Annotated in this window: 48 protein-coding genes and 2 pseudogenes; 26 read left to right on the top strand and 24 right to left on the bottom strand. The window is 59.5% G+C overall.

Annotated features, from left to right (window positions below):
* Positions 1-109: 109 nt before the first annotated feature.
* Both EU811_RS24785 and EU811_RS20920 read right to left on the bottom strand, forming a co-directional pair.
* Positions 110-508 (bottom strand): ImmA/IrrE family metallo-endopeptidase, encoded by a 399-nt coding sequence (locus tag EU811_RS24785; RefSeq protein WP_446698072.1) that lies wholly within the window; start codon positions 506-508, stop codon positions 110-112.
* A 177-nt stretch (positions 509-685) separates the two neighbouring features.
* Positions 686-1,048: a helix-turn-helix domain-containing protein gene (locus tag EU811_RS20920; protein ID WP_142940198.1), complete on the bottom strand. Its 363-nt coding sequence runs from the start codon at positions 1,046-1,048 to the stop codon at positions 686-688.
* 122 nt (positions 1,049-1,170) lie between these two features.
* Between EU811_RS20920 and EU811_RS20915 the strand changes: the two genes are divergently transcribed.
* Together EU811_RS20915 and EU811_RS20910 are read left to right on the top strand one after the other, a co-directional pair.
* Positions 1,171-1,407: a DUF2188 domain-containing protein gene (locus EU811_RS20915; RefSeq protein WP_043432583.1), complete on the top strand. Its 237-nt coding sequence runs from the start codon at positions 1,171-1,173 to the stop codon at positions 1,405-1,407.
* 316 nt (positions 1,408-1,723) lie between these two features.
* Positions 1,724-1,933, top strand: a complete 210-nt coding sequence (locus EU811_RS20910; protein ID WP_142940197.1) for a hypothetical protein — start codon at positions 1,724-1,726, stop codon at positions 1,931-1,933.
* Between the two features lie 201 nt (positions 1,934-2,134).
* Here EU811_RS20910 and EU811_RS20905 read toward each other — a convergent pair whose 3' ends face one another.
* The 3 genes from EU811_RS20905 to EU811_RS24385 form a co-directional block, all read right to left on the bottom strand.
* Complete coding sequence (locus EU811_RS20905; protein ID WP_142940196.1) at positions 2,135-3,082, bottom strand: toll/interleukin-1 receptor domain-containing protein; 948 nt, start codon at positions 3,080-3,082, stop codon at positions 2,135-2,137.
* A 163-nt stretch (positions 3,083-3,245) separates the two neighbouring features.
* Positions 3,246-3,821 carry a recombinase family protein gene (locus EU811_RS20900; RefSeq protein ID WP_202979334.1) on the bottom strand — a complete coding sequence of 192 codons (576 nt, stop codon included), beginning with the start codon at positions 3,819-3,821 and terminating at the stop codon, positions 3,246-3,248.
* A 274-nt stretch (positions 3,822-4,095) separates the two neighbouring features.
* Positions 4,096-6,141: a restriction endonuclease gene (locus tag EU811_RS24385; RefSeq protein ID WP_238703489.1), complete on the bottom strand. Its 2,046-nt coding sequence runs from the start codon at positions 6,139-6,141 to the stop codon at positions 4,096-4,098.
* A gap of 273 nt (positions 6,142-6,414) precedes the next feature.
* Between EU811_RS24385 and EU811_RS20890 the strand changes: the two genes are divergently transcribed.
* The 10 genes from EU811_RS20890 to EU811_RS20845 all read left to right on the top strand — a co-directional run bounded on the left by EU811_RS20890 (position 6,415) and on the right by EU811_RS20845 (position 18,474).
* On the top strand, positions 6,415-6,996 hold the full coding sequence (locus tag EU811_RS20890) for a recombinase family protein (RefSeq protein ID WP_142940195.1): 582 nt from the start codon (positions 6,415-6,417) through the stop codon (positions 6,994-6,996).
* 293 nt (positions 6,997-7,289) lie between these two features.
* A complete protein-coding gene (locus EU811_RS20885; protein WP_142940194.1) occupies positions 7,290-9,722 on the top strand; it encodes a type I restriction-modification system subunit M in 2,433 nt (810 codons plus the stop codon).
* Positions 9,719-10,975 (top strand): restriction endonuclease subunit S, encoded by a 1,257-nt coding sequence (locus EU811_RS20880; protein ID WP_142940193.1) that lies wholly within the window; start codon positions 9,719-9,721, stop codon positions 10,973-10,975. The genes EU811_RS20885 and EU811_RS20880 overlap by 4 nt, the downstream gene beginning before the upstream one ends.
* Positions 10,972-11,916: a GIY-YIG nuclease family protein gene (locus tag EU811_RS20875; RefSeq protein ID WP_142940192.1), complete on the top strand. Its 945-nt coding sequence runs from the start codon at positions 10,972-10,974 to the stop codon at positions 11,914-11,916. Before EU811_RS20880 ends, EU811_RS20875 begins: the two co-directional genes overlap by 4 nt.
* Positions 11,913-15,011, top strand: coding sequence for a type I restriction endonuclease subunit R (locus tag EU811_RS20870; protein WP_142940191.1), 3,099 nt, complete (start codon positions 11,913-11,915; stop codon positions 15,009-15,011). Before EU811_RS20875 ends, EU811_RS20870 begins: the two co-directional genes overlap by 4 nt.
* Positions 14,998-15,762, top strand: a complete 765-nt coding sequence (locus EU811_RS20865) for a M48 family metallopeptidase (RefSeq protein WP_142940190.1) — start codon at positions 14,998-15,000, stop codon at positions 15,760-15,762. The genes EU811_RS20870 and EU811_RS20865 overlap by 14 nt, the downstream gene beginning before the upstream one ends.
* Positions 15,763-16,011: 249 nt before the next feature.
* Entirely contained in the window at positions 16,012-16,368 is a 357-nt protein-coding gene (locus EU811_RS20860; protein WP_142940189.1) for a transcriptional regulator, read from the top strand.
* Positions 16,368-17,222, top strand: a complete 855-nt coding sequence (locus EU811_RS20855) for a nucleotidyl transferase AbiEii/AbiGii toxin family protein (protein ID WP_142940188.1) — start codon at positions 16,368-16,370, stop codon at positions 17,220-17,222. Before EU811_RS20860 ends, EU811_RS20855 begins: the two co-directional genes overlap by 1 nt.
* Positions 17,219-17,797: a recombinase family protein gene (locus tag EU811_RS20850; RefSeq protein WP_142940187.1), complete on the top strand. Its 579-nt coding sequence runs from the start codon at positions 17,219-17,221 to the stop codon at positions 17,795-17,797. The genes EU811_RS20855 and EU811_RS20850 overlap by 4 nt, the downstream gene beginning before the upstream one ends.
* A 62-nt stretch (positions 17,798-17,859) precedes the next feature.
* A complete protein-coding gene (locus EU811_RS20845; RefSeq protein ID WP_142940186.1) occupies positions 17,860-18,474 on the top strand; it encodes a hypothetical protein in 615 nt (204 codons plus the stop codon).
* Positions 18,475-18,692: 218 nt separating this feature from the next.
* Here EU811_RS20845 and EU811_RS20840 read toward each other — a convergent pair whose 3' ends face one another.
* Positions 18,693-19,496 (bottom strand): hypothetical protein, encoded by an 804-nt coding sequence (locus tag EU811_RS20840; RefSeq protein WP_142940185.1) that lies wholly within the window; start codon positions 19,494-19,496, stop codon positions 18,693-18,695.
* A 411-nt stretch (positions 19,497-19,907) separates the two neighbouring features.
* Entirely contained in the window at positions 19,908-20,246 is a 339-nt protein-coding gene (locus EU811_RS20835; protein ID WP_238703488.1) for a hypothetical protein, read from the bottom strand.
* A 223-nt stretch (positions 20,247-20,469) separates the two neighbouring features.
* Between EU811_RS20835 and EU811_RS20830 the strand changes: the two genes are divergently transcribed.
* The 7 genes and pseudogenes from EU811_RS20830 to EU811_RS20795 all read left to right on the top strand — a co-directional run.
* Entirely contained in the window at positions 20,470-20,862 is a 393-nt protein-coding gene (locus EU811_RS20830; protein ID WP_187697277.1) for a plasmid mobilization protein, read from the top strand.
* Between the two features lie 3 nt (positions 20,863-20,865).
* Positions 20,866-22,494 (top strand): relaxase/mobilization nuclease domain-containing protein, encoded by a 1,629-nt coding sequence (locus tag EU811_RS20825; RefSeq protein ID WP_142940184.1) that lies wholly within the window; start codon positions 20,866-20,868, stop codon positions 22,492-22,494.
* Between the two features lie 30 nt (positions 22,495-22,524).
* On the top strand, positions 22,525-23,757 hold the full coding sequence (locus EU811_RS20820; RefSeq protein WP_142940183.1) for a hypothetical protein: 1,233 nt from the start codon (positions 22,525-22,527) through the stop codon (positions 23,755-23,757).
* A 243-nt stretch (positions 23,758-24,000) separates the two neighbouring features.
* Complete coding sequence (locus EU811_RS20815) at positions 24,001-24,963, top strand: TIR domain-containing protein (RefSeq protein ID WP_160147673.1); 963 nt, start codon at positions 24,001-24,003, stop codon at positions 24,961-24,963.
* A 300-nt stretch (positions 24,964-25,263) separates the two neighbouring features.
* On the top strand, positions 25,264-27,687 hold the full coding sequence (locus tag EU811_RS20805) for a hypothetical protein (protein ID WP_202979333.1): 2,424 nt from the start codon (positions 25,264-25,266) through the stop codon (positions 27,685-27,687).
* A gap of 416 nt (positions 27,688-28,103) precedes the next feature.
* A complete protein-coding gene (locus EU811_RS20800; RefSeq protein ID WP_142940181.1) occupies positions 28,104-30,434 on the top strand; it encodes a hypothetical protein in 2,331 nt (776 codons plus the stop codon).
* Positions 30,435-31,865: 1,431 nt separating this feature from the next.
* A pseudogene (locus EU811_RS20795) lies at positions 31,866-32,222 on the top strand (PDDEXK nuclease domain-containing protein); the annotation flags it as partial.
* On the opposite strand, the gene EU811_RS24375 reads toward EU811_RS20795, so the two are convergent.
* The 12 genes from EU811_RS24375 to EU811_RS20740 all read right to left on the bottom strand — a co-directional run bounded on the left by EU811_RS24375 (position 32,133) and on the right by EU811_RS20740 (position 48,193).
* Positions 32,133-33,485: a tyrosine-type recombinase/integrase gene (locus EU811_RS24375; RefSeq protein ID WP_274595847.1), complete on the bottom strand. Its 1,353-nt coding sequence runs from the start codon at positions 33,483-33,485 to the stop codon at positions 32,133-32,135. The pseudogene EU811_RS20795 and the gene EU811_RS24375 sit on opposite strands and share 90 nt — an antisense overlap.
* A 1,109-nt stretch (positions 33,486-34,594) precedes the next feature.
* The gene (locus EU811_RS20785; RefSeq protein WP_142940179.1) at positions 34,595-35,743 is read right to left on the bottom strand and encodes a tyrosine-type recombinase/integrase; all 1,149 of its coding nucleotides are present in this window, start codon (positions 35,741-35,743) and stop codon (positions 34,595-34,597) included.
* Positions 35,744-35,883: 140 nt separating this feature from the next.
* A complete protein-coding gene (locus EU811_RS20780) occupies positions 35,884-36,933 on the bottom strand; it encodes a PDDEXK nuclease domain-containing protein (protein WP_142940178.1) in 1,050 nt (349 codons plus the stop codon).
* Between the two features lie 633 nt (positions 36,934-37,566).
* Positions 37,567-37,719 (bottom strand): hypothetical protein, encoded by a 153-nt coding sequence (locus EU811_RS23595; protein ID WP_160147672.1) that lies wholly within the window; start codon positions 37,717-37,719, stop codon positions 37,567-37,569.
* Positions 37,720-37,857: 138 nt separating this feature from the next.
* Positions 37,858-38,436 (bottom strand): adenylate kinase, encoded by a 579-nt coding sequence (locus EU811_RS20775; RefSeq protein ID WP_142940177.1) that lies wholly within the window; start codon positions 38,434-38,436, stop codon positions 37,858-37,860.
* A gap of 203 nt (positions 38,437-38,639) precedes the next feature.
* Positions 38,640-40,646, bottom strand: a complete 2,007-nt coding sequence (locus EU811_RS20770) for an acetoacetate--CoA ligase (RefSeq protein ID WP_142940176.1) — start codon at positions 40,644-40,646, stop codon at positions 38,640-38,642.
* A gap of 57 nt (positions 40,647-40,703) precedes the next feature.
* Positions 40,704-41,594, bottom strand: a complete 891-nt coding sequence (locus EU811_RS20765) for an HAD-IIA family hydrolase (RefSeq protein WP_142940175.1) — start codon at positions 41,592-41,594, stop codon at positions 40,704-40,706.
* Positions 41,591-43,177 carry a biotin carboxyl carrier protein gene (locus EU811_RS20760; protein WP_160147671.1) on the bottom strand — a complete coding sequence of 529 codons (1,587 nt, stop codon included), beginning with the start codon at positions 43,175-43,177 and terminating at the stop codon, positions 41,591-41,593. The genes EU811_RS20765 and EU811_RS20760 overlap by 4 nt, the downstream gene beginning before the upstream one ends.
* On the bottom strand, positions 43,174-44,565 hold the full coding sequence (locus tag EU811_RS20755) for an ATP-binding protein (protein ID WP_142940173.1): 1,392 nt from the start codon (positions 44,563-44,565) through the stop codon (positions 43,174-43,176). The genes EU811_RS20760 and EU811_RS20755 overlap by 4 nt, the downstream gene beginning before the upstream one ends.
* A complete protein-coding gene (locus tag EU811_RS20750) occupies positions 44,562-45,104 on the bottom strand; it encodes an acetyl-CoA carboxylase biotin carboxyl carrier protein (protein ID WP_142940172.1) in 543 nt (180 codons plus the stop codon). The genes EU811_RS20755 and EU811_RS20750 overlap by 4 nt, the downstream gene beginning before the upstream one ends.
* Positions 45,101-46,204 carry a PEP/pyruvate-binding domain-containing protein gene (locus EU811_RS20745; RefSeq protein WP_202979332.1) on the bottom strand — a complete coding sequence of 368 codons (1,104 nt, stop codon included), beginning with the start codon at positions 46,202-46,204 and terminating at the stop codon, positions 45,101-45,103. Before EU811_RS20745 ends, EU811_RS20750 begins: the two co-directional genes overlap by 4 nt.
* A 99-nt stretch (positions 46,205-46,303) precedes the next feature.
* Positions 46,304-48,193, bottom strand: a complete 1,890-nt coding sequence (locus EU811_RS20740; RefSeq protein ID WP_142940171.1) for a PEP-utilizing enzyme — start codon at positions 48,191-48,193, stop codon at positions 46,304-46,306.
* 213 nt (positions 48,194-48,406) lie between these two features.
* Here EU811_RS20740 and EU811_RS20735 point away from each other — a divergent pair, with 213 nt between their 5' ends.
* The 7 genes and pseudogenes from EU811_RS20735 (at position 48,407) to EU811_RS20705 (ending at position 53,050) form a co-directional block, all read left to right on the top strand.
* Positions 48,407-49,204, top strand: coding sequence for an IclR family transcriptional regulator (locus EU811_RS20735; RefSeq protein WP_142940170.1), 798 nt, complete (start codon positions 48,407-48,409; stop codon positions 49,202-49,204).
* The gene (locus tag EU811_RS20730) at positions 49,201-50,037 is read left to right on the top strand and encodes an IclR family transcriptional regulator (protein ID WP_142940169.1); all 837 of its coding nucleotides are present in this window, start codon (positions 49,201-49,203) and stop codon (positions 50,035-50,037) included. Before EU811_RS20735 ends, EU811_RS20730 begins: the two co-directional genes overlap by 4 nt.
* Positions 50,038-50,168: 131 nt before the next feature.
* The gene (locus tag EU811_RS20725) at positions 50,169-50,999 is read left to right on the top strand and encodes an amidohydrolase family protein (protein ID WP_142940213.1); all 831 of its coding nucleotides are present in this window, start codon (positions 50,169-50,171) and stop codon (positions 50,997-50,999) included.
* Positions 51,000-51,087: 88 nt separating this feature from the next.
* Positions 51,088-51,402 (top strand): annotated as a pseudogene (locus EU811_RS24780) (PDDEXK nuclease domain-containing protein); the annotation flags it as partial.
* A gap of 274 nt (positions 51,403-51,676) precedes the next feature.
* A complete protein-coding gene (locus EU811_RS24370) occupies positions 51,677-51,982 on the top strand; it encodes a hypothetical protein (RefSeq protein WP_238703487.1) in 306 nt (101 codons plus the stop codon).
* 353 nt (positions 51,983-52,335) lie between these two features.
* Positions 52,336-52,665 carry a hypothetical protein gene (locus tag EU811_RS20710; RefSeq protein ID WP_142940168.1) on the top strand — a complete coding sequence of 110 codons (330 nt, stop codon included), beginning with the start codon at positions 52,336-52,338 and terminating at the stop codon, positions 52,663-52,665.
* 91 nt (positions 52,666-52,756) lie between these two features.
* Positions 52,757-53,050, top strand: coding sequence for a hypothetical protein (locus tag EU811_RS20705; RefSeq protein ID WP_142940167.1), 294 nt, complete (start codon positions 52,757-52,759; stop codon positions 53,048-53,050).
* 9 nt (positions 53,051-53,059) lie between these two features.
* Here the strand turns inward: EU811_RS20705 and EU811_RS20700 are convergent, their stop codons facing one another.
* The 5 genes from EU811_RS20700 to EU811_RS20680 form a co-directional block, all read right to left on the bottom strand.
* Positions 53,060-54,127, bottom strand: coding sequence for a hypothetical protein (locus EU811_RS20700; RefSeq protein WP_142940166.1), 1,068 nt, complete (start codon positions 54,125-54,127; stop codon positions 53,060-53,062).
* 100 nt (positions 54,128-54,227) lie between these two features.
* Entirely contained in the window at positions 54,228-54,581 is a 354-nt protein-coding gene (locus EU811_RS20695) for a hypothetical protein (protein WP_142940165.1), read from the bottom strand.
* A gap of 18 nt (positions 54,582-54,599) precedes the next feature.
* Positions 54,600-55,085 (bottom strand): GNAT family N-acetyltransferase, encoded by a 486-nt coding sequence (locus EU811_RS20690; protein WP_142940164.1) that lies wholly within the window; start codon positions 55,083-55,085, stop codon positions 54,600-54,602.
* Between the two features lie 582 nt (positions 55,086-55,667).
* The gene (locus EU811_RS20685; RefSeq protein ID WP_142940163.1) at positions 55,668-57,185 is read right to left on the bottom strand and encodes a recombinase XerD; all 1,518 of its coding nucleotides are present in this window, start codon (positions 57,183-57,185) and stop codon (positions 55,668-55,670) included.
* Entirely contained in the window at positions 57,175-57,510 is a 336-nt protein-coding gene (locus tag EU811_RS20680; protein WP_142940162.1) for a helix-turn-helix domain-containing protein, read from the bottom strand. Before EU811_RS20680 ends, EU811_RS20685 begins: the two co-directional genes overlap by 11 nt.
* Between the last annotated feature and the right edge of the window lie 161 nt (positions 57,511-57,671).

The raw sequence follows: 57,671 nt of genomic DNA, 5'->3' as shown, positions 1-57,671 counted from the left end.
CGAGCCCTAGGTATCTAACGATGCGCCGCATCTCCGGTTAAGGGTCGCTGGTCTACAGTGCAGAGCGTCGTTGCGCATCCGGATCAGGTCCGCTTCGCAGAATGATCTCTCAGGAAGCGGCCGACCATTTTTTCCCTCGACTCGCGATCTTGCGTGCTCCTGAGGCATTCATCCTCCACCGAGCGAACTCCAGACTGACTCCCATAGCCGAGGCGACTGTTGCATCGTCGTGTCCTTTGCGGGCCATTGCCAAGGCTGCAGAAAAGGGCACCAGCAATTCTCCTGAGAGCTCATTTGCTTCCTCTTCCTGTTCCGGATCGGAGGTTCGGCATCCCGACGAGTCGAGTAGTGCGGAGTTTGAGAAGTGATGTTCTAGGACCACGTGGGATAGTTCGTGGCTTAGGGTTGCTCGGCGTCGTGCGACGGAGTGCCCGTCGTGGTCGAGAATAGCTAGCTTCGACCCGATTGGAATCAAGGCCCCTGAAAGAAATCCTGAATTGGAGCCCATGAAGTGACGGCGTGCCTCTTCAGAACAGTCCAGCTCACTCAACCGGTGAACTTGGATCCCATAGAGTTCGGCCATCTGGTAGGGGTCGAACTGATCGGTTGCTTTGAGTCCAACCTCTTCTCTTAGCTCGAGTGCGAGTCTTTTAGCTGCGGCTTTGAATCCCCTTTGCATAAGTGCTCAAAGATTTGATTGCGTGCGCCGTACCGTCGCTGCGATTATCTCTTCGAGGTAATCGACGTCGGCCTTGCTCAGATCATGTCTTGCTCGAAGAAGGGGTGCGAGCTGTGCCATTAGCTCTGGCTCGGGTCGGTCAGATTGCTGCGCTGGGTCCACGAAGAACTGTTCCGCCTTCAGGCCCAGCCAGCTAACAAGCGTGGCGAAGCTGTCAGCGTCCGGTTTAAGCCCATTCCCTAATCGAGACAGAAGCGAAGGACTTACACCTATTTCCTTTGCAAGGGCCCTCCAGGAGGACCCGCGAGCTTCGCGCGCCGCGTTGAGGGCGGCGAATAAGCCTCCCACGTCTATTGATGTGCGATTCATAGCTCCATTTTCCACCCCCTAAGCGTCTCACAAGTGATGCAGTGTTGCGAGTCCGCATCGCCGTGTTAGAGTTGAATCAGTGAATCGAATTCGACGCATTCATCTATTAGAAAGGTCAGATCATGACTGTAAACAAGCGTGTGGTGCAGAAGCGTGACGACGGCCGCTTTGAGGTTGTCAAACCTGGTGGGGCTAGGGCGTCAGCGGTTACGGATACCCAGCGGGACGGGATTGACCGCGCCAGGCAGATCCTCGGAAATGACGGAGGCGGCGAACTGCAGGTTCGTGCTTTGAACGGCACGATTCGCCAACAGGACACCATTCACCCCGGCAACGACCCGCGCTCCAGCAAGGGCTAACAGGTTTAGCGCAGCCTCTCGGTACCCCAGTACCCACAGACGACATCCGACGGGAAGGAGGGAACCATGGGAAAGAGTGCAAAACCGTCAAAAGCTGCACTGTCGAAAGCTGGCGCGAAGCTCGCTTCAAGCTCAACAAGCAAAGCGGCCAAGTCGCAGGCAGGATCCACCTTGGGGAAGGGCTGATCCGGACCGGTTGGAGCCGCCGCTCGTCGCGAGCGGCGGCTCCAACCTCACTCTCATTACCCGCCTCGCGACTCAAGTCGCGAAGTTAGAGGCATCACCCACAAACCCCTTACGAGATAGAAGAAATTTCATGAAGGCTTATCCCACCGTAAACAATCAGCGCGACGGCTTCGGCTTGCCGGTTTATGAGGTGAGGGGGCAGAAGCTGTATCCGACGGTGCATAACCAGCGCGACGCCTTTGGCTTGCCGGTTTATGAGGTGAGGGGGCAGAAGCTGTATCCGACGGTGCATAACCAGCGCGACGCCTTTGGCCGACCTGTCTTCGAGTTGCGTGCCTGAGGTCTTCGGGCGAAGAAGTTGAGTTTGAGAAGCCGCGGATCTCCTAAATTCTGCGGATGACAGCAGGATACTTATCGGTATTCGTGCACCCGCTCAGTTACCTGGAGGGTGCCGCCGAGTTATCGCACAGGGAGTAGGCGAAAACAGGTTCCCTTACCTTCTTCTGCCGGCAGCGCCATTGCGACGGAGGCGTTCAGTGCATCACGAGCGGCGAACCATGCGAGTAGCTTCGGCCGAAACGGAGTGGACGAAAACGTGGCCGCTCATTGCCTTCTGAGTTTTAAAAAGACCACGAGACTCCAAGGAATCGAGAAGTGCCTCCGTTACTGCTTCAGGCTGGTCTTCGAAGGAGGTAACTGTAATGGCCTGCTGCGGACTGTTTACGATCGAGGCCAAGAGACGCTTTTGCAGGCCGGATACGTCAACACCTCGGGCCGACAGCGCGGATAGCAGTGTTCTGCTTTTCACTTCCGTGATGAACCAATTGCCGCCAAGCATCTTCTGGCGCTTAAGCCGTCTCTCCGATTCGAAGATTTCCACGCTTTCGTTCATCGCGTCTTCCGATACGTCAGTTCCGGCCAGCCGTTCCAGAAGATCGTGGTCACTGATCGTACTTACGCCACTGTCTAGATGCAGATCGATTATGGCATTGAGGACGATGTTGTCCACTGCGTCGGGAACTACCTTCGGCAAGTCAGCCGCAGTTGCATACGCGGGAGGCGCGCCCAGGGCTGGCTTGGTGTCGACCTCGAAGATGGAATGCAGAGTCTTTTCGATCACCCCATCGAGACCATCCTTAGGAACCGAAAGATAAAGAGTGTGCTGGAGCGATACCGGGACCTCGACATCGTCGAGGAGGATAGGGATGACCTTAGCCTGTCCGGATATGCGTCTCATGACGCCTGCGTCCAGCTCATCCCTCACCCAAGGTTTGGCCACGCTGGTGGAGGACAATACGACGATGAACACCGAGGCTTCTTTGATCCCAGACTCAAAAATACGGTCCACGAGGGATTCACCCGCTTTGATCTCCCACTGATCGACCCAGGCATCCACGCCTTTTTCCCGGAGTCTCGTGGCGTAGGGCACGACGAATGCTGTCTTGTCTTCGGTCGCGTGGCTGATGAATACCTTGGGTGCAGTGGTCATGCCTTAACGCTATCTGCCGCCACTGACAACATATTGCCGCGCCACTCGCTGGCCTGAGACTTCGTGTTCTTGTCTGATAACGCCTTATCACGCGGTGGCTGACTGCCGTATCTGGCACTCCATTCCTGAACGGTAGATTCCAACGGCTGGTCACATCGCCGGTCTAGGTGGAGCTCCGTAGAAGCTCTCGGTACACCGTGGTCCGGGACACGCCGAACAGTTCCGCCAGCTCAGCCTGCGTGTGTTCGCCGGCGTCATGCAGCGCAAGTAGATGCTTCCGTTGGGTCTTGGAGAGTTTCGGCTGCTTACCTTTCAGCCGCCCCTTGGCTTTTGCGACCGCCATCCCCTCACGGGTGCGCATTCGGATCAGGTCCGCCTCAAACTCGGCCACCATCCCCAGGACGTTGAACAGCAGCCGGCCTACCGGGTCAGTTGGATCATGGGTGCTCCCGCCGAGGCTGAGGACCACTCCTTTAGTGGTCAGCTCATCGGCTATGTCCCTGGCATCGGAAAGGGAACGCGCCAGGCGATCGAGTTTAGTCACTACGAGCGTATCGCCGGCCCGGCACGCTGCCATCGCTTCACGAAGCCCCGGGCGCACCCGATTCGCTCCTGTGAGTCCATGGTCGACGAAGATCTGCTGTTCTCCTACTCCCAGGGAACGGAGCGCATTTCTTTGGGCGGTCAGGTCCTGCTCGCTCGTAGAGACGCGGGCATAACCGATCTTCATTCCAGTCATAGGAACATAGTTGCAGTTATCCCCCCATCATCGTGCATTTCACCGTGCGGGTCTTACGTACATGCCGTGGCCTGGATTCGACAGGGTCTGTCAGTTTCAGAAGTCGTCTGCACGGGATGTCAGAAGCCCCCTGCACTCACGTTGGCAACTCCGTCATTAATCCCATCGGGCTGCCGTCATCCTCGGAAGCCGTTTGCGGCCTTCACAGTTTGAACTGGCCTGCACCAGGGAAGCCGTGCACCAGCCCGTGAGCAATGGCGTGCACTCGGCGGCCTCAGGTGTTCGCGCCGTTAAACTTCGTTCCGCCGTTCAGCCCGTGTTGCGATGCCTCAAGAGCACTCTGCGATTTCGGCGCGAGTGTGGCTTTCAGGGGATCGTAGCGAAAGAGTGCGATGTTGTTGGCATTGGCAAATTCTTTCGCCTCCTTGGTGTATTCGCTCAGGGAGAAGAAAACGGCCATCTTGGAGGTGCTGGTAGCAGTCCCGTAGATCTGCCGCACAAAGCTCACCCCGACCGGGGATTGATGATGTTTCACTTCTGCAACATGGGTGTCTGAAACGATGTCCATGCCCCCATCCCGCGAGGCTTGGGTGACCCTGCACGAAGTGGCACCGAGATATCTCATCCATTGCGCTGCCACATACTCTGCTTCCCTGTGAGTACAGGAACGCATGCGTGGGGGCGGAGGGCCCTGCGGTTGCCAAGCGCCGTTCACAAGTTTCCGTAGCGCAGCTGGCGAAAGATCCGAAGCATACTCGGCGGAGTCATATTTCACTGCGACGTGCATGCCGATCTCTAGAAGCGCCTTTCGCACCTTCGCGCGGTCGTCTGCTGCCGGGTCCGGAAGCGGCTCCAGCCGGGGTGCACTAATGGAGTCATAGTTCGATGAAAATAGGTGTCCAATTAGGGCTCCGAGGCCAACCGCAAACCAGAATCCTCCGTAAGCTCGCACAACGACTGCGAAAATCCCGGCTGCGATCGCCCACGCCCAAGTGGACTCGTAGATACGGCGTCCTCTCTTTTGAGGAGTGGGGCGACTGTCGGCCGGCTGCGGATACATTTGAGCGGCCACATCTTCGGCCCACTTCTCAATTTCCGTTCGGATCTTCCGTCCATACCCTGGCGCCTCGGACCCATCGTCATCCCATGATGCGGTGATGGTTGCGTGAGTAACCCATATTTGATGAGCGGCATCGACGGAGGCCTCGGATAAAACGCTGGAACCAGGATGAAATCCAATGGTCTGTTCCAGATGACGCAACGCGGTGGCGACCAGCGGGGATCTTGGGACCAGTGAGGCTAGATCATCTTCGTCCTCCAAGCTGTCAAAGTCGTCTTCATCGGGGTCGTCGGGTACGTCTTCGTCGGGGTCATTGGTTAGGTCTTCCTCATCGTCCCCGTCGTACTGTCCGAATTGCCGTGCTTCATATTCCTCAAGGGAAGAACTCAGGAACAGCTGGTCGGCCGCAGACAGCGGCGGCAATTCTGCTTCGAATCCCGGGAGCTCCCCGAGCGCTTGGGCGTCCTGAACCAACTCCGAGTAGGCAGTGACCCATAACCGAGACAGGACGTCCTTGATTTCTGTGGAGTGATCCCAGTTGTCTCGAATGAGGGTGGCACTCCTGGCAACAAGCTGGGATATCGTTTCGTCTTCCAAACCGTAGGACCCTGCACCAAACCAGGCGACGGCCAAGAGGTTCAAACCCTGAGCGGGCTCACCATTGCCGAGAAACGATTCGAATTCATCGATGATGCGTGTTTCATTTTCCGGACCATCCTCTTCGTCTGCGACTGAGACAGGGACGCTCCTAGTAAGGCAGCCTCTGGAGTAGTCCGAGAACTGCTGCTCTACTTCGCGAGTTAGATGGGCAAGATCGCTCCCTGGCCCAAGACCTGGCGTAGCTTCACCTTCGAGGTAATCGCTGACTGCTCGCGAGTAAAGGACTAAGGCTTCGGAGTTGGATGCAGGATGGCAGTTTCTTAGCTGGTCCCACGCATAGATCCACCCCTGTCGTCTCACCATTGAGGCCCCCACGTCGGCCGGAAGCGCGCTGGCTAAAGGGCTGACAGCACTCACTGCGAAGCGCAATGCGGCGTTCTCGAAGTCTTGATTTCGTCGGATGTCAGCACATTCCACGCTGATGGCTCCGCAGCGCGCCAAGTCCCAGAGTTTCTCGCGTTCGATTTGAGCAGGAGTGCTCTGGGCTGCCAGCGCCGCCGTCGCCATCAAGTCCAGCGCGCATTCGGTGTCACCCGACTCCAATGCTCGCCGGAACTCGCCGTAAATCAGCTCCAACGGCCAGCATTCGGATGTCCCCATGCGGAAATCATATTCCGGTGGTACGACAGGCTGGCGAGGTTAACCCCTCGACTTATAGCCCTCTTGGCGGGTCTTGATAACGAAGGATTCCAAGAACAGATCGAATCGAGAATCCCGGAGCGGCTCACCCATCGGAGTAGTACGACGCCCTGGCGGCGGAAAATCGGCTCGATGACCAAAAGCGAACACCCCGCGCGCCTGTTCTCACAAATAGTTCTCAAAACTGTACAGTCGAATTAAGAGCCCGAATCGAGTTTTGAGAAGAGCAAACCCATGGCCTCACACCGCATCGGCTACGCCCGGGTCTCCACGCGGGATCAGAACCTGGACCTGCAGGTCGAAGCCCTGAATAAGGCCGGATGCGACAAGATCTACAAAGACACCATCAGCGGCACCAAGTCTCAACGACCCGGCCTCGACCAGGCTCTGGACAACCTGCGCCACGGTGACACCCTGGTGGTGTGGAAGCTGGACCGCCTGGGCCGGAGCGTGAAAGACCTCCTGGACTTCGCCGGCGGACTGAGCGACCGCGGCGTGGGATTCGTCAGCCTCACCGACGCCATCGACACCACAACGGTCTCCGGACGCTTCTTCTTCAACGTCATGGCATCCCTGGCCCAGATGGAACGGGAACTCATGGTCGAACGCACACAGGCCGGCCTACAGGCCGCGCGCCAACAAGGACGGGTCGGCGGACGCAAACGCATCATGACAGATGCCAAGATCCGCTCGGCCCGCAAACTCCTCAAGCAGGGAACGCCGCCACGGGAGGTCGCCGACACTCTAGGAGTCTCCGTACCTACCCTTTACCGATGGATCCCGGCAACAGGAGAGGCCCAGACGCCAAAGACATAGGGCCGGCAGCTTGGTGCAGAGGACTATTGAGCAGAGTGCAGTCTTGTGCAGGGTACTTCTGACATTTCAATATCCATACTCGGCTGCACAACCCCGGAATTCCGCGGGCGCTTGTGCAGCCGACTTGTGAAAACGACAGGGTCTTAGCCGGTCCTTCGTCGATGCACGGTGGAGGACCGGCTTACGGGCGCTGGCCTAACGGTGCAGCGTCGAGGTGCGGAACCCCGCCACCTCCAAGACCTCGGGCATGACAAACTCAACTGACATAGGAATCAACGCAAGGAGTGTGGGGCGTGGCGCTCAAAAAATCGGATCTTTACAGCTCACTTTGGAAGAGCTGTGATGAACTGCGGGGTGGGATGGACGCCAGCCAGTACAAGGATTACATCCTGACAATGCTCTTCGTGAAGTACGTCTCGGATAAGTCAAAGACTGACCCAAACTCACTGATCGAGGTACCAGCTGGCGGCTCCTTCGATGACATGATCGCTGCTAAGGGCGACAAAGAAATTGGTGACAGGATCAACAAGATCATCGCCAAGCTTGCAGAAGCCAACGCTCTGCAAAAAGTGATTGACCTAGCTGACTTCAATGACGAAGAAAAGCTTGGCAAGGGCAAGGAGATGCAGGACCGTCTCTCGAAGTTGGTCGCTATCTTCCAGGACCTGGACTTCCGTGGCTCCCGCGCCGAGGGCGATGACCTGCTGGGAGACGCGTATGAATATTTGATGCGGCACTTCGCGACTGAGTCTGGCAAGTCCAAAGGGCAGTTCTACACACCGGCCGAGGTCTCCCGCATACTTGCCAAGCTTCTCGGCATCAATGCTGACACGCCATACTCGGCTACAGCCTATGACCCAACCTGCGGCTCCGGATCACTCTTGCTCAAAGTCGGCGACGAAGCGCCGAACGGACTCACCCTTTACGGCCAGGAAAAGGACAACGCAACCTGGGCGCTGTCCAAGATGAACATGATCCTGCACGGCAACGAGATCGCCGAGATCCGCAAGGGCGACACCATTACCAGTCCGCAGTTCATTAAGGACGACCATCTAGAAACCTTCGACTTTGTGGTGGCTAATCCGCCATTCTCGGTGAAGTCTTGGAATAACGGGCTTGAGAACGAATTCGGCCGCTTCGAATACGGTATGCCGCCGGATAAAAACGGCGACTACGCATTCCTGTTGCACATCCTGAAATCGATGAAGAGCACAGGCAAGGCTGCGGTCATCCTGCCCCACGGCGTCTTGTTCCGCGGCAACGCCGAAGCCGTAATCCGCAAGCGTTTACTCAAGCAGGGCTTCATCAAGGGCATTATCGGGTTGCCCGCCAATCTCTTCTATGGCACGGGCATCCCAGCCTGCGTGATCGTCCTGGACAAGGAAAACGCGGCTGCCCGCACCGGCGTCTTCATGATCGATGCCTCAAAAGGCTTCATCAAAGACGGCAACAAGAACCGCCTTCGGTCGCAAGACTTGCACAAGATCGTTGACGTTTTCACCAAGCAGACGGAGCTCCTACGCTATTCGCGAGTAGTCTCATTGTCCGAGATCGCGGATGACAAGAATGGCTACAACCTTAATCTGTCGCGCTACATAGATTCCTCCGAGCCAGAAGATCTTCAGGACCTTCAAGCTCACATCCACGGCGGCATCCCAGAGCGGGACCTCGATGCGCTGGCTGGCTATTGGGAAGCCTTCCCGACTCTCCGATCGACGCTATTCCAGCCGAATCGCCCCGGTTATAGTGACTTGGCTATTGACGTCGGCGAGGTGCAGCAAACCATCCTTGACTCTGCGGAGTTTAAGCAGTTCGCCAAGGACGTCGGCGCCGAAGTCGACAATTGGTTTGCGGACCACCGGGCAGCCCTAGAAGCCATTAGCCAAGACACCAAGCCAAATATCCTCATTGCCGAGCTGGGTGACGATCTGCTTGCTCGGTTCAAGCACATGCCACTACTGGACGAGTACAGCGTGTACGAGCAGCTCATGTCTTATTGGCACGGCATCATGCACGATGACGTTTTCCTCATAATGAATGACGGCTGGGCCGGTGCTGCAACACCCCGCAAGACCATCGACGACAAAGAGCGCAAACTATCGGAAACGCCGGACTTAGCCGTCGGTTCCGGCCGCAACGCTTCAAAATACAAGATGGATCTGATCCCGCCTTCACTAGTAGTTGCACGTTACTTTGCGGATGCGCAGTCGAAAATCGACGACCTGACCTTAGCTGCCGAGGAGGCGAGCCGCAGCGTTGAGGAGTTCACGGAAGAACACGCCGTCGATGACGGACTCCTTGCCGCAGCCATGGACGACGACAAGATCAGTAAGGCCCTCGCAGTTGCTCGCCTGCGGGACTCCAAACGTGAAGGCAGTGACCCTGAAGAAGTACAAGCACTTGAGCAATTAATCATGCTCTATAACGTCGAAGCGTCAGCCAAAAAAGCAGTAAAGGATGCCCAGGCCGGGCTCGACCTAGCCACGCTGCAAAAGTATGGTGATCTGGGCGAGGAAAACGTGAAGTGCCTTGTGCTTGACGATAAATGGGACGCAACAATCGGGCACCGCATCGCAGCAGAGGTCAACGCACTCACTCTTGGGCTGGTTGCCCGCATCCAACAGCTTGGCGAGCGATATGGCGACACCAATGCGGACCTCGGCATCAAGCTTTCTGAGCTAGAGGGAAGGGTTTCTATGCACTTGGCCAAGATGGGGGTCAAATGACGGCATTTCCCACGGTGACGATCAGATCTATCAGCGATGTAGTGACAAAGGGTACTACCCCTACTTCTCTCGGACGCGCCTTTGTATCAAGCGGTGTGCGGTTCATCAAGGTCGAGACCATTGCTACCGACGGAAAGTATCTCCCTGACAAAGTTGCCTACATCGACGCGTCTACCCACGGTCTGTTGCGACGTTCGCAATTAAAACAGGATGACATTCTGTTCTCGATTGCGGGCGCACTTGGCCGCACGGCGATCGTTGATTCCTCCTGGTTGCCGGCCAATACCAACCAAGCGTTTGCCATTATTCGACCGTCCAAGCGCAGTGGTATCGATCCCCGTTACCTGCTTTGGGCTTTGCGGAGCCAGGCAATCGAACGTCATATCGCAGGGATCAATGTTCAAGCCGCGCAGGCAAACCTTTCTCTCGAGCAAGTTCGCGACTTCGAGATTCCGCTCCCTGACATCGAGACACAGAAGGTAATTTCTGATGCTCTCGATGATGCCGATAATCTCGCCACCACCCTGAAGTCCTTGATTGCAAAGAAGCAGGCGATCAAGCAGGGAACGGTGCAACAACTTCTCACTGGACAGACGCGACTGCCGGGTTTTGATGAACCGTGGCGAAATGTTTTGCTCGGTGACCACGTCTCTTACGTAAAGACGGTTGCACTGTCTCGCGCGCAACTCGACACCACGTCGCCGTTGAGATATCTCCATTACGGTGACATTCACACACGCTCAAGCGTGCACATTGAGGCAGACAAGGAAGATATGCCGCGAGCGGCACGCAGCATTGCTGGATCTGCTGGACGCCTGCAGGTAGGAGATGTTGTCTTCGCTGACGCGTCAGAGGATCCCGACGGTGTCGGCAAGTCAGTTGAGATTTCTTCGGTGCCATTGGAAGGCGTTGTGCCTGGACTGCACACAATCGCAGCTCGGTTCGATAAAGCCGTGCTTGCCGACGGTTTCAAAGGCTATCTGCAGTTCATCCCTGCTTTCCGCGATTCACTTCTCCGACTGGCAGCGGGAACCAAGGTACTAGCGACGACTCGCTCGTACATCTCCAGCATTAGACTCTCTCTGCCATCCGTGGTCGAACAGCGTGCTATCGCCGAAGTTCTGATTGATAGTGATAAGGAAGTTGACCTGCTTCGTACCACGCTGGCCAAGGCAACATCAACTAGGCAAGGGATGATGCAGGAGCTCCTGACTGGCCATGCTCGGCTAGGTTCAGCGGAGGCAAAAGCATGAGTGCGGGTAAATCCGTTCGTCTCTTCCTCGCAGATGGAACTCCTGGCGGATTGCTGACGGCTGAGATTATGAACTGGACTGGCCACGTTGTCGCCGCTCCTCGATCCGACCTCGGAGCGTTGTTGAAGCGTCCTGAAGCCATCCGCACCGGCATCTACATACTGCTTGGTGATGACCCGGACAGTATGGGCGGTTCGCTGGCTTATATTGGGGAAGGCGATGACGTAAGTAAACGGTTATACCAGCATTCCCGCACAGAGGACCAAGGTGGAAAGGACTTCTGGGAGCGAGCCATCGTACTCACGAGCAAGGACTCCAATCTCACCAAAGCCCATGCCCGTTATCTGGAATCTCGCTTAATTACATTGGCCCGACAGGCGAGCCGGGCGCGTCTTGTGAACGGCACTACTCCCGCACCATTGCCCCTGCCCGAGTCTGACATATCGGATATGGAGTACTTCATCTCACAGGCCAAGATTGCGCTGCCGGTGTTAGGGGTAAATCTGTTTCGGAACACAAGCATTTCAACCGCACCAATTGTTCCGGTTGAGCCCAATCCGGCAAGCCAGCCTTCCGTCTCACCGCTTTTCGAAATGCGTCTAAAGAAGGACGACATTGTGGCCGCCGCTCACGAAGTAGACGGTGAGTTTACCGTGTTGGAGGGCTCCCTCGCCCGGCCCTCGTGGATCGGCGTTGAGGACGGTTATCGCCGGTTGCGGGACAAGCTGGAACAGGATGGCACCTTGGTCCCGACCGCTGATGGCAAGCTGGCTGTCTTCGCTCGGAGCCAGGTATTTGCCTCACCATCGGCCGCAGCAGCGATCGTGAGCGGACGAAATTCGAACGGCCGCGCGGAATGGAAACTTCAGTCAAGCGGCATATCCTATGGCAGTTGGCAGAATCAGGAAATAGAACTAAATCTCGGGGGATCTGGCTCATGAGCGAGGTTGGACAGGTTGAACGCAAGACACAAATCCGGGTAGTGAAGCTGTTTCGAGAACAGCTTGACTATGAGTATGGCGGCAATTGGGAGTACCGCGAGGGTAATTCCCATGTTGAAACTGAACTACTCGAACAGAACCTCCGGGCGCGAGGCTATGACGACAACCTGATCAACAAGGCCCTTGAGCAGCTCAAGAGGGACGCCTCCCTGGGTGGCGGCCGTAAGCTCTACGAGGCCAACCGTGACGTCTACAACCTCCTGCGCTATGGCGTTAAGGTCAAGCCTGGCATCGGCGAGAACACCAAAACTGTCTGGCTGATCGACTGGGAGAACCCGGAAGCCAATGATTTCCTCGTGGCGGAGGAAGTCTCAATCAAGGGAGAGCACAACAAGCGCCCGGATATCGTGCTCTATGTTAATGGCCTGGCACTCGGTGTCATAGAGCTTAAGCGCTCAAAGGTCGGTGTCTCTGAGGGTATCCGCCAGAACATAGGAAATCAGCGCCAAGACTTCATCCGGCCATTCTTCACAACTGTTCAGTTGCTTTTTGCCGGCAACGACATCGAGGGCCTGCGCTATGGAGTCATCGAAACACCCGAAAAATACTGGCTGTCATGGAAAGAACCATCTGAGACAGAGGACCCACTGGATCGCGGACTACTTCAGATGTGCCGCAAGGAGCGCTTCCTTGAGGTAATCCACGACTTCATCGTCTTTGACTCCGGCACTAAGAAAACCTGCCGCCACAACCAGTACTTTGCAGTCAAAGCAGCGCAGGAACGCATTGCCAAGCGCGAGGGCGGCATCATCTGGCACACTCAGGGATCAGGTAAATCCCTGACAATGGTGTGGCTGGCTAAGTGGATCCGTGAGCACCAGACTCACGGATCGGAACAGTCCCGCGTCCTCATCATCACCGACCGCACCGAGTTGGACGAACAGATCAAGAAGGTCTTCAACGGGGTCAACGAGGACATCTATCGCACCAGCTCCGGGCCCGATCTGATTGCAGCGCTGAACAAGCACGAGCCGTGGCTGATCGGGTCCCTGGTGCACAAGTTCCGATCTGGTGACGATGACCAGGCCCGGGACGAGGCCAGCGGCGCCTTCATCGCCGAGTTGAGCGCCAAGATTCCCGCCGGCTTCTCGGCCAAGGGGAACCTCTTCGTTTTCGTAGATGAAGCACACCGTACTCAGTCGGGGAAGATGCATCAGGCCATGAAGCAGCTGCTGCCGGACGCAATGTTTATTGGTTTCACCGGCACGCCGCTGCTAAAGAGGGACAAGGCGACCAGCATGGAAACCTTTGGTACCTTCATCCACACCTATAAGTTCGATGAAGCGGTCGAGGATGGCGTGGTGCTGGATTTGCGCTATGAAGCCCGCAATATCGACCAGGAACTGGTCTCCCATGCCAAGATCGATCAATGGTTTGATTCAGCGACGAAGAACATGACCGACCTGTCCAAGGCCGAGCTCAAGAAGCGCTGGGGCACGATGCAAAAGGTCATCAGCTCGGAGCCGCGATCGAAGCAGATTGCCATGGACATCATGTTCGACATGGCCACCAAACCACGCTTGATGGACGGCGCAGGCAACGCCATGCTCGTCGGCGCCAGCATCTACCAGGCCTGCCAGTTCTATGAGATGTTCAATCAAACCCACCTCAAGGGCAAGGTCGCCATCGTTACTAGCTACAAGCCGCAGCCCGGGGACATCTCTAAGGAAGATACCGGCCACGGCGCGACCGAGAGAATACGCCAATACAACATCTACCGACAGATGCTGGCCGACTACTTCAATGAGCCTGCAGACCAGGCAGTGACGAAAGTCGAACAGTTCGAGAAGGAAGTCAAAGAACGATTCATCAAGGAGCCGGGCCAGATGCGGTTGCTGATCGTCGTCGATAAGCTCCTTACCGGCTTCGATGCACCTTCCGCCACCTATCTCTACATCGACAAAAAGATGCGCGACCACGGACTCTTCCAAGCCATCTGCCGTGTCAACCGGCTCGATGGTGACGATAAGGACTACGGCTACATCGTTGACTATCAGGACCTCTTCAACTCGCTTGAAGACGCGATCACTGATTACACCCAGGGCGCGTTCGAGGATTACGACGAGGACGACGTCAAAGGCATCATGAAAGACCGTCATGTCCAAGGACGGCATGATCTTGACGACGCCCTGGAGCGCGTCCGCGCCCTCTGCGAGGCCGTGCTGCCTCCTAAGCAACCGCAGCAGTATCAGCACTATTTTGTGGCCGCCGAAGTCGGTAATGCCTCGCAGATCAAGGCAAATGAAGCCAAACGTGTCGAGCTTTACAAGTCTGTCGCTGCCCTTACACGCGCTTATGCGGCTATCGCCACCGATATGGATAAGGCCGGCTATGACGACACCCAGGCTGCATCTATCGCATCTGAGGTCAAGCACTACGTCGACGTCGTTGCTGAGGTCAAGGTTGGTGCCGGCGAGAACGAGGACTTCAAGCAGTACGAAGCCGACATGCGCTTCCTCCTCGACACCTACATTCGAGCAGATGCCTCGCAGGTCGTCGCAGACTTCCAGGACGTCGGGCTGGTGCAACTGATCGTCAAGGAGGGTGTTGCCGCCCTCGACAAGCTCCCCGAAGGCCTCAAGAAAGACCAAGATGCGATGGCCGAGGTGATCGTCAACAATATCAGGCAGGTGATCGTCGACGAGCAGGCGATGAATCCCAAGTACTACGAGACCATGTCTTCGCTGCTGGATGCCATTATTGAGAAGCGTCGTCAGGGGGCCCTCGAATACCAGGAATATCTCCACGAGTTGATTGCACACGCCAAAGCTGTTGGAGCCGAAGGAACCGGCAACAACTACCCGGCATGGGCGGTTGACGGTGCGCAACGAGCGCTCGTGGATTTCGACTTCGACGATCCAAACCTGGCGGTGCAGGTTGACGCCGCTATCCGCGGCGGCAGGCCTCACGACTGGGTAGGCAACGTCATGAAGGAGAAAGTCGTCAAGCGAGCGATCCAGCGCGTCCTGCCCGATAGTTTTGATCGTTTCGACGAACTGTTTGATCTCGTGAAGGCCCGGCATGAGTACCGCTAACGCCTATATTCGGGTTGCCGGCATTGATGTGGACGTCGTCTACAAACACATCAAGAACATGCATATCGCCGTTTACCCGCCACTGGGACGAGTGCGAGTGGCAGCTCCGGAGCGCCTGGATGATGATGCCATTCGACTCGCTATCGTTCAGCGACTGCCTTGGATTAAGCGCCAAAGGGAGCAACTACGAAACGCCGTTCGTCAGTCCGAGCGCGAGATGGTAGCCGGGGAATCTCACTACGTTTGGGGACAGCGTTACCGGCTCCACCTCATATACGCCCCAGGGCGAATTCGCTTCGAAACCTCCGGCAATAAACTGATCATGCATTCGCCCGAAGACAGCACACCAGAAGCCAAACGAGAGGCGCTGGACAAGTGGTATCGGCAAGCATTGCGATCTGAACTCCCAGCTCTTATAACGAAGTGGGAGCCAATCATCGGGCGCAAAGCTGCTAAGTGGTCTGTCCGTCGCATGAAAACCAAATGGGGCTCATGCAATCGGGAGTCGGCACATCTCTGGTTTAATGCGGAGCTGGCTAAGAAACATCCCCACTGCCTGGAGTACATCGTCGTCCATGAGATGACTCACCTTCTCGAACGCCTCCACAACGAACGCTTTACAGCGCTTATGGACGGTTTCTTGCCCGACTGGAAGGCGCGCCGGGACGAACTCAATGCAGCACCATTAGCCGAGGAAAGCTGGTCTAGGAAGGAGACCAACGGGGCCAGCACTCCTGGCCCGTTTGTGTAGCCGCTAAAGGGCCAGCCTTCCGACTACGCGAGCCTATGAAGAACACTTAATCGTTCGTATTCGTGCACCGCCGAACCCTCGGCGCCGGGATCCGCGACCCCGCGTCATGCAGGGGAATCCAACCCCCAGATTTTGCACGAAACACTGCACGAAACCGGAAAATGAACAACGGCCCGTTGTATTGAGTTTCGTGCACTCTTGCTAACCTAAGCGCAGCGGCAACATACGCCGCACCAACAGGAGATACAGATGCCTACCGTCAAGCCAAAGCACGCGGGCGACCACTCCAAGGAGCCACGGGTCCTGATACAGGACGTGATCCCCTACGAGGTGGCCGGAAGCCTTGATGCCCTGCGAGGGCCGGGGGAGGGTGTTCTGACGCTGCCACACCACGTGTACTGGGGTCCACAGGCGGATTGCGATCTCGGGCAGACCGAGGGTGTGTTCAAGGCGTATCAGGCGATCTTGCGTGAAGGTACGCGGGCGGACCAGGAGCAGCTGCTTAACGCCGGCCTTTTGGTGAAGGTGTGGGACGAGCTGATGCTTCCTGTTCGCGTGCGCGATTTGTGGGAGAACAAGTTCCCGCAGTTGGCGCAGCACTCCTAATGTCGGACGTCGATTACCAGCGTGATGTCACGCGCCTGGCGCTTGATGCTTTGGCCAGCGGAGGTTTCGCTTTGGCAGGCTCCGGAGCCATCCGTGAACACGGAATCATTGACCGCCCCACAGAGGACATCGACCTGTTCACGTCCGTCACGAGCACTGAGGCTTTCGCGCTTTCAACACAACGCCTCGCGGCCGCGATGCGGGAGCGCGGCCTCGAGGTAGTGGAGGTCCGTAACGCACCGCAGTTCGCGAACTTCTCTGTCGCATCCTCTACCGGCCAAATCGTGGAAGTGGACCTTGGTGTCGACTGGCGCGCGGCCGAGCCGGTAACGCTGTCCATCGGCCCGGTGCTGAGTTTGGAGGACGCCGTGGGAAGCAAAGTCGTTGCTGTCTACAGCCGTGCTGAAGTCCGCGACTATCTTGATCTTGACGCCATCAGGGAATCCAAGCGATTCACTGACGGGCAACTGCTCGACATCGCAGCTGACCGCGACCCCGGTTTCGTCGTCGGAATGTTCGCCGCCCAGCTCGACCAAGTAAAGCGCATCTCCAGCGCTCTTCGAGTGCAGGAGTACGGCGTGGGAGAACACGAGCTGGCGCAACTGAAATCCCGGCTCAGCCGATGGGCCGAGCAGCTGCGCACCAAGCCGCCGGCACTTGGCCAGCACCCGCTCCAGAAGAACCAGGAGCAATCGGTGGCCGTGGATCCCCGCATGGAAAAGGTCATGAAGCTGGTGCACGCCTCTTACCCGGTTTCGCCACGGGACGCTCTGAGGCCACCGGCCCAGGCGCCTGCAGCTGAAGCCGCGAAGACGACCATGGCACGAGGCGCAGAACAGGAAAAATCGCGGTGACTGCGAACTTCATCGGATACGCCCGCGTCAGCACAGCTGAGCAAAACCCCCGGCTGCAGCATGACGCACTGGACCGGGCCGGAGTCATCCGCACTTTCACTGATTACGCCTCCGGTTCCACGCAGGACCGCCCCGAATGGCAGCGGTGCTTAGACTTCCTCCAACCCGGGAATGTCTTGGTGGTCTGGAAATTGGATCGTGTAGGACGATCCACCGCAGACCTCGCCCGCATCGTGACAGAACTGGACCAACGCGGCATCCAGTTCAAGTCCCTGACCGAGAGCTTCCTTGACACCACCACCGCAGACGGCAGCCTGATCTTTCACATCTTCTCCGCACTGGCAGAACATGAACGCAGCAGGATGCTTGAACGCACCCGGGCAGGGCTTGAAGCCGCCCGTGCTCGCGGCCGCGTAGGCGGCCGCCCGGCAACCATGACCGCAGCTCAGGTGAACGCTGCGCGCACTATGCACGCGAAGAAAACACCCATCACAGAAATCGCTCAGGTTCTCGGTGTTGGACGGATGAGCGTAAGCCGTGCACTGCGGAAACAACAGGCCGAACAATCCGCTTGAACTGATCCCCTCCAGGCAGCAGCGAGAATTAACCGGACATCGCTCAAAGGGGAACTCGCGCCGTGGACGTACTTACAACCGGAATTGCCATTCTTGGCGGCCTGACAGGTTTGTCTGGCTTAGTCATCTCCATCCGTGCAGACCGTCGTGCGACGCGGGCGGACAAGCGCGCGGCCGCAGCCGATCAGCGGGCAGTCCGAGCTGAAGAAGAAGGCGCACGAGCACGGCAACGAGAATTGTGGAGCGAAGTCATTAGTGCCATGCAGGACGTTGTGGGAGCAAATGTTCTCGCCCAGGACCTGCGGCCAGTTCTCGTCCGTGTTCGTTCATCCATGATGGAGTTGGTCGATGGAGTAACCAGCGAGCACTACAAGCGACTCGACAGTTGGATGAGTGTTGAGCATAAAGTGATCAACGGACTGCTCGAACAGACAATGGTTCAGCTGAGCGGCACCGGCCACACCATGAAGCAGATTGAGGACGCCCACCACGCGCCGAACGAGTGGGCCGCGTCCTTCATCAACAATCTGCGGGTGGCGCGAAAACTGGAACCAAGTCCCGACGTTGAGGTCAGCATCGAGGAATTGATTGCAGGCGGCGAAAAGGCTCTAAGGCAACTACCGGAGCGTGAGCCACCGTTGCCGAATCAGGGCGAACCTGCCGAGAGAATCGTCTAAAGCCCCTCGACCACATGGGCACGGCAAAAGCTAAATCCTTCGGGCTTTTCCCGCACACATGTGGACGACGGGACCCATCTGACCGCCTGCACACAACCACCACGTCACCACCGTGCGAACACTCACCAAAGTGAGCGGTGGCCGTGCACAGCCTAGGTTCGATGCGCGGCGGGGTTAACTGCGATTCAAAGATTCCGCTGCGCTCAGGGAGACCAACATCATTTGATGGGAAAGAGCTGATCATCCTTCGGGCATTCGGGAAGATTTGGGGTGCCTCTCAACATGCTTCCGAAGGTCATGTATGACGTGCTGACGCGGCAATACTGCCTCTTCTCAACTGTCGATTTCTCTAGGCGGAGTACTGCCTTGTTGGCAGGAAAGTATGCGACCAATGAATCTTCTGAGTCTGAGGTCACGTACGCCATATAGTCATGCCCTGCCACTTTGATTTGTTCCCTGGGAAGCCACATCCCTGTTGCCGCCACGAAGATGAATGCTATGAGCCCAACGAGCGGAACGATAGCCCGCACGTAATGACCACCACGCCGAGATCGTCCCATCCAGAAGGACTGAACAAGCATCCAGACAAAGATCGCAAGGACCCATACTGCTTCCCAGCTGAGCATCAATATTGCTGGTGCAATAACAGCCAGCGCCAGTAAGGCCAGTGGCAGTAACCATAGGGCCTGAGCCGGACCCTGGAGCGACAACCGCCCCGCTTGATAGACCAAAACCATGAACAGAACGATCCCAATCGTAGGAACGACTTCCAGCAGCATCTGCACCACGGCTGAGGGTGAAGTTGTCGCGACTAAAGCAGCCGCAACGTTGGTGTCCATTCCAACCAGTAGTAGTGCCTTAATTGCGAAGGCCAACGTTCCGAAACCCACGGCCAGAGCGATGTATTTGACGGCAACGTTACCGACCTCGCTAACAGTCAGAGGGAGCTGCGGGCGAGCTTCTTTTGGGGTTGCGTGCATCGGAGGCTTCTTCGATCCCGCCTCTTCTGGGGCGTCGGCCATATCAAGTTTGTCCTGTCGTTTCTGGTGTGGGCTGGGTGGTGGGTTTTGGGTGATCGCCGGGAGTACCCCGACGTGAATCCCCCTGCCGCATTAGAGGTCTCCCCGCGCCTGTGGTTCCTGTGCCCGCACGTCCCGGCCCCGCGCTGCCCCTGTGTGTCGTCAAGGCTGAAAAAGGGCCGGCCCCGCCCCCACGGTGCGACGGCAACGCTACGTCTTGGACCATGGGAAACGGATCCGGTGGAGACTGCGCATCGAACCTAGGCTGTGCACGGCCACCGCTCACTTTGGTGAGTGTTCGCACGGTGGTGACGTGGTGGTTGTGTGCAGGCGGTCAGATGGGTCCCGTCGTCCACATGTGTGCGGGAAAAGCCCGAAGGATTTAGCTTTTGCCGTGCCCATGTGGTCGAGGGGTTACTGTTCGCTTCCGGCCGGGATATCTATGTCGACGATGCCACTGTTCTTGGCATCGTCCCGGTTCGGTGCGCGCCGCGCCGAGTTCTTCCGGGGACGGCCGCCGGCCTTCTTATTGGGCGCGTCTAGTCCGAACCCGCGCAGGTCGGATTCTGTCCAGTCCGCACGCAGGGCACCTTGATAGTCCTGGGCGTATTTCTGTTCGGCTGCGGTGAGTATCTGCGCTGCTTCTGCCATCTCGACGCTACTGGCTGCGGCCTTCTTTACGGCGTTCACTTTGGCGTCTCTGGCGGCGTCAATTTTCGCGGCCGCTTTAGCGGCAATGTCGTTGATGTCCATGCGTGCAGTCTAACCCGTGGCACCGACAACGGGACGGACGTTTTGCAGGGGAACTCGCGAAGGGGTTGAAAACCCGGAAACTCGGCCATGCGGAGCAAGCTATACACTTACACGGGTGTAAGTGGCTTGTCGTCCTCGACACTGGCGGTCGAGTACGGCACACTTGTCAGTGTGGTCCCCGGTTTGGGGTCGCTGCGCTGGGCCTTTGAAGGAGGGGATTGGGATGTCGGAAGAGGAGAACGCTCACCGCCCCAATCTGTCCCGCCGTCGTCGTGCGAACACTCCGGCGGGAACGAAGAAGCGCCGTGACGTGTGGGTCACGGTGGAAGAGGAAGCTGCTCTCGTTGCGAGGGCCGAACGTGAGAAAGTTACGGTCCCGAACTTGCTGGTTTCGGCGGCCCTGGCAGAACGTACCGACTCACCGACGGAACGCCGAGCGGTGATTGCTGAACTCATGCAGCTGCACAACCTTCTGGCCCGTTCGTCGAACAACATCAACCAGCTTGCGCGGCAGGCAAATGCCACAAGTGAGTTCCCCGTGGAGGCCCGCGAATCGCTAAAGCATCTTCGTTCGGTGGCCATGCGAATTGATCGGGCGATAGAGGGGCTGATGTAAGGGATGATTCCGAACATCACTCGCGGTTCGCGCATGAGCGGGCTCATGGTTTACCTAGCATCGACGGACTCCGACAAGACCAAGAATGCACACAGCGATCCGCACTTGGTGGCTGGTGACCCAGCCATCATGGCGTGGTACGACGAAGGCATACTGGACCGCGATGATGCCCTGGCTATTGCCAAACACCTTGACCAGCCGCGCAAGGCATATGGCGTCACGGTTCAGATCAAGGACATGCAGTGGGACGCGGCCAAGAAGGAACGCGTTCACGTTGGCTACAAGGACGCCAGTGTGTGGCACTGCTCGCTGAGTCTTCGCGCCGAAGAAGGTGCACTGACAGACCAGCAGTGGGGCGATATCGCTAATGACTTTGTGGATTCCATGGGCTTCACCGAGGCCAGCGGAAAAGCCCAATGCCGTTGGGCGGCTATCAACCACGGCACGAGCGAGAACGGCAACCACCACATTCACATCGCCGTCTCTCTGGTGCGCGAGGACGGCACCAAGGCTTCCACTCACGGGGACTACAAAAAGGCGCAGCAGACCTGCCGCGAACTGGAAGTTAAGTACGGCCTTGAACAGCTCTCCACCGTGCATGCAACCCGTGGCTACGACCGTGCCGAGAAGGCCACCGCCGTCCGCGATGAACGGGAAATGCACCGCTCATCGCTGGCACGCAAAGTCCGCGCCAGCGCCAGCGCCTCAGCAACCGAAGGCGAGTTCGTCCGCCGCGCCCGTGACACCGGCATGTTGCTGCGACCGCGCTACGCGAAGAACACCACCGACGTCATTGTCGGCTACTCAGTAGCCGAGCGTCCCAAGGCCGGGGAGCGTCCCATCTGGTTCGGCGGCGGCACGCTCGCCTCGGACTTGAAGCTTGGTGCTCTGCGGGAAGCGTGGATGGACTCGCCGCAGCTTGCCACCGAGGCGGCAGCGGAATGGAACGCGGCAGCACGCAACAAGCGCACCGTCTCCAGAACCGGTCCTGAAAAAGCTACACCGTCTCCGCAGGTGTGGGTGGAGTACACCCGCAACGCGACCGCCCTTGCAGAACAACTGCGTGCCATTCCGTTGGACGATCACGCCACATGGGCGAAGGCAGCACGGGACGTTTCGGGAGCCTTCGCAGCATGGTCACACCGTCTCGAAACCACACCTGGACCGCTGGCCGAAACCGCCGCGGAATTGTCCCGCACCGCGCAACTGCGTTCACCTCGCCAGCACAGCAAAGCTGTTGCCCTGCCGTCCATTGCCGGCACCGCAATGTTGTTCCTGGCGGCATCCAGTAAGAACAAGACAGCGGCGCAGGCTGCGCTGATGGTGCAGCTGGCGAACATGGCTGCAGCGATCTACGACATGCATCTGCAATCCGGTCGGACACGTGAAGCGGAGAGGATTCGAGCTGTCGTTGCAACTCAGCTCAAGCCTTTTGCAGCGACCATGCCCCGGCCCGTCAGCGTAGGGGCGACAGAGCAATCAGTAGCCCGTGAACCTGTAAGGAATCCTGTGGAGCTTGGCCTACGCGGTATGGCACCTATCCGGCCTGGCTCAGTTGTTCCAGGAACAGCAACGCCGGCTAAGACACCGACGCGAGCTGGACGCGAATCCGGGCCTGTACTCGACCGATAAGAATCACACCACTAGTGCAAGGGGAACACCATGAGTGAATCAGACGGAATGGACGACGTAGTAGACGGTGGACTGCGGCAATCGCTGATGATCGCCTCCCGTATTGCAGAGACCCTGGCTCGCAAACGACAGGAAGGCCAGCGGCAGCAGGAGCACCTTGAATCGACGGCTGCTCACGAAGCCCAAGCACGCCTTGCAGCCGAGCGCAGTGCAGCCCACGCAGCGCTCGCGCCGGTTGAAAAGGAGCAGTGGTGGGACAAAGCTCAACCGTCCGACATCGCCACCGCACACACCGTCGCTGAATCGTGGAAGGACCACGACCCGACAGCCTTGGCAGCGTCGGAAAGGATCCGTCAGGAAGTGCTCACCCGCTACGGCATCGACACCCACGACGTCGGCACAGACGCCGCTTACCTCGAGTCAGGCATCCAGACCATCACCACGGAGAAGGCCCGACAGGACGCACTTGCCCTCAGCCAAGAGGAGGCACGTAAGGCCGCAATCGAACACGAAAAGGCCATGCAGCTCCTCGCAGCTGCCCGCGCCGAAGAACTCCGCGCTCAGGCGGCGAAACTCGCCCCCGAAATGGAACGCCACCAGGTGCCAGCGGAGTACCTGGCCAGCCCCGAACTAACCAAAGCACTCCAGCAGGCACACAACGCAAAGACGCCGAAGGCGAGGGAAGTAGCGGACGCCGCAGTGAAGGAACGCCTGTTCCTCATCGGAAAGGACGGGATCAACGGACCCGACATCGACCAGCTGCGGAAAGAAACGACCGCGAATGTCAACGGGGCTGGTGAAGAGCACTTCAAAGACCCTGCGTTCGTGGATGCAGCGAAGAACCTGCACGAAGCCAAACTGTTGGCTGAGGGCGGCTTCAAAGGCGACAAATGGTCGACACAGGAACAGCGATACGAGCAGGCCGAGAAGGAACTCTTCGCCCGCATGGAGGGCGTCGGCCGCGAGATCGAGAACCGCGTCACAGGCAACGACAGCAGCCGGCTAAAAGACCAAGGCCTGAAAGCCGAAACGACTTCCGCCAGCGACTACGGTTCGGCCGAACAACAACAAGCGTTTGCCGCCTCCCTGACCAACATCGGCGCAAACGAATCCCAGGTCCGGGGCAGGGTAGCTGCAGAGCGCAGCGAAGCCACCCACCCCCGCGCAGCCCTCACCATAGGCAAAGGCGCAACCAAGGCAAGAAAGACCCCCACAGGAGCATCAAGGGGCGCTGAACGGTTCAAGAGCGGCCCGTCCAAGTAGACGGATTGATGGAAGAGCTAGGGCCACCGAGACTATTCGGTGGCCCTAGCTGTTTCGTCCATTCTTGCTGGCTACTGGCCAGCTGGCGTACTCAAGGAAAAACAGGCACGCCGCGGGAGACGATAAGTGAAGATGCCGGTTGATTTCCTGTCGGAGGTCGGCATCGCAATAGCTTTCGAACTTCAAGCAGACCAGTTGTTATGTTCGAGGCACATCAATCACTTACTACGGAGGCAACCAAATATGACGCAAATTAGCGGCAAGACCCAACACGCTTTAGCCCAGCTACTCAATGATTACGCAACACACTCCGTCATCGAATCCCTCTTTCTTCGATTCGACTTGGACTCGCTCGTCTCCGAAGCCAATCCAAACCCTAACAAACTAACCAAGGCTACTTTCCTCGCAAAGGAGCTTGCCGGCCGAAACGACAGTTCCTTCCAGGAGCTCGTGGACTACATCTATTCCAGTTCATCTCGCATGAATCACGATTTCTCACGGGAGAGCAATGAGGCTAAAGAACTCCTCTCAAGCCTTGAGGCAGATGTGTCCTCTCGAACGGCCCAAGTAACCGGAGCGAGCGGACCGAGCTCAGCCGGACGGCCCTCGTCTAGGAACGCCGAGCGGCAGTTTCAGCGCCCGGGAACCACGGCCCCACCTTCACCGGCAGCTACACAGCACGCAGACACCACTAAGCGATATGTATTCGTCGTCCGAGGGCGAGACCACGAAGCGTACAAGGCACTAGAACAGCTGCTCACAGCCTTAGACCTCAGGATCATCACTTGGGATGATGCAACGCGGGGAACCAGCGGCGGGACGCCTCACACCCTTGACATTGTTCGGGCTGGCATAGAGATGTCTGATGCTGTCGTCGTCCTGATGACTCCGGACGATCTCGGACGCGTGAAACCTGAATTCGGTCAGCCGACTGATGATCCGCGAGAAGGACAGGAAACCGGACAGGTGCGGCAAAACGTCGTCTTCGAAGCTGGTTGGGCCATGGCCCTCAACCAGGAGGGCGTAGTTCTAGTCAGAGTTGGAGCCGTCAGGAATCTCAGCGATATTGAGGGTTTGAACTATGTAAATCTCACGAACGATATCTCCGGTAGGAGAACCTTGATCAGTCGACTGAAGAATTGCGGCTTGGCCGTTGACGATGCTGGCGAAAACTGGCGAAGCGCTGGCTCGTTCCCGGAGTCGTAGCAACATCGCACGGATCTTTCTGGTGAGGGTGACTCAAGCAGAAAATAAGAGGGACAACGCCATTGGCGCTGTCCCTCTTTGCCGATTACCGTGTATTCGCTCTTGCGTCTTGGAACCAGTCCGTTGGGGCCATTTTCGGGTCGAGGAGGTCTGGTTCGCGGTGTTCTTTCATGTCGCAGTTGTAGAACGGTCCCTGTGGGTCGAGTTTGGTGGCCCGCATGCTGGCGGATCGTCCCCATGACTCGTCATCAGGACGTCGTAAAGGAATTATTGTCGGAGCCCACTGCGATACTGACTGGCGTGAACCTTGAGAATGGAATCTTGGAAGTCGTTGGGGCTGGAACGTCGGACGGACTTCACAGCCCGGCAAAGTATTATCAGCATCTGGCTCAAGCCCTGGCTGGTGGCGCCGACCCTGTCGCGTATCTCGAACACGAGATTGCCGACGCCCTTGGCTCCTTGGAGGAGGCCCTCCAAGGCTATGACTCATTCGATACGCTCGCCTTCATGCGGTTTGCCGCCAGCCCTTTGGATTTCAGCCATGTACAGGAAAGCCAGAGCCAGCTTGAATGGTCGCAAGCAGCCCAAGACGTAGTCGCTCTTGCCCTACTGGGCCTGGGGCTGCCCCGGCAACCCCTGACGGGGTTCGGCCACGGCCAACCCGATCCCTCGAAAGCAATGGGTCTTGCTGCAAGAATCTTAGAAGCTGCGAGAGCCCTCGCCCTGATTAGGGGTGGCCGCGCGGATCATCCGCTCGGAAGTCTCGCCGGAGAATTCTTGGCGTACGAACTTACTGTGCGCGGTCGGCAGTATGTATCAATCGCCTCCGACCTGAACACCGGCCTTTTTGGCGACCCCACAGTGGCATCAGCGATAAAAGGGTTGCTCGGGTTTACCCTCGACGAAATACGTGCTGTGCGTGCGGCGTCGATCGCGTTGCTGAACGAGCGGTTTTTTGGGGCGCGCGATCGCCTAGGAGAATCCAGCCAGTCGGCTGACACAGACCCTGAGGTTTTCCGGCGGGATTTCAACATCATGATGAATGAGTGTCGGCTATTTGGAGCGGTGTCGGCGCGTGATGCCGCCGAACGTGCCGGGGTTGAGGAATCGACGGCCCATGCAGTCCTGGAGTTCTTTAGCTTCTCCCGACCTGCGAGTGAAGCCGCTCACCCGCTCCTCAGGTTTTCGCAAGGAGCCCTTCCCACGCCTTGGGGTTGCATTCGCGATACCGGCGAGTACCTCCTCCTCAATGGATTCCTCGGCGAGGACGAACTGCGTCGTGATGTTGAGCGGGGGCTGACTGCGGCGGTTTCGGCAAAGCAAGCAAATGCAGGGAAGCTATGGTCGAAGTACGATAAACGCCGCGCCATTTTTTCCGAAGGCAAGGCGGCCGAAGCACTTAGCAAACTGCTCAAAGGAGCGGAGCCTAAATGGGCCGGACAAAAGTTCATTGGTCCAGTCTCTCCAGCGGAGACTGCACACCTGAGCGAGGACGGAGACAGGACCACAACGCAAACGCGTGAGTACGAGTCCGACTTGCTGTACGTGGTCGATGGCGTCGCCCTATGCGTTGAGGTGAAAGCTGGCTCCATTACCGAGAAGTCTCGTAGCGGAAACCCCCTGCGGCTGGCAACGGACCTACAGAAGACCCTGAGGGAGGGCAACGCCCAAGCCGATCGCCTTACAAAGCTTATAGGCACCAACCACGGTGTATGGGGATCAAATGGCAAGTGGATCGACTTGTCCGATGTCCAAGAGGTTCACTCGATTGTTGTCATGCTCGATGACATGGGGCCACTCTCTCTGTCCATGAACGAGCTTGCTCTCAAAGGCATTATCGACACCGGGGAGGTCCCTTGGATTGTGAGCCTTCACGATCTGCTAGCAATCAGCCAAACCGTAGACCATCCGGCTCAGTTCCTCGAGTACCTCCGGCGGCGCCGTGGCCGAAAGCTCGCGAAGATGGTGGAGGGTGCCGATGAACTCGACATGTTCATGTGGTTCATGACCGGAGGCATGTATTTCGACCCTGACCCCCATGAGATGGCAGACCAGGTTCCTACCAAGCCGTCCGTTAAGGCCTCCGACGTGCGGAAGTTTCAGCAACAAGCACGAATCCGTCTTGGCACGCTGACCGATCCCCTCGACGCGTGGTTTTATGCCCAGGAGGGTCTATCAGCTGTCCAGTCGCCCAAACCCACGCGACGGGAGGAGCCTTGGGTTGAGCAATATCTCACCGCCAGTGAATCCGCGCAGTCGCCAGGATGGCTTCGATTTGGCGCAGACTTGGTGGGGCTGAGTGGGAAAGCTCAACGGGATCTGGGAAAAGGGCTGCGGGAGCAATGCCGGAAGGCGCGCAGTGGCGACGTCGAACGCAGCCTAACCAGCCACAGCGCCACCCCCTACGGAGCGTGGCTCCTAACAGCGGTCGCTCTTCCGGAGGGTGTGGCTGCTGGCCACCTGCACGACTACATCGATTCAAAGCAATACCAAACGAACTCCAATCGATCGATGCTCTTGCTATACAGTGCTGACGGATTCCTGACAGGGTCCCGCTACCGCGGCGGACCTCAACCTAAAACCCTTGAACGCGACGCGGCTATCACCGTAGCTCCGTTAAAGAGCCTCGCCGCGACGTTCACCAAGCTCCCGCCGAGCGCACGACGTAGTACTAAGAAGCTGAATGGAGGACGTGGAAAAAAGAAACAGCCACGGCGACGGTGAGGCTTGCCTCATCCACGCGCAAAGCATCACGTCACGCCACAGGAAGAATCTCCGGGGGAGGCCAAACGGCCGGCCAAATTCCGCGGAACTCCGGGACCATGTGGCAGATGCCGACGGGATCAGAGGATGGGGCGGATTGATTCATCTAATGAGATACGCAGCGTACAACACGACATAACGTCGGTTATGCGGCCTTTTGAGCCAGAATGGGGGAGCGGGTTCATCGGACGGCTGGCTGACGATTTCGGTGGCAAAGTCGACGAGGCCTGCAGTCTTCGCGGACCCGCGATGAGTAGCCTGAGAAGTGAGTAGCTAATGTGAGCAGTAATTCATGAAATGTCAGCAGTGGGGGCTGGGCAGCCGGTCATTCTGGCTCGTTCGCTTACGCGGGGTAGCAGCGGTAGTAAGTCGGAGAAGTGTCCTACAAAATTGAACTAGTTAACGGAAAGGCTGTTCTGCCCACCGGAGGAGAGCCCTGGAATTTTGCGGAGTGGCGCGACGCCGAAGAGAAGATTAGGCAGTTTAGTAAGCGCGCAGTAGGCCGCAGGCCTCGACAAGGGGAGCGCATCCCTGTTGAGCTTGCCTTAGTCCACCGCCCAGACAATGACTACAACTCAAACGCCATCTCCATCGCGGCCCCCGCCCAGTACGGCGGGGATCGCGAGCAAAGGTTTTTCGGCTATCTCTACGAAAGCCAACTGAGAAGGATTGGCATGACACGCCTCGCGGACCTTTCTACTGCCCTGGGCGGAGCGGAACTTAGCTGCACTGGAATCGCCACCCAAGACGGACTCGAGCTAGACCTGCCTGAACCAGCAGAATTGGCAAGAGCGATAGACGAGTTTCTCGGGTTCGACGACACGGGAACCCACACCCGTCCATCGCCGGAAACCGACAGTGCCCTCCAGACCCTGCAAAACTTCACGGCCGAGCTGACCCCCGTCGGAGAGCTGCACCTGACCACGCGCTACGGCAGGGTCGGGCGACTAGTCGAAGTGAGAGACCGCACGTCGCAACGCCTACTTGGTAACCTTGACCGCGGTTACTTGCTTCTCGAAGATGAACGAGACAGAGAGGTTGTCCTAAGGCTGCTTGTCGATGGAGGCATCTGGGCGGCTAAGCCATTGTCTGAGCAGCCCATACCGCTTGAGCGGGATTGGCCAAGGACCCGCGTTCCTAACCTTCGGATGGATGCACGGAGTGAGGTATACCTTTTCCCCCCGGTTTCCCCCATGGCTCGGTTCAACCCGAAAACAGGAAAGTTGTGGATCGAGGACAGCCGCCTTGTGGGACCCGCCCTCTGCTACGCCTCACGCGTTGGGCTCAAAGTAACCGAACTGGGAATTTCACGTCGTCCATGGAAACTGACAGAGGACATTCCCTTTGATGAGTTCAGCCAAGACGCCCGGGAACGCCAAGCCGAGAAACGGCGTGACAAGGCGGCTGGCCTGATGACTCATCAGATAATCGCATCGATCAGCACCGCAAATTTGGAGCATGTATTGCCGGCAGAGTCGATTGAGGTGAAGCACTATGAAATTGCTCAAGGCGCCATAGTCGAAGCTAAAAGGCAGTTCCAGCTGCACGAGTCCCTTATTCAACAGCGTCGTCAGCTTTTCGGAGAACATACGCTGGCTGACAAAGAAGGTAGCTGCAGGCTTTGCGGACAGCCGGCCTGGCCGGTGCTGACTTCCATATGCACGGAACCGCTTACCTACTGCCAGCAATGCCTAGAGTTCGCAGGCGACGGTGTTTTCGCCAACCGGTCTCGAGCAGCCGCCGCCCTCAAACTGATAGCAGAACTCGAATTTAGCGATGAACCAATGCTGGAGGGACAACTGGAAACAGTCCACATTGATCCGCGTCTTCCCCAGCAACCGGACGCCATTGACAAGCTTCTGTTACTGCGCTTCGCGATAAAGCGTGGCAAGTTCCCATGGACTTTACTCCTGGAGGAAGCAGGCCTGGCCGATGCTGGTCTGCGGTTAAGCAGGGGCACCCTCATACGGGCACGAGACGGACACCGGTGTCTCTCCATGGGCGAAAAAGCGGTGTGCGACTTCATGCATCAATTCGGCATTGAGCATGAGCGCGAGCCAACCTATCCAATGGATCCAGTCCTCAATCCACTAGGGCGCCGGAGGGCTGACTGGATTCTGGCCGATGGCACATTCGTGGAACTGTGGGGCTTACCTAACAACCCGGCCTATGCAGCAAAAATGCAAGAAAAGCGGCAGCTTGCAGAAAGACAGGGACTGGCGCTGGTAGAACTGACCGAACGGGACTTGCCCACACTGCCGTTGGCTTTCGCCCCTTGGCTGCCTGCATCCACCCCGGGAGCTACCACGTGGAAGTGGTCTCCGATCATTAAATCCGTGCCAGTAACCCCTATGGAAAGTCATCGCGACGGAAACGCACTGGGACTCAACACTTTCAACTCAGACGTTCGAAGGGAACGAATAGAACGGTGCCGCAGAGCCTGGGAACTACAGTCATCAGGTTTTACCCGGCGAGAGATTGCAGAAGCACTTGCCGTCAGCGCGGACAACGTAAAAGCCCTGCTGCGCGACGCTAAATTCTTCGCCGATCCTGCCTCAGACGAGGAACGCCTACAGCGAGCTGGTGCGGCGGCCTCGGCCCAACGCAGCGGGCTGACGAAAGAACAGTTTCAAGCCCAAAGCGGCCTTAGCGGCCCAAAGGTCAATGAATCATGGAAGGACGCTGACATTATCAGTCCCGCACGCTGAAGCGGGTGCTATCTCGCCCAGGCTTGTCCCCGCCTCATTAGAGATTTAAGGACGATCTGTGGCTTCCGTGGGACGCGAGGTGGATGTTTGTGAAACGTGATCCGTATGGTCACCAGCATCAGTAGGTGCGAAGTCAGATGAGGCATCAGCAGGCGCCGCAGGAGCGTGTCCTTTATCAATAGCAATCCAAGCCGCTATCCAAGCCAAGAAGCTAGTCGTGCCAATAGCAAAGCCTCCTGTCATGAGAGTCCTCATCCCACGGGCATCGCCTTGAGTGCACCCGCCTGTAGCGCTGGGGAGTGTCAATCACTGCCTTAATTTTTCATAATCTCCGCATGCGGTCGGAGGACCGATAAGTGAAGCCTTGAACTAAGAGTTCGGTGGGTCCGCGCAGGTCTGGAGTGCTTGGGACATGAGGTGGCCGTAGACCGGATCGGTTGTCCGCACAGATGCATGACCAAGCCGACGCGAAATTGCGAACAGTGGCATATCGCCGTCCTGTATGGCCAGGAGGCATGCATGTGACGCAGGTCGTCGATCCCTGGCAACTTCGTCAGCCCGTTGGGTTTGGGCTGCTTGGAGGGCTGGCACCCAGTGATATTGCCAGAAAGTCTTGGGCCGATGGGGGCAGCTGTAGCGGTGGTGAAAAGTAGGTCATTGCCCGCCTTGGCGGATAGCAACGGGTCGAGCAGGTTCGCCAGGCCCTCTCGAGACGTAACATTCGGCTCGAGAATGCGCCTCGACAATCATCTGCATTAGTCAATTGACGCCGCATCGTATAGTTACGATCATCGCCACTCGGACGTGTTCCCGGCGAAATCCGGACCGACCCAGAGGAGAAAAGCGATGAAGTGTGTTAAGTGCGCTAGTGACAACGTCACTGTTGAGATGATGCAGTCTGGCGGACGGACTCGGAAGCACGGAACTGGACTAGGAGGCAATGCGAACAATGCAGCCCGTGGCCTCACAGCAATTTCAACGTTTGGCATGTCCAACCTCGTCTGGAAGAAGTCTAAGGGAACCGAAAAAATGAAGTACAAATCCCAAAAGGTTGCGATCTGCCAAAGCTGCGGTCACGACTGGGCGGTCCGTTAGTACCAGTTCACATCCACGGTAGAGGACTTCAAACGAAAGAACTCGCTTCAGTATCATCCCGGCCCTTATCGGCGCTTCTCTCACAATCGACTTCTGAACACCCCAGCCATTTCGGGGATTGTGGGAAGCATCCTCGTCCCTGTGGCCCCCGTGATCATGAGGAAAGTTAGCCCGCAGGGCATCTACTACGCAGGAGCGGACAAGTGGCATAACAGCTTTACCGACGATATGGGGGATCTTTTCGAGCAGTGCGTCGGACGACAGCTCAAACTCATACCCGACGCGGCTGTGTATCCGGAAATTATCTATGGGCCGCAGAGAAAAAAGACCATTGACTATGCTGCCGCGGCTATCCAGTACGGGTAGTCGCGGAACGTCTTGATGAACATGATGATGAACCGTTCGATGGAGCGCACCGGCGCGGCGCCTTCGAACTTCACCCGCCAGCTTGCTGCCGCGGATTCCGAACTGGCCCAGCAAAAGGCGAAGGATCCTTACAACTTTGAGTTCCTGGACCTGTCCGGTGAAGTCGCCGAACGCGAGCTGGAGAACGCCCTGACCAGCAGGATCACAGAAACCCTCCAGGAGTTAGGGCCCGGCTTCTCATTCGTTGGCAGACAGGTTCATTTCGATGTCGAGGGCGACGACTACTACGTCGATCTGCTGTTTTTCCACATCGAACAGCTCCGATTTAACTGCACCAACCCGTTCGGTGCCGGCGCCGCGGAAGAGCCGATGCTTGCGGCCTGATGGCGTCCTATTCTTGGGTGAGTTGAGCGCCGTCGTCGATGCGTCGGCTGACGCGAGTTGCCTGTGCCCGTTTTTCGCGGATATGGCGCAGTGACTCCTCCAGGGCCGCGACTTCTCCCAGCCATGTTTTCTGTTTGGCCTCTTCGAGGCGTTCCAGTGCGTTGCTTTCCAGATCCTGCAGACGGGGAATTTGTCCCGGTTCAATCTCAAGCATGGGACAGCGGACGCAGGCGTGCTCGTGGATGCAGGGTGTCCCGTAGGGGCGATGGCATGTACCGAGCGCGACGCGCCGGAGCGTGAAGTGGTTCTCGAAGTCGGACCATTCCTCGGCAGTGGATCGCGGTACTCGAGGCTGGGTCTGAGACTTCGGCGGCGATCGATGAATGTCCGGTAGTTTCGGATGACTTGCTCGGGGTAGACCGCCACGTAGCCTTGCGTGGTGTTGAGATTGATGTGACCCAGAAGCTGCTGCGCGATATGGATCGGCAGGCCGCTGTTGACCGTCTCGGTGGCGAAGATGCGTCGCAGGTCGTGCGGCGAGAATGTCAGGGGAATCCCGTCGACATCGCGAAGGTTCGCTTTCTCGGCGACTGCCTGCATCAGCCCGTGTGCGCCTGCCTTCGAGAGGACCCGGGGCGGGCCGCCCATCCTGACCTGGAACAGGTGGGGCAGCTTGGGTCCCCACGTGCGTTCCAGACCGTCGTAGCGGCTGATGAGCGGAAGAGTCCCGTCTGGGCCCTTGACCCGCCGGATGATCACTGCCAGGACTGATGACAGTTCCGGTGAGACTGGAATGACTCTCTCCCTGTCGGTTTTGGACGGTGCCACTTGCAGCAGCGGCGTCACTTCGCCTCCGGGTTGGAGGTATCGGCGGATGGCTGTGTGGGTAAGTTCGAGCAGTTCCTCGATTCGCATGCCGGTCAAACGAAGGACCTCGATGATGGCCCAGGACCAGAATGCCTTTTCTTCGGCACGGTGGAGGCGCACTACTGCACCGGTGTTGAGGTCCTCGACCGAGGGGTAGGCGTCGTCGCTGTAGTAACCACGGGGAACGCGGCGGTAGGCTCGCCCGGCTATGGTCAATGTTTCGCCCACGGCGGTTCGGGATGCCGCGTCGAGCAAGGTGGCCGTTTCGCGGCGTTCCTGATCGGCTGTGGCGGAGAATTTTGTGAGCCACGGGGCTAGGGTGCGGGTGCGCTGATCCATCCGCGCTTTTCTGCGGTACTTCTGTTTGTGCTGTCCTGCTATTTCTGCGGGGGAGATGGGTGAGGGGCAGGCCCAGCGAGCCCACCTTTCCGGTTCGGTCAGTGCCCATTGCGCGAGGTCGAGGTAGAACCCTCGAACCGTCATCAGGTGGACGAAATAGTCTTGCCGTTCTCTGCCGTCGGGCAGGTGGCGCAGGCGTTTCTTCCACGCGGCGGCCACGTCGGCGGATAACCGGATGGTGTGTTGGCCTGGATGGTGAGTCTCGATGTCGGTCCAGAAATTTCTGACCAGTATGCGGACGAGGCCGACCAACGTTGCGTAGTCGATGGTGGCTGAGCGTTCCGTGAGGTAGTCGATGATCAGGGACCGGATAGCTGGGTCGGCAATGCCGCGTTCGTCGACGAGCTCGGTGACCGTGAGTTGGCCGGGTTGAATAAGGGATCGGTAGTCGGGCGGCTCACCGCTCAGCGCGCCACAAGCCTGAAGGGCTTGCCAAGCCACACCCATTGCCCGGGATCTGCCGCGGAGCCCTACCCATTCCAAGTTCACTTCCAGGAACTGGGCTGCGGTGATGTTCAGCAGTGGTGTGTTTGTGCGGATTCGCATGAGTGCCAGGGCGTTTAGTGACAACATCCGCGAGGTATTGGACAGTCCGTGCTCCCGCAGCCATTCCTCCAGCTTGGTGAACGTGCCGGTGTTGACCACGTTTCGGTAGGTAGTGAACAGGTGTGGCGGTGTTGCCGTTCGCAGCCAGGCTGTAGAGGGGCGGACGATTTCCAGGACGACCAGGGCAATTACTGCGCTGCTCTGCAGTGAGTGCCGGTAGGGGTTGAGCCCTTTCTGTCCCCAGGACCGGCCAGCGTCGTCGCATTGTGCTGCCTCCCATCTCTGTTGCCAGTCCTGGCCTGGGAAGGAGTTCAGCCATCTTAGGAGTTGCTGCAGCCCGCGCGCACGCTCGTATCTGCGTCGTGGTGGATCGGGAAGACGCGCTGCGGCCGTGGCGAGGATTGCCTCGACGCTGAGGAGGGCTCCGGTTGGAGGTGCCACCGTTGTTGTCACATTCGTCGTCAAGGGCCCATGGGGTCGAGCGTCAATGGCCGTTTCTGTCGTCAAAGGGTCCCTCCGAAGAGTTCGGCCAGGTCTGTGGCGTCGTGCCTCCACGGTCCGCTGTCAGCGGTGGTGTTCGGTTTTGGCCTCTGGTGGTGTTCCCGGACTCGGGAAATCATGTCCTGAGTCTGCGGCCGGATGTAGCGGGCGGTGGTGCTGAGGTGGACGTGCCGCAGGACGGCCTGGACATCGGTGATGGGTATAGATGGGTCGTTGGCCAATCGTGTTGCGCAGGTATGGCGGAAATCGTGGAGCGTGATTCCTGTTCCTAAGGCCTTGTTGGTGCGGCGGAGGAGGGCACGGACGGCGGAATATTCCAGTGGACGCCGGGGCTCGCGAAGCGTCCACCAGAGCCTTTCGCCCACGGGCTGCGGCGGACCGTCGTTCAAATACAATCGCAGCCACGTGAGGGCATCAGGTGATGCGGGCACCCACTGGTAGGCCCGGGTTCCCTTGGAGATCACGCCTATGGCCTGGTTGCCCCAGTCGACATCCCGGCCCGTCATTCCCAGCAGCTCGTTCGCCCGTACGCCCGTCGACAAGTACATGGCGATGAGTGCCCGGTCCCGGTTCGACCTCAGGCTGGCGAATATGCGCTCGATGACGTCATCCGGTAACGCCCTCGGTGGACAATCCACTACACGCTGACGGTAGGGCTGGCGTGGCTGGAGTCGGTATTCCTCCAGAGGATTGTGACGGGCGTACCGGCGAATGCCGGCGCCACCGGCCGGGACAGGATTAATCACCGGACCTGCGCCAAGGCGGGCCTGGTGCTCGTAGAACACCGAGAGTACCGACAATTGGTGATTGATGGTCGCCGGCCGATAACCCTTGATCCGCGCTTGGCGCATCCACAGCACCAGATCCCGCACATCAGTCCTGGTCGCGACGTCCCATCGACGTCCGCGGGTAGCCAGGAACCGCCACCAGCGCAGTAAGTCGAACGAATATGATCTCAACGTCTGGGCGCTGCAGTCATTGGCTGATAGCTCGCGCAAGAAGTCGTCGATTAGTACGACATCGTCCTCACTCTTAGCGAGCCCTTCGACGTGCCACGGAAGGCCTGGATAAGTCGTCGAGACAACTTCACCTATGCGGGACAAAACAATACTGGACAGGTCGGCGACCGACTGCGCTTCATTGCGGGCCACAAATCCGAGCCTGCCAGATTAGGCGACGCGGGAGGCGGAACGACACTCTTTTTTTAGCTGGCCCAGACGAGTTCAACAGACCCTGGTAGCTGCCCGCCTGAGTAGGGCGAAGCGGCCAGACGTCAAGATCTCCTCCTACCTCACTCGGACTGGCCTGACTCTCCGACGGTTCCCTGCTCCAGCGCCGCTGTGATTGCTGCGGGCGACGGAAGCGCTTCTCGCTCGTTCGCAGGGAGGGTGTCGTAGGTATACGACGCCACAGCGATAGGTTGCGAGGAGCCGTCAAGTGCATAGCGGACCGTTGGGTCGTGCTTGGAACCGCAAACGAGGATTCCCACCGTCGGGGCCATCCCTGGGAACTTCACAAGGTCGTTAACCGCAGAGACGTAGAAGTTCAGCTGTCCCAGATGCTCGGGCCGGAACTTCCCCGACTTTAGCTCCACAACTACGAAGCGGTTCGTTGGTACGTGTACGAGCAGGAGGTCGATATAGAAGTCTTCGCCCTCCACATCGAGATGGTACTGGCGTCCGTAGAACGCAAACCCGCGGCCAAACTCTGCCAGCGTCTGGGACATACGCTGGGTCATGGCCTCCTCTATTGCCAACTCTTCGGCCTCGGTTGTAAGGCCGAGGAAATCCAGGACCAAGGGGTCCTTGGCCACATTCTGGGCTAACGCAGCCCCGTCCGAGGGGAGACGTGCTTCTAGGTTGTTCGGCGCGGCCCCCAGCCTACGATGTAGCCCCGAGGTGATTTGGTGCTCGAGAACCTGAAGCTTCCAGTTTTGTTCGAGAGCCTGTTGTGCGTACCAGTCGCGGACTGCGGGATCCTTCAGCTTGAGCAGTTCGATGATGTGGCCCCATGGGAGTGCGCCCACGCGGCTACGGACCGGCGCTTCGGACCAGTCCCAAGCAGCGGCGAAGGCGCGCATGTAGAAGAGGTTGGAACGGGAGAAACCACGCATGTGTGGGAAGGCAGTTTTGAGGTCTGCGGCGAGGCGCTGCAGGACTTTGCTACCCCATGGTTCCTGTGTCTGGCGCTCCAGGATCGTAGCCCCGATTGCCCAGTACATTTCGACCATTGCACTGCTTGCCGCCTGCTGGGCTCGTAGCTGCGCTGATGCAACGAGCTCCTTCAGGGAGGCGAGGATTGCGTTGTAGCCGCTGGGCAGGTCAGGCTCGATTTTGGACACGCACCCACCTTAGCTGCTGGATCCGACGGGATCTCGTGCGTAGCGGTGGCCCCTTTTGTCCAAAGTGCTCTGGACAATTGGGAGGAACCTTCAGTTCGGCCGGTCTGGCCAACCTCCCGCAATAGTCCAGAGCCCTTTGGACTATTCGCTCGAGGCCTTCCTTGAAATGGGCTTGATCAACGTGTCGCGCGGGGTGACGGAACTACACAGCGTTAGGAGACAAAACCAAGCATTTGTTGCAGCGCCGGCGGTTCCTATAGTTGACCCAGTCTCGTGATCGAATGTTCGTGAATGTCGAGAAGTCTGCGTTCGCCTTGTTGTGTAAATATCCACACCAGGCCCTTCGGAGGGTATGTAATGTCGACTTTTCCTTCCCATCGGGTACCGCTTGGGTCGGAAGCCTCGATGTCTTCCCCTGACGTTAGCGAAAACACAAGCCGCACGTCCTCCGCTGCCGGCAATTCTTTCATGCAGAAAACTCCTCATGCTCGGTCCCGGGGTGGGGCTTCTAGTCTTGGTTGATGGGCGACAAAGGCAGAACGGCTCCCCTTCCGGTGCCGTCGAGCCTTGCCCGGGCTGCGCAATCACCCCGAGTGAAGACCTCCGCTGAAGGCGACGGCACGTCCACGGGTCCTAACAGTGTTCGTCGGTGTAGTGGAGACCGATCCAAGGCAATGAGGTCAGCTCATCGCTGGAGAGTGGACCGTCTGTCCTGATGATTACGGCTACTCCTGCGTCGTTCGATTCCGAGGCCTGCCTGGAGGCATTCGTATGGTCGTTGTGCATGAGAACGCCTTCGAGTCTGAGCGGTTTAGCAGCTGTGACATCGTCATTGAGATTGGTTTCCGCCGGTGCTGCCAGGATGCGGAGGCCCTCCTGTGGTCAAGGCAGAGTCCGCTCTGTATAGAGCGCGCCGTCTGACATTCAAGGGAGCAGGAGGCTCTGGCCCGCCAGGAAGGTTCGCTCCGTGACCTCATCCACGGTGCCGATGCCGTCAACTTGGGACAGGATGCCGCGCGCCGTGTACTTGGCTACGACAGCTTCCGTTTGCTCGTGGTAGAGGTCGAGTCTGTGGCGGATGACGGCCTCGTTGTCGTCGCTGCGGCCGGTTTCCTGTGCACGGCCAAGAAGGCGTGCCACGAGTTCCCGGTCGTCGACGGTCAGTTGCATGACGACGTCGAGCTTCTGACCGCCGTCCGCCAGGATTTCGTCGAGGTAGTCGACCTGGGCCGTGGTGCGGGGGTAGCCGTCCAGCAGGAAGCCGTCCTTGACGTCGGCTTCGCTGAGGCGGTCGCGGACCATCTTGTTGGTCAAGTTGTCCGGAACAAAGTCCCCCGCATCCATGTACTTCTTGGCTTCAACGCCCAGCGGCGTTTTGCTCTGGACGTTGGTACGGAAGATATCTCCGGTGGAGATGGCAATAACGCCGAAGCGCTCGGAGATCCGTTCCGCTTGCGTACCCTTGCCGGAACCAGGTGGCCCAATAATGAGAATTCTGGTCATCGCAATAGTCCTTCGTAGAGATTTGTTGTGGCTGCTTTTCGGAATCCCGGCAGCTGTGGGGTGCCTGGGCAGTGCGCCAGCCTGAGCTGATGCACCTGGTGTTGGAAAACAAGGACGGCCTTCTCCGAATGCCTCGGCTCGCGGGCACTGCTACGGCCGGTCTTGTGACAGGTGGGGGAAATGTAGCCGTCCCCGACTCGGTCCTATTGGTGGTGTTCTGACAGGTACAGCCGTGCCCGCTCGATAAACCAGTCAACGGCTTCGGGGTTGGCCAGTGACCCGCGGTTGATAGCTGTCTCGGGGCTGTGTCCGGTGAAGAGCTTCTTGACGGGCACCTCGATTTTTTTCAAGGCGTGTGTCACTGGCACGGCGGGGACGACAATGATGTCGTCCGGCACGTGTCGGGCCGAGGTCAGTTTGCGGATCGTGCCGTTGATCTTGTTCCTGAGTTCGTCGGTCAGCTGGCACCCGGGCTCGAGGGCGACGAAGAGCGGCATGTAGTAGCCGCCGCCTGGTTGTTCCAGGCCGATGACCATGGATTCCGTAACCTCTGGCACGCGCTGCAATGCCGCGTAGATGTCGGCGCTGCCGAGGCGGACTCCGGCACGGTTTAGTGTGGCGTCGGAGCGGCCGTGAACGGCGAAACCGCCTGCGGGGGTTTCGGTAATCCAGTCACCCTGGGTCCAGACGCCGGGGAACTTTTCAAAGTAGGATCCCTGGTATCTGGCTCCGGTCTCGTCGCCCCAGAAGAACACCGGCATGGACGGCATGGGTCGGGTGATGACCATTTCTCCGACCTCATCGATGACGCGTTGTCCGGCGTCGGACCAGGCTTGGACTGCCACGCCCAGCAAGGGCCCTTGGAGCTCGCCGAGATGGACCGGTTCCAGCGGGTTGGATCCGATGAAGCCGCTGCAGATGTCGGTACCGCCGGTGTCAGAGCCCAGGTGCACGTCTTGCTTGACATGCTCGTGGACCCATAACCAGGTGGAATCGGGCAGCGGGGAGCCGGTGGAGAGGATGGAGCGCAGGGTCGAAAGATCCCATGACCGGCCCGGTTCCAGGCCCGATTTTTCGACCAGGGAAAGATAGGCGGCGCCGGTGGCGAACATCGTGGTCCCGGTGCGGGCGATGATATCGAACTGCCGGTCTTTCCGCCCGTACATGGGGGAACCGGCGTAAGTCACCACTGAGGCGCCGGACATCAGGTTGTTGATCAAGGTGTTCCAGACCATCCACGAGGTGTTCGCCGCAACGTAATAGCGTTCCCCTGGGCCCATGTCCTGGTTCAAACCGGTGCCCTTGAGAGCTTCAAGGGTCATCCCGCCATGGCTGTGGACTATACCCTTGGGAGCGCCGGTGGTGCCGGAAGAGAAGAGGATCCAGAGCGGATGATCGAAGGCAACACGCTCGTAACTGGGTTCCTGCCGGTCGGTCAGGAGTGAGGCGAAATCGAGTCGGTCTGTGGGGGCAGCGGGCTCTTGGCCGATGTTCCGCAGGAGGATGGTGTGCTCCAGCCCGGGCAGCCCGGCTTCAACGTCGGCGAGATGCTCGAGCCGGTCGAAGTCCTTGCCGTTGAACCGGTAGCCGTCAACGCCGATGAGCAGTTTTGGTTCGAGCTGGCGCAGGCGCTCCAGCGTCGCGGCGGCGGAAAGGTCAGGGGAGTTGATCGTCCAGATGGCACCAATGGCGGACGTTGCCAGCAGCCCGATGATTGCTTCCGGGACGTTCGGGAGCACGGCGGCCACACGGTCTCCGGGTCCGACTCCAAGGCGTCGTAGGTGCGCGGCCAATGATGAGACCTGGGATTCCAAGTGGCGCCAAGTCACTTCGGTGACCGAGTCATCTTCCTGGATGGTCAGGATTGCGGTGGTGTCGGCCAGCTCCGGGTTGAGTGCGTGGCGGAGCACGTTTTCGGCGAAGTTCAGCTTCGCGTTCGGGTACCACACGGCTCCGGGCATTCGCTCTTCGGCAAGTGCGGGCCCGTCAAAGCCTTCACCGAGGACGCTGAAGTATTCCCGGACGGCGTCCCAGAATCCGGAGAGGTCATCGACGGACCATTGCCAGGTCTCCCGGTAGTCGTTGAGACTGATCTGCCGGTGTTCACCGGCCCAGCGCATGAAGTCCCACAGCCGTGAGCTTTGCTGCTGCGCGGGAGTAGGTTTCCAAGTCACCGGGCGTTGTTCCGCCGTTGTGCTCTGAAATGACATCTTTGTCCTTTTCTTTTACATCAAGAGATCAGCGCTGGGATCGGCTGTTTGCGGTTCTCAGCCCAGCCGGGCGGTTGTATCTTCAGAGGCGAGAGTGAACAATTCCACCAGGTCGTCCAGGCTGTCCACTATGAGATCCGGTTGTTGATCCTGTGGGGTAATAGCCGCGTCAGCGGCGGAGTGCGTGCCTGTCGTCACGAGGGCGCCGAGCGCACCGGCGGTGCGGGCCATCCTGCACTCAAGGGTGAGGTCGTCGCCGATTATCAGCATCTGGGATGGCAGGACCTGCAACCGGTGGGCGAGAACGGTGATGGCTTCCTGCGAGGGTTTCCCGAGGACCCGGTAGGGGCGGCCCGTGACATGGCTGAGACCAGCTGCGATGAAACCGGAGACGCCCACGTTCAGGCGCTGCTTCGAGGCGAAGGACGGCGCGTCGGAAGTGCAGTACATCTCAGCACCGGCAAGCACGGCCTCTGCTGCGGCCTGAATTTTTTCTTTGCCGAATGCGGTGTCCCAGCCGATGACGACGGCGGCAGCGTTCGTGGGCTCTCCGGCGAGGGCCCGGTCCAGATCCACGAGATTCAGTCCGCGGCGTTCAAAATCGTCACGTACGCCGGTGCCGCCGAACACAAGAAGCGGCCGGTCCTGATAGAGGGCCTGCATTGTTTCAGCGGCGACGACCGCTGGTGTGAGCACTTCGTCGTCGCGGACGTCCAGCCCGTGGGAGCGGAGGGACTCACCGATCTGCGCCGGTGTCTGCATCGATCCGTTGGTGAACACTGCCATTGTGCGGCCGGTGCTGCGGACGAGGTCAACGGCTTCCCGCGCCCCGGGCAGTGCGTTGCCGCCGTGTCCGCTGGGCCCGTCGGAGAGGACGAGGCAGCCGTCGATATCGAACATGACGCCACGGACGTCGGCGAGTCGGGCCTGGAATTCGGTCCGGTTCATGACGTTTCTCCGCTTTGGGCGCGGCGCAGTTCGACTTTTTCGCTGCCCCGGCTGACTGCCAGGTATTTCCACTTGGGAAGCTGGTGGGCTGCCTTGATGAATTCCGCGACGCTGGTTACTGGGCCAGTCGGGCGGTTGCCACCGGTTGGTGACCAACGGGGCGCTGGCCCTGCGGCGAGCATGGCGTCAACCTGGTCTCCTGGAAGCACCATGCGCAGCAGCAGCTCTTCTTCGCTGAGCTGCCTGCCGAATTTCTGGGCGTATTCTTCGTGGAGTTCGGACAAGGACCGCTCGACCGGGGGTTCGGCGAGCTCGTTGGCCCGGGGGAGCTGGGACACTTTTTCCATCACCTCGGGGGCTATTTCCCCTTCCGGGGCCCCGAAGTTGCCGAGCACGAACCTGACGACTTCGTCGGGGATGCGGCTGTACCGGTCCTGGCCGGACTTGCCGGCAAGAACGTTCATCAGGGCTTGGCTGCCCACGAACTGGCTGAACGGGGTGACCATGATGGGGTAGCCGAGGTCAGCCCGCACCCGGCCGGCTTCCTCAATGACCGCCGGCAGCTCATTGAGCATGCCCAGTTCGCCGAGCTGGCGCTTGAGTGTGGACATCATGCCGCCGGGGACCTGGTGCACATGAGGGCTGAGGTCGTACTCGGTGGGAACACCGGCCGGGAGGCCTTGGGATTCGGCGATGGAGTAGAGGATATCGGCTGCCGCGGCGGCCGCTTCGCGGTTTACCTGGACGGGGATGCCGAGGGCATCGAGGTTGCCTACAAGATTTTCCAGACCGGGCTGGGCGGTGCCGTTGGAGAGCGGGCCCAGGCCGGTGTGGAGCACGTCAACGCCCAGCTCGGCGGCAATGAGGTACAGCTGGGAGGCTGCGCCTGTCGTGCAGTGGCTGTGCAGTTCCAGGGTTTTAGCCCCTGCCGCGGCGCGGATCCCGGGGATAAGTTGCCGGGTTCGCTCGGCTGTGAGCAGTCCGCCCGGATCCTTGATGTAGACGGTATCGACATACTTGCTGGCGCTGCAGAGTCTGGCGTTTCTGCCGTAACTTTCGTCTGTGTGGACGGGGCTTTCGGTGAAGGTTACCGCCGCGACGACCTGTTCGATTCCTTCCTCTTTGGCCCATTGGGCTACCCGGAGGAGGGATTCGACGTCGTTCATGGGTTCGGCGATCTGGAGGCGGCGCAGTCCGTGGGTGGCCATCAGACGCAACGCCATTCGCATGACGGTTTCGGAGGCTTTGTCCCAGGACATGAAACGCATGCCCGTGGTGATGGCAGAAAGTGGCGTGTTGGGCATGACTGCACGCATGCGTGAGATGCGTTCCCAGGGGTTTTCCCGGTGGAACTTTACGCCCATGGAAAGGTTCGTTGAGCTGGTGAAGTCGATGGCTTCGTAGCCCACCTGGTCCAGCAGGGGGCCAACCGCTTCGACCATGCCGGTTGTCAGCCCTGTGGCGCCCCAAAGGCTTTGGTTTCCGTCGCGCAGACTGGTATCTACCAATCGGATGGTCTTTTGCTGCTTTGAGGGCTGGTCTTTGGCCTCGGCCCTGGCCTGCGGGGTTGCGGTTGCGGTCATTTGACGGCCTCCTTCAGCTGGGCGCTTCGCTGTTCCCAGGCGGGGGCGAACCATGAGGTACTGACCCCGCCGTGGATGAAGTCGGGGTGGGACAGGACAAATTCGTGCAGGGGCAGGGTGGTCTTGACACCTTCCAGGACGACTGCTCCGGCGGCGGAGCGCAGGGCTTCCACGGCGGCGCTTCGGCTATGAGCACGGACTATCAGCTTCGCCATCAGACTGTCGTAGAACGGCGGGAAGGCGTACCCGGCTCGTACGTGCGTATCGACCCTGATTCCGGGGCCGTCGGGCCAGTGCACGTCGCCGATCAGGCCAGGGTTGGGACGGAAATCATTGTCCGGGTCCTCAGCGTTGATCCGCACTTCGATGGCTACCGCCGGCGGGACTGGGGGCACGTCCGGGAGCTGGGGGTCCTGGCCGAGGGCGAGGCGGAGCTGGGCTGCGACAAGGTCGATGCCGAACGCTTCTTCGGTGACGGGGTGTTCGACCTGTATGCGGGCATTCATCTCCAGGAACACCACGTCTTCGGATTCGGTGTCGACGAGGAATTCGACGGTTCCGGCGCCGCGGTAATGCAGGGCCTGGACGAGCGCGCGGGATGCCTCGTGCAGCACCGAACGGCGGGACTCCGATAGTCCCGGGGCCGGGCATTCCTCGATAAGTTTCTGGTGCCTGCGTTGAACCGAGCAGTCGCGGTCCCCGAAAATTTGGGCGCCGCCTTTCCCGTCGCCAAAGACCTGCACTTCCACGTGGCGCGCGGCGGGGTAAAAGCGTTCCAGGTACAGGGAGCCGTTTCCGAACGCCGCCTGTGCCTCAGCTGCGGCCTGAGGTGCCAGTTCCGCCAGTTCAGCGGAATCGCGGACGAGACGAATGCCGCGCCCGCCGCCGCCGTGGACAGCCTTGATCAACAGCGGGTATCCGAGGGAATCGCCGAGTTCTGCGGCTGCGGCGGGGTCATCAATTTCAAGGGCGACGGCCACCGGGACTCCGGCCGCGACGGCAACGCGGCGTGCGCTGCTCTTATCCCCGACGGCACGGAGCGTTTCCGGGCGGGGCCCGGCGAAGGCAATACCCTCCTCTTCGAGGAGCTCGGCGAGTTCGGGCTGTTCACTGAGAAACCCGTAGCCGGGATGGACCACGTCTGCACCTGCGTGAACGGCGGCTTCGGCAACATACTCTGGCCGCAGGTACGAACGGCCGGCCTGGGCGGGGCCTATGACGATGACCCGGTCCGCCAGGCGCGCGGCAAGCGAGTCCGTATCGGCGGCGCTGGCGGCAAGCACCGGGCTGGCGCCAATCCGGCGTGCGGCGGCAATGATGCGCACGGCGATTTCGCCCCGGTTGGCCACCAGGACTACCGGCTTCTTAGCCTCGTGGTGCCCGTTCACGGCGATTCTTCCCCGGCGACGACGGCCAGCGGCTGGCCGAACTCAACCTGTGCGTTGTCCGCGGCCAGGAACTCGGTCAGGGTCCCGGAGGTGCCTGCCGTCACCGGGTTCATAAGCTTCATGACCTCGATGATGCCGATAGTCGTATCTGCCTCCACGGCCGCCCCGGGTTCGACGAACGGCGGCGCCCCGGGGGAGGGGCTGCGGTAGAAGACGCCAATAATCGGAGCCGTGACGACAGTGCTGTTGGAGGCCGGCTCTGCGGGAGCCGGCGCCGAAGGCGCGAGTTTGGCTGCGGCAGGTTCGGTAACGGCCGGTGCCGCTGCGGGGGCCGTGGCCGGGGCATTCCCGTTCGGTGACGGTGCAAGGGACTGCGGCGTTGTCCCGGCCGTGGGGGAAGTAACGGGCAAGTCTGCTGAACGTGAGAGACGGACGGAAACGTCTCCGAACTCCACGGCGGCGGAATCGTAGGCGGCGTCGTCAAGCCGGGTGACGAGGTCAAGAACGTCCTGCCAGCTTGGTGTTGAAGGGGTGCTCATTTGGTACTGCCCTTCGTTGCGGCAGCGACGAAGCCAAGCAGGTTGGACGTTGCCTTGGTGGTGTTCTTGCCTTTTTCTTCCTTGCGCTTTTTCCAGTTGGTCTCCGGGCGTGATTGGAGCAGCATGACCTTGGGAGTCCCGTCGGCGTCATGCTCGAGCGCCCATTCGATGTCCTGCGGGCAACCGTAGTGCTTCTCCACGCGCAGGGCGATGTCAGCCAGTTGCATCACTTCGGCTTCGCTAAGACAGGCCGCGTCACGGCGGGCTTCATCCACATCGCGGAATTCCACGCCCACCCCGTCCGGGGCTGGAACGTATTCCTGGGCTTTGGAAGCGATGCGGGTCTTGGTCAGTGTAGGGCCGATTTTGTTCAGCCAGTACTCATCCGGGGTCACTTCGCCGGAGACAACGGACTGTCCGAGTCCCCAGCTGGCGTTGATGGCGATGACCGACCGGTCGCCGGTGCGCGGGCTGACGGTGAAGGTGACACCGGCGACGTCGGCATGGGCCATCAGCTGAACCGCGACTGAAATTTTGGAGGCTTCGGAGGCCTCCGCCGCTGACATGCCGGAGCGGTACGCGATCGCCTGCGGCGTGTACAGGCTGGCCCAGCATTCACGGACCTTGGCAATGACGTCATCTTCACCCACGACCCACAGGTAGGTTTCCTGCTGGCCGGCGAAACTGGCGGCGGCGCCGTCTTCGTCCGTGGCTGAGGAGCGTACCGCAACCGGAATGCGGTCGGGGTCGCCGGTGCCGCGCCGCTGCGCTGTTTCCCTGGAGAGCTGCAGATACGCTCGGCGGATCTCCTGCTCGATGGCGGGCGGCAGTTCGCGGCCGAGTATCAGAGCGACTGCTTCGTCGTGTGCCTGCTGCAGGGAGGCGTTGTTCTGCGCGTCGGCCCCCAGGACGATCCGCAGCAGCTGCTGGCGCAGGTCCGACGCGTCCCGGTAGTCCTCGTAGGCGTCTACTGTGACAGCGAAACCGTCAGGTACGGGCAATCCGGCCTGAACCATTTCGCCCAGACTGGCGCACTTGCCGCCGACCAGCGGCCGGTCGGTGCTGTCGAGTTCGTTGAATTTCCTCGTGTACTTTCCCACGGTGTTCTTCCTTCTTCGGTGGGGTCGGTTCCGCCGGCAGCGTGTGTTCCGCTGCCGGCGGATGACTAGGTGTTGGGGGCCGGGGGCCCGTGCCTGCTGTCAGGCGTCCGTTGACTCATCCAGAATGGTGACGGTTCCGGCGTCACCGTCGACGCGGATCAGCTGGCCGGTCTTGATGGTGGAGGTGCCGAATCCGGTGCCGACAACTGCCGGGAGGCCGTATTCACGCGACACGATGGCTGCGTGGCACATGATGCCGCCGATATCGCTCACTGCACCGCGGATGCGCCCGAAGACCGGTGTCCAGCTGGGGCTTGTCACGGGGGAGACGAGGATTTCGCCTTCCTGCACGGTATCGAGCTGATCGGGGCGCAGCACCACGCGCGCCCGGCCCTCGGCGATTCCGGGAGAGCCGGCGAACCCGGTCAGATGTGTCCTGCTGCTGCCACCGTCTTGGGCCGTAAGCCACCGTTCGACGGTCTCGGGCGTGATGCCCCAGAGCATGATAGTCAGCGGCTCACTGACTTCGCCGGGCACCGGGCCCAATGCCGGTGGCGGGTTCCAGGCGCTCAGAGCCGCGTAGATTTCCTTACGCCTCTTGATGATCTCGGGCCAGTGGTAACCGCCTTGGGGTTTACCCCCGGCAGCCCAGGCCATCTGCAGGTCCACAATGGCTTCCTCGACCTCAGCCCGGCGCAGGAAGAAGATGTCTTCGACATCGTCCCAGAAGCCCCACGTCTGCAGCAGCTTGCTGAATTCGCGGGCCTTGTTCCAAAAATTCGTCAGGAACCAGTGCTCGATATAGAAGTTGTGGTTCTCCACGTAGGGGAACACGGTCCGGGAAAGGCCAAGGGCGGCATCGAAGGCCGGCAGGTCCTCCTCGTCCAGGAGCGAGCGGTAATGCACGACCAGTTCATCCCGCTCGCCCTGAAGCTTATCCAGTGGCCTTAGCAGGTCATCACCACCGCGCAGCCTGACGATGTAGTCTCCGATCGCCTGGATCGGGAGCTGCAGATCGTCGATCCAGCTGCGGTGGGAGTGGTACATGCCGGACCCGTACGAGAAGTAGAACCACGGGTCTTTGCTTTCGTCGAGTGCGGCCAGCCACGCTTTGCCGGCCTCTGAGTCTCCGAGGCTGCTGAGCAGGTCTTCCTCTGTGTTGGCGGCATGGACGAGATCGCCGACGCCGAGTTCCTCAGCCTTTCGGGCCAGCGCCCGAAGTTCGTCATCGGGACGGAAGAGCAGGACGTCAACACCGCTGACCATGCGGGAGATGGTCTGGTCATCGATCTCCGGGAAGTGCTCCTTGCACAAGGTCAGGAACTGCAGGTAGGCCGCGTAGCCCAGGTTCAGAAATTCCGAATGTAGGGTCCAGATCTGGTCGCCGTGTTCCAGCAGCCGGTGGTAGGCGGCCAGGAGCAGGTTGCCTTGGCTGGGTCCGCGGTCTGCGGTGACGCGCTCGATGTCCTCGAATTCGGACAGCGGCGGAATTTCCAACTCGTGGACGGCCCGGATGGCGCCCGTAACGCGGCCTTCCCATTCGGCGTAGAGGGTGTCCCAGTTCTCAAAGTAGTAACCGGCGCGCTTGCCGAATTCCTCGGCCCGTCGTGCCTGTTCCTCGTCGTCCGGGCTGGGAATCGTTGACATGTAGGTGTAGCCGTTGATCACGCGAACGTCCAGGCCCTTGGCCGGGGGCAGAGCAAACACGCGGGTATTCGTCACTCCGGTCCCAGTGAAGGCACCGTCAATGGTGACCTGGTCAAACGGATAGGAGACTTCCGGGTAGTGCAGGGAGTTCCGAAACCAGGTCTTGGCAGAATCTTCCGCGCGGCGAGTCGGCAGGAAACGGTTGTGGTAGGCGTACATCTCCTCCCACCCCTCGGCACCCTCTGGCGTCTCAATCTCGTAGGGATCGGGGAAACTGCGTTCCGCCGCTCCGTTCTGCACTGGAACGGAGTTTTCGTTCACTTCGCTGTCCGTGGTGGTCATGACTGCTCCTTTGCGTCCATGGTGTCCGGATGACGGGGGACTGGTTTCCAGTGTGGGTATGTGTGACCCCAATCACCACATGTCTTTTCACTCAACGAAAAGAATCCTTAATTAGGAGCCAGAATCCTTGCAGTGCCAAGGTTATTTATTCGAGGCTTTTCATCAAATGAAACAGGCGTTAGAGTGTGTTCCATAACCGGAAGGAGGAGGACTATGGCAGGTACTAATGCCGCTTCGCCCGGAAAATCGGTCACTGAACGGGCTTTTGCGGTACTCATGTCCTTCGATATGGGCCATCGTCAGATGACCCTGTCGCAGATTTCCCGACGGAGCGGGCTCCCGGTGGCGACGACCTTCCGCCTCCTCAATCATCTCGAAGCCATCGCGGCAGTCCAACGGGATCCTGCAGGCCGCTACGCCATAGGCCCCAAAATCTGGGAACTCGGAATCCTCGCACCCACGCATGACGTCATCGGCATGGGAACCCGTCCTCTCTTGCTTCGTCTTGCGACAAAATCCGGAATGATGGTCCGAGTGTTCGTTTGCAACGGAGAGCGGGCTCTCTGCGTGGAAGAAGTATTGGCCAACGGTGCCAGCGCGCCGGGCAGCGGACCCGGAATGACCCTGCCCCTGATCGAGTCTGCCGCCGGACATGTCCTCATGGGAGGGATGACCCCTGCAGCCAGGAGCGCCCTGCCGCTGACTCGCACCGCGTTCGCCCGGATAGAGGAGAACATCGCCGCAGCCACCGAACGAGGGTGGGCACAGCGATCTGACGCGGCAGGGCACGTCGAATATGCCGTCCCGATCCGGGCTGAAGGCCGCCCGCCCATGGCCCTGTCCCTCAGTACACCGCCGACGGCCTCAGCCGCCACGCGGCCTGGAGTTTCCATCGAGACGATGATTCCCGAGATGAGGGGGGTCGCCCGCAGCCTTGCTGCCATCCTGGCACCCGCGCATCGGACTGACTCGGACCCTCTAGCAACCACCAGAAGGGAGAGCGGCGATTGAGTAGCGAGCCATACAAAAGCTCGGCGAAGTCCGTCACCGCGAGGGCGCTGGCCGTCCTTGCCGCTTTTGACGTCGAAAATCCACTCCTTACGCTCAGCCAACTCGCCCGCAGAGCCGGGCTTCCTGTGGCAACCGTGTACCGGCTTGCCGGCGAGCTCGAAGACGGACGTTTCCTTGACCGGGACAGTGCAGGGCGCTACGGGCTCGGCGTGCGACTGTGGGAGATGGGACTTCTGACACCCATCCACGGACGGCTGCGCGAGACTGCCATGCCGTTCCTCCTCAACCTCCAGTACGACTGCCGCGAAACCGTGCAGCTGGCCGTTTGTGATGGAACGAATGCCATATACATCGAAAAGCTAACCTCCGAGGTATCCGTTCCCCTTCAGAGCCGCATCGGTGCCCGTATACCGCTCCATGCCACGGGCGTCGGCAAAGCATTGCTCGCCTTCAGCCGGGAAGCGTTCGCCGACGCAATACTCGCTATGCCCCTAACCCGATACACGCCGGAGACGATTACTGACCGAAGGTCCTTGTCGCGACAGCTTGTGCAAATTCGCCAGAACGGCTACGCCCAGAGCCGCCAGGAATACCAGCTCGGATCCACTTCCGTGGCCGCTCCCGTCCTGGTTGATGGAACTGTCCAGGCCGCAATCGGCATCGTCAGCTACAGCCTCAGGACCGACATGGCCCAATACGTTCCTTCTCTACTTCGGGCCGCCGAAGGATTGGCCCGGCGTCTTGAAGACGCGCTCGGAAATGCGTATCCGAGCATCAGCGAACCGATCTCGGAGCACGGCGCCAACGGCACGGATCCGATGACCGCTCTGTGAACCGCTAAAGAACAGCGGCTCAGCATCCCGAAACCACACCGCAACAGACCCGCAAGAGCCCTGCACTGAAAGAGGATTGACCTGTGTCCTATGAACTCCATCTGGACGTCGAATCGCTCGTCGCCATCGACATGCACGTCCACATCGAAGTCGATGACCACGGGCATAACGCACTGCCGCCAACACTGGTAGAAGCAGCCAGCAAATACTTCAAGACAAGCGGTCCCCGGCCGGACCTGAACGCCATTGCCGACATGTACCGGGAACGCAAAATGGCGGCCGTGGTCTTCACCGTGGATGCTTCAAGTCACCTCGGCCATCCACCAAACAGCAGTGAGGAAATAGCCCGCGGCGCAGCCGAAAACAATGACGTGCTGATCCCCTTCGGATCTGTGGACCCGAACCACGGATCCGAGGCGATCAACCGCGCCATCCGGCTAGCAGAGGACTACGGCGTACGTGGATTCAAGTTCCACCCAAGCGTCCAAAACTTTGATCCTAGTGACATCAAGTTCTACCCCTTGTACGAAGCCCTTCAAACGCTGAAACTGCCGGTCATATTTCACACGGGCCAAACCGGTATCGGATCCGGACTCCCCGGAGGATTCGGTATAAAACTAGGGCTATCAAACCCCATCCTTCTCGATTCCGTGGCCGCCGACTTCCCAGACCTGCAGATCATCATGGCCCACCCCTCCGTTCCCTGGCAGGAAGAAGCCCTGGCTGTAGCGACTCACAAAAAGAATGTTTGGATAGACCTTTCAGGCTGGTCGCCTAAGTACTTTCCAGAAAGCCTCGTACGCCAGGCAAATTCGCTTCTCCAGGACAAGGTGCTGTTCGGCTCAGACTTCCCCCTAATCACACCAGACCGGTGGATGAAAGACTTTGCGCTGCTCGATCTGCACGGCGAAGTCCGACACAAAATACTCAAAGCCAACGCAGTTCGCCTGCTCGGACTCTGATCAAAAAGACGTTCGGCCCACCGCGGTCTATTCATTGAGTTGCGCGAGGCAGTGGCGCTCAACGTCTCATTTGGTGCGGTCAACGGGCTATGTCGTAATCGAACTTAAGACAGGCAAGTTCCAGCCCGAATACGCCGGCAAGCTTAATTTTTATGTCGCCCCTCGTCGATGACGTGCTCCGACGCGATTATCACAACGAAACCGTCGGCATTCTGATCTGCGGCACCAAGAATGACCGCAGCGTCCGCTACAGCCTCGCCGCTCCACCTCGCCCATGGCGATGGCGGCCTACACCTACGACAAGCTTCCCGTTGCCGAACAGAAGGCCCTTCCCGACGAAGGACATCTGGTCGCGGCACTCGAATGGGCCGAACCAGGCCCTGACGGCGAGGACAGCCGATGACCATTTCCCCGAAGGAAGCCTGACGCCCCGTCCGCTGCGGCGAGTCCCGTCGAGGCTTTGGCCATGAGGATAGGCAGGTCTGAAACTATCGCCGGGTTGCCGGCGCCCCTGGCGAGGAGCTTGGTCCGCAAGTTCCGCGGAGGACCAACAATGCAGGAGGCGGCCCAGCAGTTGCTGAAAGAGAACGGCTTCGGGTCGGCGGACACTGTATTCGCGGGCTGGAGGCTGGCGGCTATCTGGAGAAATCCGATACCGACAGCGACGGCGATGTTTGGTGGGGGCGACCATCCTTGGCAATGCCTTGGCCATGGCTGGCTTTGGGAAGCCGATCACCAGGAAAACCGCGGACCGTTTAGTTGCCGGGTTACTGGAACGTGCACGTGATTACAACGCCGACGGCGGCAAGCCCCTGTTTGTCGAGCGGCTGCGAATCTTCGGAAGCTACCTCCGACCGGACGTCGACCCGCTCGGAGACGTCGACGTTGAGCTCATCTTCGGCCGGCGCATCACGGAACCGAAAGCCATACACGACTACATGAAGGCCAGCGGACGGATGTTCAATTCATACTCGACCAGCTGATGTGGCCGCAGAAGGAGCTCGTTCAGCATCTCCGAAACCGCTCCGCCGCTCTGAACATCACGCTGGAGGACATCGACCGATTTACGGATAAGTCTGAGGTTGTTTACACCGCTGATTGCGACCTTGGCGCGGCGCCACCACCTGCCGACAGAAGTCTTATAGGCAGGTTCTGAACGCTGCCATGCGGACACATGATGGTGGGTCCAGGCGAGCAGGCCAGAAGCCGACGAATGGCGGGGAAGGTACCTGCCCCGCTAAGCGAAAGCCCATCTTCGGAGAAGAATTAGCGGCAGTGCGGGGGAGGGAAGCTTGTATTCGCTGTGGAACGGGGAGCACCCGCATAGGATGAACCCATGTCTGAACCAGAACAGGTCGCCATCCGCAACAGCGTCCCGAACATCCTTGCCAATGAGGCGTACGGCCCGGACTGGAAACGCACTCAGGACGTTATGGTTGTCCACACCCCAGGTGGCAACGCGACCCATCTGGCCCTGAAGTCTGCGATGGTCACGACGACACTATGTTGCCAGACGGCTGGCTCTCTTTCCCGCGCCTGGTTCCTTCTGAGCGGCTGCAAGAAGTGTTCAAAGGCGGCTCTCAAGCAGGGCATAGCCACGATCACCGATACGGACGGTACCCTCATCGACGTCGCCACCTACACCGAGGTCACGCCGCCGTCCTGAGCTTGAGATTGTGGAAAGATGCCGTCATGACACCACAACCTCTCGGGCCGAAGGCCGCGCCTGTCTTCCACATCGACGGAAGGAAGTCCTGATGGCAACACGGCAGCGCCGCACATGGAAGGCAGCAGCCAAAGCCAAGCAAGAGTCCAAAGAGCTGGGGGAGCTGCGCTCCGTCGAGCCGTCCGCCCGTCGCAGCGACGGATCGCCCAAGGTCGGTCCTGGCCAGGTCTACGTGGTCAGCTCGGGAAAGGTTTTCCACCCGGCCTGGTGCAACTCCGTGGGCAATGTCTGGGACGAGAACCCCAAGAGGCTGCTGGTCGTCGAGGAAAACGCCGTGGGGGAGCGCAAGGCCTGCAAAGCCCGCGACGAACCCCTGCAGTCCTGAGGAGCGACCTTATTTCTGCAAAGGCGCGATAGTTCTGATCTGCTGGCCAAGCTGCCCGGCAACGCGGAGGTGACCCCGACTCGTCGGGCTGAGTGCGGCTTCCAGGTGGCCCAGGTGGGCGAGGCGAATCTTGATGAGTTCGCGCGTAACTCTCTCGGCAACTCGAAAGAGGTTTCCTTGGAATGGTGACCCTGGTGCGATGTGCTCCATGACGGGTGATTCTGTGTCATGGACGATATCGTTACGGGTGTCTGCCAGGTACCAGTACCAGTGACCAAAAGAGCTGTACATTTTGGTGACCTTTTTGTATTGGCGAGGAAAGCTCGGGCCTGACTCCCGCCACAGGAAGTCACCGGCGCCGATCGTTCCCGCCACAGAGCTGTAGATACCTTCGAGAATATCTATACCGTCCGCGGTGCCGCTCTTTCCTGAAAGTGCCTCGATGGCTGTCTTCAGCTGCACGAGGATATCCGGCATGGTGTGAAGCGGTGAATTTTCCCACGCCCGGCTGTGCCAATGAAGCGCGGACCAGACCTCATGGGTCTTCGACGATTTGCCTGACAGCGCTTCCACAGCAACCCGGTAGACAGCCTCCAGAAGCTCGCCGTAGAGGGTGAGATCGGGGATCGATACGAGCCCTTCCGGCGGCGGCAGGACCACGAAGTCATCATGCACGGTTCCCCCGCCAATGATTCGGTGGTTGAGTGTCCCGCCTCTGGTTCGCTCGAATGTGCCGTTCTTGAGTGCCGAGACTTCACCGACAAAGAACGTTGCCACTTCTGCTGTAGCAAGGTTCAGTGCCGCCCCATCCCAGGGAATCTCATTTCCATGGCCGGCGTTTGCATCGGCCACCGCAAATGACACTGCAGCCCGGAGGGCATCCCGTTCGTTCCCGCGTGCATCTCCGGCGGCCAGCTCCGGCTCCGTCCGCTGAACAAGAGTCGCAGTCGTCAAGGGCTGGCCGGCTTCGTCACGGAACCGGGCAAGGAGTGCGCTCAACGTCCGCCCAAAGTCGTCAAAAGGCGCAGCCAATTTTTCCGGGTCGAGCGGTTGCAGTGACCAAGGTCCAGCGGTCACTGCCTCGCGCAGACGAAGGTACGGGAACAGCTAGAGGGCTGGTCGGTCAGTCACTTATCGATTATCCGATGTGAGGGCCCGCCCAGACGGGCCGACACTGTTACTTCGCCTCGTCCGGGTCCCAGTCCTCCGGGTCACGCGTCTCCAGCGTCTCAATCAACGGCTCGAAACCACCCACACCGGTAGCCGCGGACACATCACGGATCTCCTCGGCCAATTCACGCCAGATACCCGCATACCAAGCGACGGGATCCGTACCGTGCTCCAGCAGGAACGCATCCAGGGTCGCCTTACGGTAGACAAGCCTTGCCCCTCGCTTCTCAACGAGCGGACCCCTGCCGACGTATCTCAGGCTGCGAAGAAAATCCGCGCTCAAGGTGTACCCGACCGGTCCACTCAGGTACGCGGCGGCCTCCTTGGAGCTCATCTCCATGTCGGGAGTCAACTCGTCCATTCAGCCAGGCTCCATTGCCTACAGCAGGACCGGCAAGGATTTCGCCATCAGCCAGGGCGGCGTCCTCGAATGATCGCTGGAGGGGTCCATGAGCACATACCCGTGGTCTCGGTAGAAGTTCCGGAGCCTTTCTTTGTCGCCGGTTTCATCGGGATGGACTACCACGAGGTCGCGCCCTGCCTCCTGCGCGTCCATTTCGAAGGCGTCCAGTAACAGGCCGCCGATACCGCCGGACTGCCTCTCCCAACGCACGAAAAGCTTCACGATGAACGAGCAGGCCCAATAGTCGGGCTGGTCCTCGAACGCAGCGAGATTTGCCCATGCCCCGGAACCATGCTGGCCGGAGATCCAGCCCACTATCCCCTCGGCGTCCTCGGCGACGAACTCGCGTTCGCTGACCCGACCACGCCCATCCTGGTACCTCTGACCGTTGTCCTGGTCCCAGTCGAATATCAGATTGCCTATTGCCACCTGGTCGCCCCGGTTGGCTCGTCTTATGTCCATGCCCCTGCTTCAGTTTTCGCCCATATCTGGCTGCCGTATTCAGCAGCATGATCTTCCCATGGAAGCCTCCCAGGGAAGGGTGGGAATACAGGCTCCTTCTGGTTGCCTAAGGCAACTACTGGCACCCCTGCGGATTGAGTCTGGGCGTATTCCTTGATCAGACCCCGACGTAAGGTCGGCTAAGGAAGCCAAAGTCGGGCGCCAGAGCAACGTCCTTTGGATCCGTTCGACTCCTACCGGCTTGTTAGGTGCGCGGAGTTCTCTTGCGGCGCAGAGTGCCAATCGCCCTAACGAAAACGTAGATCGCCCCCGCTTCTAATAGGGCGTAGGCAACAGTCCGCCAGGAGGCACCGTTGTCCGCTATATCGATCATTCCAAGCACCAGCCACAACACGATTCCCAAGCCTGCCCACACGGCTGAAGTGCGAGGCGCTTCAATTTGTCTCACGTTTCCCCTCGTGGTGCTTCGTCGCGACTGCTCCAAGGTTGCTTGAAGCATAGCCCCATCGGTCAAGGCCTCAAGACGTCACAACAGCTGAGCGGCGGGTCCTGGCATGCTTCCAGTTGGCAGAGCCAACTTGGTCATGGTTTGGTTCGCAGATTGACGTAACGGGCCCAAGCATCGCCTGCTGCGTCGGCGTGCAGAAAGGCTACTTGGTGGCTGTAGCCGAGGGCGTCGGCGACCAGTGGCGGCGGTGAGACTAAGAGGTGTTCGTCCAGGGCGGCATTTCGTGCGCCTATTAGGTTGATGCCGAGGCTTCGGAGCCTGTCCATGATGGTGTTGGGGTGAAGATGTTGGCCGGCGCGCGTTCCCGGGAAAAGCCAGGGGTTTTCCGCGTGCGATCCTGTTCTGAGGTTTGGCCGGCTTTGAAAGTGCGCCTCCAGTAGGTCCGCAAAAGGCTGGGGGACAGGAACCGGATGCGTGCCAAAGGTGATCCTCGTGGTGCCACTGGATTCGCTGGTCTCCACGGCATCGGCGCGGAGTCTGGCTACCCGGACAAGGGGCTGGGCATAGAGGAGGAGCAAGGTGCCGGCGACCCTGTAAGGCAGGGATTCGCTGGTGCCCGTGAGCAGTTCGCGCAGCCAGGTAAGACGTTGGTCCTGGGTGATTGCCGGTCGGGTTTTGGCTGTGTAGTGGCCCATGTCGACACGGTTGTTCGTGCCGGTTTTCTTGGCGAAGACGATGAAGGTGCGGATGGATTTCCTGGTTGTGGGGCCGGTGGCGATCCAGGTCTCGATGTCCTGCTGGCTGCAGGTGGCGGCTGTCCTGTGGTGGATTTGCCAGAGCCAGTCCAGGAACTTGATGGTTTCGGTGATCTCTTGTTTGGCGGAGTGAACGGGAGCTTGCGCGTTTGTCTCCGGCGTAACCATGGACCGGATGCGCCGGAGGTGGTGCCATGTGGCGAAGTACTCGACGGGTTTGGCTACCTCGGCTGGCAAGGGCTTGAGTTTGTCGTGGATCCAGGATTCAAAACGTGCGAGGTAGGGATCCTGATAGGGGAGGAGCCCATGGTGGACGAGCAGGGCCCGTAAATGATCGGCCGCTCGTCCTGCGGTTTCGCGGTGCTCGTCGAGTCCTTCGTGCGTGAGGGGTGTTTGCCCGCTGGAGATCGAGGCCAGGAGGGTCTGGACCTTGGGGGAGCGCTTCCAGGTGATGATGCTTTCAGGCCGGTCTACCTTGCAGAGGACATCAACGATTTTCCCGGCAGTCTCCGGGTCGGCAGGGTGTGAGAGCAGTAGTTCGTTGAGGTCGTCCCGGAGGGCGCAGCGGGCGCAGATGCCGCGCCGGTAGAACTCGCCTTCCGTATTGCAGCGGCTGCAGTGGAAGTTATGGAGGATGCCTGAGCAGGGTGCGCAGCGGGGCCCTTCGCTGGTTTCGGGCGGGCCGGGCAGCAGCCGGTCCTTGCCGCAGCCGGGACAGGTCCCGTGGGTGCGGGTGGCGGTGGTGAAGCAGGGGCCGCAGATTTTTCCTTCGGGCCAGGTGGCCCGGGTGCGGCCGGCAGTTCGGCCGCAGCGTGCGCAGGTGGCCGTTCCGGTGGTGCGTGGCCGGCCGCGGCTGGTGTTTCGGGGGCTGAGACCGTTGGGCTTGTTAGTTGCCATCGTCGATGATGCGTGCCCTTCGCGGGCGGACGGTGCGGTTCAGGTCGACGATGTTGGGGGCGCTGGTTCCGGTTTTGCGTGCGCGGACGTCGGCTGCTGTGACGGTGATGAGGTCCTCTGGTCCGCAGGAGAAGATGTCGCAGATCGCGGCGATGACCTGCAATGCGACGCGTTCTGGTTTTTGGTTGACGAGCCGGTAGACCTGTGGCCGGGACAAGGTGATGCCGCGCTCGGCCAGCAGGGGGATGAGGTCGGTGGTGTTGTGCAGTCCCCGTGCCGCCATGAGCTCGGACAAGCGCCATTTGTATTCGACTTCGCGTCTCACCACTGGCCTCTCATCTGCACGCCCAGGACTTCGTCCATGGTGCGGTCCAGGGCCGCCCGCAGGGTGGCGTTGCGGAAGTCGTCGCTGACGAACTGGTAGATCCCGGTGGTGGAGGCGTGTTCGTGGCCCATTTGATGCTGGATTATCTTGAGCCCGTCGGG

It is taken from the genome of Arthrobacter sp. TS-15 (genome assembly GCF_006964045.1).
Classification (GTDB): Bacteria; Actinomycetota; Actinomycetes; order Actinomycetales; family Micrococcaceae; genus Arthrobacter.
The sequence above is the reverse complement of the archived record's forward strand: the minus strand, read 5'-3'. Positions and strand labels throughout refer to the sequence as shown.

What these genes read in the sequence shown, in the direction of transcription:
- EU811_RS24785 (WP_446698072.1), bottom strand. Translation starts at nt 508, where the DNA reads ATGGGCTCCAATTCAGGATTTCTTTCAGGGGCCTTGATTCCAATCGGG.
- EU811_RS20920 (WP_142940198.1), bottom strand. Translation starts at nt 1,048, where the DNA reads ATGAATCGCACATCAATAGACGTGGGAGGCTTATTCGCCGCCCTCAAC.
- EU811_RS20915 (WP_043432583.1), top strand. Translation starts at nt 1,171, where the DNA reads ATGACTGTAAACAAGCGTGTGGTGCAGAAGCGTGACGACGGCCGCTTT.
- EU811_RS20910 (WP_142940197.1), top strand. Translation starts at nt 1,724, where the DNA reads ATGAAGGCTTATCCCACCGTAAACAATCAGCGCGACGGCTTCGGCTTG.
- EU811_RS20905 (WP_142940196.1), bottom strand. Translation starts at nt 3,082, where the DNA reads ATGACCACTGCACCCAAGGTATTCATCAGCCACGCGACCGAAGACAAG.
- EU811_RS20900 (WP_202979334.1), bottom strand. Translation starts at nt 3,821, where the DNA reads ATGACTGGAATGAAGATCGGTTATGCCCGCGTCTCTACGAGCGAGCAG.
- EU811_RS24385 (WP_238703489.1), bottom strand. Translation starts at nt 6,141, where the DNA reads ATGGGGACATCCGAATGCTGGCCGTTGGAGCTGATTTACGGCGAGTTC.
- EU811_RS20890 (WP_142940195.1), top strand. Translation starts at nt 6,415, where the DNA reads ATGGCCTCACACCGCATCGGCTACGCCCGGGTCTCCACGCGGGATCAG.
- EU811_RS20880 (WP_142940193.1), top strand. Translation starts at nt 9,719, where the DNA reads ATGACGGCATTTCCCACGGTGACGATCAGATCTATCAGCGATGTAGTG.
- EU811_RS20875 (WP_142940192.1), top strand. Translation starts at nt 10,972, where the DNA reads ATGAGTGCGGGTAAATCCGTTCGTCTCTTCCTCGCAGATGGAACTCCT.
- EU811_RS20870 (WP_142940191.1), top strand. Translation starts at nt 11,913, where the DNA reads ATGAGCGAGGTTGGACAGGTTGAACGCAAGACACAAATCCGGGTAGTG.
- EU811_RS20865 (WP_142940190.1), top strand. Translation starts at nt 14,998, where the DNA reads ATGAGTACCGCTAACGCCTATATTCGGGTTGCCGGCATTGATGTGGAC.
- EU811_RS20860 (WP_142940189.1), top strand. Translation starts at nt 16,012, where the DNA reads ATGCCTACCGTCAAGCCAAAGCACGCGGGCGACCACTCCAAGGAGCCA.
- EU811_RS20855 (WP_142940188.1), top strand. Translation starts at nt 16,368, where the DNA reads ATGTCGGACGTCGATTACCAGCGTGATGTCACGCGCCTGGCGCTTGAT.
- EU811_RS20840 (WP_142940185.1), bottom strand. Translation starts at nt 19,496, where the DNA reads ATGGCCGACGCCCCAGAAGAGGCGGGATCGAAGAAGCCTCCGATGCAC.
- EU811_RS20835 (WP_238703488.1), bottom strand. Translation starts at nt 20,246, where the DNA reads ATGGACATCAACGACATTGCCGCTAAAGCGGCCGCGAAAATTGACGCC.
- EU811_RS20830 (WP_187697277.1), top strand. Translation starts at nt 20,470, where the DNA reads ATGTCGGAAGAGGAGAACGCTCACCGCCCCAATCTGTCCCGCCGTCGT.
- EU811_RS20825 (WP_142940184.1), top strand. Translation starts at nt 20,866, where the DNA reads ATGATTCCGAACATCACTCGCGGTTCGCGCATGAGCGGGCTCATGGTT.
- EU811_RS20820 (WP_142940183.1), top strand. Translation starts at nt 22,525, where the DNA reads ATGAGTGAATCAGACGGAATGGACGACGTAGTAGACGGTGGACTGCGG.
- EU811_RS20815 (WP_160147673.1), top strand. Translation starts at nt 24,001, where the DNA reads ATGACGCAAATTAGCGGCAAGACCCAACACGCTTTAGCCCAGCTACTC.
- EU811_RS24375 (WP_274595847.1), bottom strand. Translation starts at nt 33,485, where the DNA reads ATGGATCAGCGCACCCGCACCCTAGCCCCGTGGCTCACAAAATTCTCC.
- EU811_RS23595 (WP_160147672.1), bottom strand. Translation starts at nt 37,719, where the DNA reads ATGCACAACGACCATACGAATGCCTCCAGGCAGGCCTCGGAATCGAAC.
- EU811_RS20775 (WP_142940177.1), bottom strand. Translation starts at nt 38,436, where the DNA reads ATGACCAGAATTCTCATTATTGGGCCACCTGGTTCCGGCAAGGGTACG.
- EU811_RS20770 (WP_142940176.1), bottom strand. Translation starts at nt 40,646, where the DNA reads ATGTCATTTCAGAGCACAACGGCGGAACAACGCCCGGTGACTTGGAAA.
- EU811_RS20765 (WP_142940175.1), bottom strand. Translation starts at nt 41,594, where the DNA reads ATGAACCGGACCGAATTCCAGGCCCGACTCGCCGACGTCCGTGGCGTC.
- EU811_RS20760 (WP_160147671.1), bottom strand. Translation starts at nt 43,177, where the DNA reads ATGACCGCAACCGCAACCCCGCAGGCCAGGGCCGAGGCCAAAGACCAG.
- EU811_RS20750 (WP_142940172.1), bottom strand. Translation starts at nt 45,104, where the DNA reads ATGAGCACCCCTTCAACACCAAGCTGGCAGGACGTTCTTGACCTCGTC.
- EU811_RS20740 (WP_142940171.1), bottom strand. Translation starts at nt 48,193, where the DNA reads ATGACCACCACGGACAGCGAAGTGAACGAAAACTCCGTTCCAGTGCAG.
- EU811_RS20735 (WP_142940170.1), top strand. Translation starts at nt 48,407, where the DNA reads ATGGCAGGTACTAATGCCGCTTCGCCCGGAAAATCGGTCACTGAACGG.
- EU811_RS20725 (WP_142940213.1), top strand. Translation starts at nt 50,169, where the DNA reads ATGCACGTCCACATCGAAGTCGATGACCACGGGCATAACGCACTGCCG.
- EU811_RS20710 (WP_142940168.1), top strand. Translation starts at nt 52,336, where the DNA reads ATGTCTGAACCAGAACAGGTCGCCATCCGCAACAGCGTCCCGAACATC.
- EU811_RS20705 (WP_142940167.1), top strand. Translation starts at nt 52,757, where the DNA reads ATGGCAACACGGCAGCGCCGCACATGGAAGGCAGCAGCCAAAGCCAAG.
- EU811_RS20695 (WP_142940165.1), bottom strand. Translation starts at nt 54,581, where the DNA reads ATGGACGAGTTGACTCCCGACATGGAGATGAGCTCCAAGGAGGCCGCC.
- EU811_RS20690 (WP_142940164.1), bottom strand. Translation starts at nt 55,085, where the DNA reads ATGGACATAAGACGAGCCAACCGGGGCGACCAGGTGGCAATAGGCAAT.
- EU811_RS20685 (WP_142940163.1), bottom strand. Translation starts at nt 57,185, where the DNA reads ATGGCAACTAACAAGCCCAACGGTCTCAGCCCCCGAAACACCAGCCGC.